Annotated in this window: 61 protein-coding genes, 4 tRNA genes, 1 other RNA gene and 1 pseudogene (2 of these 67 cut by a window edge); 49 read left to right on the forward strand and 18 right to left on the reverse strand. The window is 47.7% G+C overall.

Translation table 11 applies throughout. The features are described 5' to 3' along the window. The 7 genes from pdxS to J0X21_RS06090 all read left to right on the forward strand — a co-directional run. A protein-coding gene (pdxS, locus tag J0X21_RS06060; RefSeq protein ID WP_206811291.1) for a pyridoxal 5'-phosphate synthase lyase subunit PdxS crosses the window boundary here: on the forward strand, nt 1-643 show its 3' portion. The gene continues 242 nt to the left of window position 1, outside the view; 643 of the gene's 885 nt are visible here — the last part of the coding sequence; its start codon lies off the left edge, out of view; its stop codon occupies nt 641-643. Nucleotide 644: 1 nt separating this feature from the next. Next, complete coding sequence (pdxT, locus tag J0X21_RS06065) at nt 645-1,232, forward strand: pyridoxal 5'-phosphate synthase glutaminase subunit PdxT (RefSeq protein ID WP_206811292.1); 588 nt, start codon at nt 645-647, stop codon at nt 1,230-1,232. A 26-nt stretch (nt 1,233-1,258) separates the two neighbouring features. Beyond that, nucleotides 1,259-2,524 (forward strand): serine--tRNA ligase, encoded by a 1,266-nt coding sequence (serS, locus tag J0X21_RS06070; RefSeq protein WP_206811293.1) that lies wholly within the window; start codon nt 1,259-1,261, stop codon nt 2,522-2,524. A 257-nt stretch (nt 2,525-2,781) separates the two neighbouring features. After that, nucleotides 2,782-2,870, forward strand: a tRNA-Ser gene (locus J0X21_RS06075). A gap of 9 nt (nt 2,871-2,879) precedes the next feature. After that, nucleotides 2,880-2,958 (forward strand) — tRNA-Arg (locus J0X21_RS06080). Nucleotides 2,959-3,044: 86 nt separating this feature from the next. Beyond that, nucleotides 3,045-3,491 carry a tRNA adenosine(34) deaminase TadA gene (tadA, locus tag J0X21_RS06085; protein WP_206811294.1) on the forward strand — a complete coding sequence of 149 codons (447 nt, stop codon included), beginning with the start codon at nt 3,045-3,047 and terminating at the stop codon, nt 3,489-3,491. Between the two features lie 219 nt (nt 3,492-3,710). Next, a tRNA-Ser gene (locus J0X21_RS06090) sits at nt 3,711-3,799 on the forward strand. Between the two features lie 9 nt (nt 3,800-3,808). On the opposite strand, the gene J0X21_RS06095 is transcribed toward J0X21_RS06090, so the two are convergent. Further along, on the reverse strand, nt 3,809-4,066 hold the full coding sequence (locus tag J0X21_RS06095; RefSeq protein WP_206811295.1) for a helix-turn-helix domain-containing protein: 258 nt from the start codon (nt 4,064-4,066) through the stop codon (nt 3,809-3,811). 452 nt (nt 4,067-4,518) lie between these two features. Between J0X21_RS06095 and J0X21_RS06100 the strand changes: the two genes are divergently transcribed. Next, nucleotides 4,519-5,457 (forward strand): HNH endonuclease, encoded by a 939-nt coding sequence (locus tag J0X21_RS06100; protein WP_236006089.1) that lies wholly within the window; start codon nt 4,519-4,521, stop codon nt 5,455-5,457. A 115-nt stretch (nt 5,458-5,572) separates the two neighbouring features. Beyond that, nucleotides 5,573-6,472, forward strand: a complete 900-nt coding sequence (locus J0X21_RS06105; protein WP_206811296.1) for a hypothetical protein — start codon at nt 5,573-5,575, stop codon at nt 6,470-6,472. Between the two features lie 61 nt (nt 6,473-6,533). Here J0X21_RS06105 and J0X21_RS06110 read toward each other — a convergent pair whose 3' ends face one another. Beyond that, nucleotides 6,534-7,175 (reverse strand): helix-turn-helix domain-containing protein, encoded by a 642-nt coding sequence (locus J0X21_RS06110; RefSeq protein ID WP_206811297.1) that lies wholly within the window; start codon nt 7,173-7,175, stop codon nt 6,534-6,536. Further along, nucleotides 7,141-7,830, reverse strand: a complete 690-nt coding sequence (locus J0X21_RS06115; protein ID WP_206811298.1) for a DUF3990 domain-containing protein — start codon at nt 7,828-7,830, stop codon at nt 7,141-7,143. The genes J0X21_RS06110 and J0X21_RS06115 overlap by 35 nt, the downstream gene beginning before the upstream one ends. Before the next feature lie 458 nt (nt 7,831-8,288). Here J0X21_RS06115 and J0X21_RS06120 point away from each other — a divergent pair, with 458 nt between their 5' ends. The 3 genes from J0X21_RS06120 to J0X21_RS15615 all read left to right on the forward strand — a co-directional run bounded on the left by J0X21_RS06120 (nt 8,289) and on the right by J0X21_RS15615 (nt 10,725). Continuing rightward, entirely contained in the window at nt 8,289-8,555 is a 267-nt protein-coding gene (locus tag J0X21_RS06120; RefSeq protein ID WP_206811299.1) for a type II toxin-antitoxin system Phd/YefM family antitoxin, read from the forward strand. 528 nt (nt 8,556-9,083) lie between these two features. Then, complete coding sequence (locus tag J0X21_RS15610) at nt 9,084-9,611, forward strand: hypothetical protein (protein ID WP_236006090.1); 528 nt, start codon at nt 9,084-9,086, stop codon at nt 9,609-9,611. A 43-nt stretch (nt 9,612-9,654) separates the two neighbouring features. Further along, nucleotides 9,655-10,725, forward strand: a complete 1,071-nt coding sequence (locus J0X21_RS15615; RefSeq protein ID WP_328812382.1) for a DEAD/DEAH box helicase — start codon at nt 9,655-9,657, stop codon at nt 10,723-10,725. 346 nt (nt 10,726-11,071) lie between these two features. On the opposite strand, the gene J0X21_RS06130 is transcribed toward J0X21_RS15615, so the two are convergent. Beyond that, nucleotides 11,072-12,376: an ATP-binding protein gene (locus J0X21_RS06130; RefSeq protein WP_206811300.1), complete on the reverse strand. Its 1,305-nt coding sequence runs from the start codon at nt 12,374-12,376 to the stop codon at nt 11,072-11,074. A 26-nt stretch (nt 12,377-12,402) separates the two neighbouring features. Beyond that, complete coding sequence (locus tag J0X21_RS06135; protein ID WP_206811301.1) at nt 12,403-12,591, reverse strand: hypothetical protein; 189 nt, start codon at nt 12,589-12,591, stop codon at nt 12,403-12,405. A 200-nt stretch (nt 12,592-12,791) separates the two neighbouring features. Between J0X21_RS06135 and J0X21_RS06140 the strand changes: the two genes are divergently transcribed. The 10 genes from J0X21_RS06140 (at nt 12,792) to nuoB (ending at nt 25,875) form a co-directional block, all read left to right on the forward strand. Then, entirely contained in the window at nt 12,792-14,036 is a 1,245-nt protein-coding gene (locus J0X21_RS06140; protein ID WP_206811302.1) for a DUF1015 domain-containing protein, read from the forward strand. A 75-nt stretch (nt 14,037-14,111) separates the two neighbouring features. Continuing rightward, a complete protein-coding gene (locus J0X21_RS06145; protein ID WP_209011311.1) occupies nt 14,112-14,453 on the forward strand; it encodes a PAS domain-containing protein in 342 nt (113 codons plus the stop codon). Between the two features lie 4 nt (nt 14,454-14,457). Beyond that, a complete protein-coding gene (locus J0X21_RS06150; protein ID WP_206811303.1) occupies nt 14,458-16,035 on the forward strand; it encodes a ClC family H(+)/Cl(-) exchange transporter in 1,578 nt (525 codons plus the stop codon). A gap of 452 nt (nt 16,036-16,487) precedes the next feature. Then, the gene (locus J0X21_RS06155; RefSeq protein WP_206811304.1) at nt 16,488-17,900 is read left to right on the forward strand and encodes an APC family permease; all 1,413 of its coding nucleotides are present in this window, start codon (nt 16,488-16,490) and stop codon (nt 17,898-17,900) included. A gap of 295 nt (nt 17,901-18,195) precedes the next feature. Continuing rightward, entirely contained in the window at nt 18,196-20,316 is a 2,121-nt protein-coding gene (locus J0X21_RS06160) for a proton-conducting transporter transmembrane domain-containing protein (protein WP_206811305.1), read from the forward strand. Nucleotides 20,317-20,328: 12 nt separating this feature from the next. Next, nucleotides 20,329-21,273 carry a respiratory chain complex I subunit 1 family protein gene (locus J0X21_RS06165; RefSeq protein WP_206811306.1) on the forward strand — a complete coding sequence of 315 codons (945 nt, stop codon included), beginning with the start codon at nt 20,329-20,331 and terminating at the stop codon, nt 21,271-21,273. 55 nt (nt 21,274-21,328) lie between these two features. Then, entirely contained in the window at nt 21,329-21,988 is a 660-nt protein-coding gene (locus J0X21_RS06170; protein WP_206811307.1) for a hydrogenase, read from the forward strand. A gap of 5 nt (nt 21,989-21,993) precedes the next feature. After that, nucleotides 21,994-23,490: a hydrogenase 4 subunit F gene (locus J0X21_RS06175; RefSeq protein WP_209011312.1), complete on the forward strand. Its 1,497-nt coding sequence runs from the start codon at nt 21,994-21,996 to the stop codon at nt 23,488-23,490. Nucleotides 23,491-23,492: 2 nt separating this feature from the next. Beyond that, complete coding sequence (locus tag J0X21_RS06180) at nt 23,493-25,106, forward strand: hydrogenase large subunit (RefSeq protein ID WP_206811308.1); 1,614 nt, start codon at nt 23,493-23,495, stop codon at nt 25,104-25,106. Nucleotides 25,107-25,119: 13 nt separating this feature from the next. After that, nucleotides 25,120-25,875 (forward strand): NADH-quinone oxidoreductase subunit NuoB, encoded by a 756-nt coding sequence (nuoB, locus tag J0X21_RS06185; protein ID WP_206811309.1) that lies wholly within the window; start codon nt 25,120-25,122, stop codon nt 25,873-25,875. Nucleotides 25,876-26,045: 170 nt separating this feature from the next. Here the strand turns inward: nuoB and J0X21_RS06190 are convergent. Then, a pseudogene (locus J0X21_RS06190) lies at nt 26,046-26,339 on the reverse strand (toxin-antitoxin system HicB family antitoxin); the annotation flags it as partial. A 144-nt stretch (nt 26,340-26,483) separates the two neighbouring features. On the opposite strand from J0X21_RS06190, the gene J0X21_RS06195 reads away from it, so the two are divergent. Then, nucleotides 26,484-26,870, forward strand: coding sequence for a type II toxin-antitoxin system death-on-curing family toxin (locus tag J0X21_RS06195; RefSeq protein WP_209011313.1), 387 nt, complete (start codon nt 26,484-26,486; stop codon nt 26,868-26,870). A 206-nt stretch (nt 26,871-27,076) separates the two neighbouring features. On the opposite strand, the gene J0X21_RS06200 is transcribed toward J0X21_RS06195, so the two are convergent. Further along, nucleotides 27,077-27,403, reverse strand: a complete 327-nt coding sequence (locus J0X21_RS06200; protein WP_206811310.1) for a HepT-like ribonuclease domain-containing protein — start codon at nt 27,401-27,403, stop codon at nt 27,077-27,079. After that, nucleotides 27,400-27,690 (reverse strand): nucleotidyltransferase family protein, encoded by a 291-nt coding sequence (locus J0X21_RS06205; protein WP_206811311.1) that lies wholly within the window; start codon nt 27,688-27,690, stop codon nt 27,400-27,402. Before J0X21_RS06205 ends, J0X21_RS06200 begins: the two co-directional genes overlap by 4 nt. A gap of 560 nt (nt 27,691-28,250) precedes the next feature. Here J0X21_RS06205 and J0X21_RS06210 point away from each other — a divergent pair. Beyond that, nucleotides 28,251-28,955: a two pore domain potassium channel family protein gene (locus J0X21_RS06210; RefSeq protein ID WP_206811312.1), complete on the forward strand. Its 705-nt coding sequence runs from the start codon at nt 28,251-28,253 to the stop codon at nt 28,953-28,955. 76 nt (nt 28,956-29,031) lie between these two features. On the opposite strand, the gene J0X21_RS06215 is transcribed toward J0X21_RS06210, so the two are convergent. The 6 genes from J0X21_RS06215 to J0X21_RS06240 are packed head-to-tail and all read right to left on the reverse strand — an operon-like array spanning nt 29,032 to nt 32,208. Then, nucleotides 29,032-29,235, reverse strand: a complete 204-nt coding sequence (locus J0X21_RS06215) for a DUF1657 domain-containing protein (RefSeq protein ID WP_206811313.1) — start codon at nt 29,233-29,235, stop codon at nt 29,032-29,034. Between the two features lie 27 nt (nt 29,236-29,262). Continuing rightward, nucleotides 29,263-29,616, reverse strand: a complete 354-nt coding sequence (gene spoVAE / locus J0X21_RS06220; protein ID WP_206811314.1) for a stage V sporulation protein AE — start codon at nt 29,614-29,616, stop codon at nt 29,263-29,265. A 13-nt stretch (nt 29,617-29,629) separates the two neighbouring features. Further along, complete coding sequence (spoVAD, locus tag J0X21_RS06225) at nt 29,630-30,631, reverse strand: stage V sporulation protein AD (RefSeq protein WP_206811315.1); 1,002 nt, start codon at nt 30,629-30,631, stop codon at nt 29,630-29,632. Continuing rightward, nucleotides 30,632-31,111 carry a stage V sporulation protein AC gene (gene spoVAC, locus J0X21_RS06230; RefSeq protein ID WP_206811316.1) on the reverse strand — a complete coding sequence of 160 codons (480 nt, stop codon included), beginning with the start codon at nt 31,109-31,111 and terminating at the stop codon, nt 30,632-30,634. A 13-nt stretch (nt 31,112-31,124) separates the two neighbouring features. Further along, a complete protein-coding gene (locus tag J0X21_RS06235; RefSeq protein WP_206811317.1) occupies nt 31,125-31,985 on the reverse strand; it encodes a DUF421 domain-containing protein in 861 nt (286 codons plus the stop codon). Between the two features lie 16 nt (nt 31,986-32,001). Further along, the gene (locus J0X21_RS06240) at nt 32,002-32,208 is read right to left on the reverse strand and encodes a DUF1657 domain-containing protein (RefSeq protein WP_206811318.1); all 207 of its coding nucleotides are present in this window, start codon (nt 32,206-32,208) and stop codon (nt 32,002-32,004) included. Between the two features lie 192 nt (nt 32,209-32,400). Here J0X21_RS06240 and J0X21_RS06245 point away from each other — a divergent pair, with 192 nt between their 5' ends. Beyond that, complete coding sequence (locus J0X21_RS06245; protein ID WP_206811319.1) at nt 32,401-33,114, forward strand: DUF421 domain-containing protein; 714 nt, start codon at nt 32,401-32,403, stop codon at nt 33,112-33,114. 20 nt (nt 33,115-33,134) lie between these two features. Then, nucleotides 33,135-33,494 (forward strand): DUF4363 family protein, encoded by a 360-nt coding sequence (locus J0X21_RS06250; protein WP_206811320.1) that lies wholly within the window; start codon nt 33,135-33,137, stop codon nt 33,492-33,494. Between the two features lie 102 nt (nt 33,495-33,596). Here J0X21_RS06250 and J0X21_RS06255 read toward each other — a convergent pair whose 3' ends face one another. Continuing rightward, nucleotides 33,597-34,151, reverse strand: coding sequence for a manganese catalase family protein (locus J0X21_RS06255; protein WP_206811321.1), 555 nt, complete (start codon nt 34,149-34,151; stop codon nt 33,597-33,599). A gap of 837 nt (nt 34,152-34,988) precedes the next feature. Here J0X21_RS06255 and J0X21_RS06260 point away from each other — a divergent pair. The 6 genes from J0X21_RS06260 (at nt 34,989) to J0X21_RS06285 (ending at nt 40,928) form a co-directional block, all read left to right on the forward strand. Then, nucleotides 34,989-35,339, forward strand: coding sequence for a hypothetical protein (locus J0X21_RS06260; RefSeq protein ID WP_206811322.1), 351 nt, complete (start codon nt 34,989-34,991; stop codon nt 35,337-35,339). A 347-nt stretch (nt 35,340-35,686) separates the two neighbouring features. Then, nucleotides 35,687-36,823: an MGDG synthase family glycosyltransferase gene (locus tag J0X21_RS06265; RefSeq protein WP_206811323.1), complete on the forward strand. Its 1,137-nt coding sequence runs from the start codon at nt 35,687-35,689 to the stop codon at nt 36,821-36,823. A gap of 304 nt (nt 36,824-37,127) precedes the next feature. After that, a complete protein-coding gene (locus tag J0X21_RS15620; protein WP_236006092.1) occupies nt 37,128-37,271 on the forward strand; it encodes a hypothetical protein in 144 nt (47 codons plus the stop codon). 623 nt (nt 37,272-37,894) lie between these two features. After that, nucleotides 37,895-38,107, forward strand: coding sequence for a DUF1657 domain-containing protein (locus J0X21_RS06275; RefSeq protein WP_206811325.1), 213 nt, complete (start codon nt 37,895-37,897; stop codon nt 38,105-38,107). A 391-nt stretch (nt 38,108-38,498) separates the two neighbouring features. Beyond that, nucleotides 38,499-40,337, forward strand: coding sequence for a molecular chaperone HtpG (gene htpG / locus J0X21_RS06280; protein ID WP_206811326.1), 1,839 nt, complete (start codon nt 38,499-38,501; stop codon nt 40,335-40,337). A 273-nt stretch (nt 40,338-40,610) separates the two neighbouring features. Continuing rightward, nucleotides 40,611-40,928, forward strand: a complete 318-nt coding sequence (locus J0X21_RS06285; RefSeq protein WP_206811327.1) for a hypothetical protein — start codon at nt 40,611-40,613, stop codon at nt 40,926-40,928. Between the two features lie 163 nt (nt 40,929-41,091). Here J0X21_RS06285 and J0X21_RS06290 read toward each other — a convergent pair whose 3' ends face one another. Next, entirely contained in the window at nt 41,092-41,691 is a 600-nt protein-coding gene (locus J0X21_RS06290) for a phosphate propanoyltransferase (protein WP_206811328.1), read from the reverse strand. Between the two features lie 312 nt (nt 41,692-42,003). Between J0X21_RS06290 and J0X21_RS06295 the strand changes: the two genes are divergently transcribed. The 5 genes from J0X21_RS06295 (at nt 42,004) to ytvI (ending at nt 48,304) form a co-directional block, all read left to right on the forward strand. Beyond that, nucleotides 42,004-44,661 carry a rhodanese-like domain-containing protein gene (locus J0X21_RS06295; protein ID WP_206811329.1) on the forward strand — a complete coding sequence of 886 codons (2,658 nt, stop codon included), beginning with the start codon at nt 42,004-42,006 and terminating at the stop codon, nt 44,659-44,661. Between the two features lie 216 nt (nt 44,662-44,877). After that, complete coding sequence (locus J0X21_RS06300; RefSeq protein ID WP_206811330.1) at nt 44,878-45,216, forward strand: glutaredoxin domain-containing protein; 339 nt, start codon at nt 44,878-44,880, stop codon at nt 45,214-45,216. Between the two features lie 39 nt (nt 45,217-45,255). Beyond that, nucleotides 45,256-45,546, forward strand: a complete 291-nt coding sequence (locus J0X21_RS06305) for a phasin family protein (RefSeq protein ID WP_206811331.1) — start codon at nt 45,256-45,258, stop codon at nt 45,544-45,546. 3 nt (nt 45,547-45,549) lie between these two features. After that, nucleotides 45,550-47,226: an ABC1 kinase family protein gene (locus tag J0X21_RS06310; protein WP_206811332.1), complete on the forward strand. Its 1,677-nt coding sequence runs from the start codon at nt 45,550-45,552 to the stop codon at nt 47,224-47,226. Between the two features lie 4 nt (nt 47,227-47,230). Then, complete coding sequence (gene ytvI, locus J0X21_RS06315; protein WP_236006094.1) at nt 47,231-48,304, forward strand: sporulation integral membrane protein YtvI; 1,074 nt, start codon at nt 47,231-47,233, stop codon at nt 48,302-48,304. A 30-nt stretch (nt 48,305-48,334) separates the two neighbouring features. On the opposite strand, the gene J0X21_RS06320 is transcribed toward ytvI, so the two are convergent. Further along, nucleotides 48,335-48,715 (reverse strand): DUF4363 family protein, encoded by a 381-nt coding sequence (locus J0X21_RS06320; RefSeq protein ID WP_206811333.1) that lies wholly within the window; start codon nt 48,713-48,715, stop codon nt 48,335-48,337. A 41-nt stretch (nt 48,716-48,756) separates the two neighbouring features. Then, on the reverse strand, nt 48,757-49,437 hold the full coding sequence (locus J0X21_RS06325) for a DUF421 domain-containing protein (RefSeq protein WP_206811334.1): 681 nt from the start codon (nt 49,435-49,437) through the stop codon (nt 48,757-48,759). A gap of 183 nt (nt 49,438-49,620) precedes the next feature. On the opposite strand from J0X21_RS06325, the gene J0X21_RS06330 reads away from it, so the two are divergent. The 12 genes from J0X21_RS06330 to J0X21_RS06385 all read left to right on the forward strand — a co-directional run. Then, nucleotides 49,621-49,715, forward strand: a tRNA-Ser gene (locus J0X21_RS06330). Nucleotides 49,716-49,776: 61 nt separating this feature from the next. Then, an RNA gene (gene ffs / locus J0X21_RS06335) (signal recognition particle sRNA large type) lies at nt 49,777-50,042 on the forward strand. Nucleotides 50,043-50,104: 62 nt separating this feature from the next. Continuing rightward, nucleotides 50,105-51,718, forward strand: a complete 1,614-nt coding sequence (gene dnaX, locus J0X21_RS06340; RefSeq protein WP_206811335.1) for a DNA polymerase III subunit gamma/tau — start codon at nt 50,105-50,107, stop codon at nt 51,716-51,718. Between the two features lie 20 nt (nt 51,719-51,738). Further along, nucleotides 51,739-52,080, forward strand: coding sequence for a YbaB/EbfC family nucleoid-associated protein (locus J0X21_RS06345; protein WP_206811336.1), 342 nt, complete (start codon nt 51,739-51,741; stop codon nt 52,078-52,080). Nucleotides 52,081-52,086: 6 nt separating this feature from the next. After that, nucleotides 52,087-52,683: a recombination mediator RecR gene (recR, locus tag J0X21_RS06350; RefSeq protein ID WP_206811337.1), complete on the forward strand. Its 597-nt coding sequence runs from the start codon at nt 52,087-52,089 to the stop codon at nt 52,681-52,683. A 169-nt stretch (nt 52,684-52,852) separates the two neighbouring features. Then, nucleotides 52,853-53,107: a pro-sigmaK processing inhibitor BofA family protein gene (locus J0X21_RS06355; protein WP_206811338.1), complete on the forward strand. Its 255-nt coding sequence runs from the start codon at nt 52,853-52,855 to the stop codon at nt 53,105-53,107. 172 nt (nt 53,108-53,279) lie between these two features. Beyond that, on the forward strand, nt 53,280-53,939 hold the full coding sequence (locus J0X21_RS06360) for a hypothetical protein (RefSeq protein ID WP_328812397.1): 660 nt from the start codon (nt 53,280-53,282) through the stop codon (nt 53,937-53,939). A 26-nt stretch (nt 53,940-53,965) separates the two neighbouring features. Beyond that, nucleotides 53,966-55,057 (forward strand): ferredoxin oxidoreductase, encoded by a 1,092-nt coding sequence (locus J0X21_RS06365; RefSeq protein WP_206811339.1) that lies wholly within the window; start codon nt 53,966-53,968, stop codon nt 55,055-55,057. Nucleotides 55,058-55,093: 36 nt separating this feature from the next. Continuing rightward, nucleotides 55,094-55,825, forward strand: coding sequence for a thiamine pyrophosphate-dependent enzyme (locus tag J0X21_RS06370; protein ID WP_209011331.1), 732 nt, complete (start codon nt 55,094-55,096; stop codon nt 55,823-55,825). Between the two features lie 4 nt (nt 55,826-55,829). Further along, nucleotides 55,830-56,405 (forward strand): 2-oxoacid:acceptor oxidoreductase family protein, encoded by a 576-nt coding sequence (locus J0X21_RS06375; protein ID WP_206811341.1) that lies wholly within the window; start codon nt 55,830-55,832, stop codon nt 56,403-56,405. Nucleotides 56,406-56,467: 62 nt separating this feature from the next. Continuing rightward, nucleotides 56,468-56,731: a 4Fe-4S dicluster domain-containing protein gene (locus J0X21_RS06380; RefSeq protein ID WP_206811342.1), complete on the forward strand. Its 264-nt coding sequence runs from the start codon at nt 56,468-56,470 to the stop codon at nt 56,729-56,731. A gap of 90 nt (nt 56,732-56,821) precedes the next feature. After that, nucleotides 56,822-56,872, forward strand: the 5' end (the start) of a protein-coding gene (locus J0X21_RS06385) for a spore germination protein (RefSeq protein ID WP_206811343.1). It continues 1,515 nt past the right edge of the window; the window shows 51 of its 1,566 coding nt (coding positions 1-51); its start codon is at nt 56,822-56,824; its stop codon lies beyond the right edge, outside the window.

The following is a 56,872-nucleotide window of genomic DNA, read 5'->3' on the forward strand; positions in this document are numbered from 1 at the left end:
AGCCAGAATCGGCCACTTTGTGGAAGCTCAGATTTTAGAAGCTTTGGGTGTGGACTACATTGACGAGAGTGAAGTATTGACACCGGCCGATGATCTTTACCATATTGATAAAAACCAATTCAAAGTACCTTTTGTGTGCGGTTCCCGTAATTTAGGAGAGGCACTGCGCCGGATCGGGGAAGGTGCGGCCATGATCCGTACCAAAGGAGAACCCGGCACCGGGAATGTGGTTGAAGCCGTAAGGCATATGCGCACGGTCATGAGTGAAATCCGGCAATTAACTACAATGCCCAAGGAAGAATTAATGACGGCCGCAAAGAACATGGGAGCGCCTTATGATTTGGTACTATATGTAGCGGAGCACGGCAAGCTGCCGGTAGTAAACTTTGCGGCAGGCGGAATCTCGACCCCGGCGGATGCAGCCTTAATGATGCAGCTTGGAGTTGACGGAGTATTTGTAGGCTCCGGTATCTTCAAATCGTCTGACCCCAAAGCCCGCGCAAAAGCGATTGTGCTGGCCACCACCCATTATAATGATCCCAAGACCTTGGCTGAGGTTTCCAAAGACTTGGGAGAGCCAATGCCCGGTTTAGAAATATCAACAATTTCAGCTAATGAGAGGATGCAGGATCGAGGTTGGTAATATGAAACGGCGCATCGGTGTCTTAGCCTTACAGGGAGCCTTTCGAGAACATCGGATCGCTTTGGAAAGTTTAGGAGCTGAAGTCGTAGAAGTACGCAAAAGCAGTGAATTGGATCAGATCGACGGCTTGATCATCCCGGGCGGTGAAAGCACGACCATGGGCAAACTGATGCAGGTGGACGGCCTGGGAGATAAAATCAAGGATTTAGCAGGCAAAGATCTACCGATCTTCGGCACCTGTGCCGGAATGATCATGATGAGCAAGAAAATTAGTAACAGCCAGCAGTATAGTTTGGAACTCATGGATGTGACGGCGGAACGAAATGCGTTTGGCCGCCAGATTGCCAGTTTTGAAACGGATCTTAACGTACCGGCCTTGGGATCAGAGCCGGTACGGGCTGTCTTTATCAGAGCTCCTTATATTAAAGATATCGCACCTAATGTAGGAATCTTAGCGGAATATGAGGGTAAAGTAGTTTTTGCCCGCCAGGGCAATATGATTGCCAGTGCTTTTCATCCGGAACTCACACCTGACCGGCGCGTCCATCAGTACTTCTTGGATATTGTCGAGGAATATGCCGGTAAGTAAGGCTAGGAGCATGGGGGGACTTTCCAGTGTTGGATCTTAAATTCGTACGCTCAAATCCTGAAGTTGTGAAAGAAGCTTTGGTTAAACGCAATTCAACGCTTAAGCTGGATCATTTCTTGCGTCAGGAAGAAGAACGTCGTAAAGTCCTGTTTGAAGTGGAACAGCTGAAGGCCCGCCGCAATCAGGTATCGGAAGAAGTCGGCCGCCTAAAGAAAAAAGGAGAAGCAGCAGATTCCTTAATCCTTGAAATGCGGGACGTCGGCCAGCAAATTAAGGCTTTGGAGGACCAGCTCAGCCAGATTGAACAAGGGATGGAAGCTGTTCTGTATGAGATCCCGAATATCCCTCATGCTTCAGTACCGGTAGGAGCGGATGAAAGAGCCAATGTTCCGGTCCGGACTTGGGGCACTCCCCGCAAGTTCGACTTTGAGCCTGCACCTCACTATGATCTGGGAGAAAGCCTTGATATCTTAGATTTTGCCCGTGCCGGGAAAGTAACGGGTGCCCGTTTTACCTTCTATAAAGGCCTGGGCGCCAAGCTGGAACGAGCCTTAATTTCGTTTATGCTCGACCGGCACACAGCCAAAGGATATCTTGAAATTCTTCCTCCCTATATGGTAAACCGTGCTTCTATGGTCGGTACCGGACAGCTTCCGAAATTCGAGGAGGACGCCTTTAAGGTAATGGGAACAGATTATTTCCTCATTCCTACGGCTGAAGTTCCGGTGACCAATCTGTACCGGGACGAAATCCTGGACGGGCAGAAACTCCCGCTTTATCACTGCGCCTATAGCGCCTGCTTCCGGGCGGAAGCAGGTTCGGCGGGCCGGGATACCCGGGGTCTGATCCGCCAGCACCAGTTTAACAAAGTGGAATTGGTGAAATTCAGCCTGCCCGAAAACTCGTATGAGGAACTGGAGAAACTCACCCGGGATGCGGAGAGCATCCTCCAGGAGCTTGAGCTTCCCTACCGTGTGATGGCCCTGTCCACCGGTGATTTAGGTTTTAGCTCAGCCAAGACTTATGATCTCGAAGTGTGGCTTCCGAGCTTCAAAACTTACCGCGAGATTTCATCTTGCAGCAATTTTGAAGACTTCCAAGCCCGCCGCGCCAATATCCGCTTTAGACGTGAGCCTAAAGGGAAACCGGAATTTGTCCATACTCTAAACGGCAGCGGTTTAGCCATCGGCCGCACGGTGGCCGCAATTCTGGAGAATTACCAGGACAGAGACGGCCGCGTGCTTGTCCCTAAGGCGTTGCAGCCGTATATGGGCGTGGAGGTTATCGGGTGATTCTGAAGGGCCAGAATTCAGGAGTCAGGAGTTCAGGAGTCAGGAGTCAGAATTCGAGAATTCGGAATTCAGAATACCCGGAGAATATGCTTCCCAGTAATTTACCAACTCCTTGCAAGAGAAGTTGGATTAAGGTATTGTCAGTAATTTTGTTAATGTGCTAATAAAGCAATGGATTATCTGTAAAAATGTGTTAAAATATGTTTATTGTCAGCCGTAAAAATATATGTTATACTTTTTTACGGTTGTCTCATCATGGAGGGGTGTCCGAGTGGTTTAAGGAGCTGGTCTTGAAAACCAGTGACTCCGCAAGGGGCCGTGGGTTCGAATCCCACCCCCTCCGCCATTTTATCTTGGCCTCGTAGCTCAGGTGGATAGAGCGGGGGTTTCCTAAACCCTGTCTTGCGGGGGTTCGAGTCCTCCCGGGGCCACCATTTTGAGAATCAATTGATTAGTACGTTTGATTAGTACGTTGCCGAAAGTATTACCTTTGATCCTTTGATAGTCCACGAGGTATTAGATGGTTCACCAAGACTGGATGCGCCTGGCCTTTGAACAGGCTCAAATTGCTTTTGAGTTAGGCGAAGTCCCGATTGGGGCTGTTGTCGTTCAAGATGGCAAAGTAATAAGCTCTGCTCATAATGAAAAGGAGCAGCGGCAAGACCCTACTGCCCATGCGGAAATATTGGCGATCCAGAGAGCTGTGGAAGTTTTGGGCTCGTGGAGACTGTCCGATGCCACCCTCTATGTTACGCTTGAGCCATGTCCCATGTGTGCTGGAGCCATAATTCAAGCGCGCTTGCAGCGTTTGGTTTATGGGGCGGCAGACTTAAAAGGCGGCGCTGTGGGCTCAGTTATGAATGTTCTTGATATCAATCGCTGGAATCACCGGGCTGAAGTCATCGCCGGGGTCATGGAAGCAGAGTGCTCCCAGATTCTTAGGGACTTTTTCGTTAAACGCCGCTGAGTTTCAGCGTTATTTACTAAATAATTTTGGAGAGATGGCTGAGTTGGTCGAAGGCGCTCGACTCGAAATCAAATCGATCAAATGTCCGACCGTTCGACACAAATCCGCATGAAATCAGGCTTTGTGAGCGTCTGATGTGCGAAATTTTTTCGCAAATGCTAACACTTTGCACACAGTTTTCTAAAAAGCGTTTTTCCGCTTAAGCGGTTAAACATATACGGAGGGGTATCGAAGTGGTCATAACGGGGCTGACTCGAAATCAGTTTGCGAGCAATCGCACGCGGGTTCGAATCCCGCCCCCTCCGCCATTTGACATTTCACAGCGACATGGAACCAAACACCATGCCGCTGTTTTGTTCTCTGTTCATATATGATTCCATCAACTCCTGGTGCTTTTGTGAATGCCGTGCGATGCGCTGACCTTCAGGACTGACCAGATACTCCGCCAACGACTCCTTGGAGATAAGATTTTTGCCATAATAATTTACCGCTTGTATTTTTCCGTCCGCCGCCCAGTTGTTGATGGTGGTGTCGTTATAGCCTGTCAGATCTGCTGCCTGTTTGGTGGTCAGCATATCCGGCTCGTCCGCCCATTCCTCCATGCAGGCATGCGCTACCGTGTGACCTTCGGTACGCCGACCCAGCTTATTTGGGAGCCGGAAAATCTGCTGGCCGTGCTGAAGCTGAGCTATACCCTCTCGATTACAGATCCCGTAAACCCGCTCAAAATATGTAAGCACTGTAGAGAAGCGTATTACAATCCGAACTCCCGCAGTGAATTCTGTTCGGTCAAGTGCCGGAACCACTACAATGTGCGGGCGTTTCGGGAAAGAAATAAAGAAAATTGAAGATTTATATGAAAAAGCAGACCTTTATGTAGGTTAGTTTTTTGCGTGTTCATGTATATTTTTTATTATATTTGACTATTTGTACTGCATATTTCAAAATTAAAATAACTAACAGTTCTTAAGCCATTTGTCTTAAGCCATTTGTCTTGTACTGCGGAGTCGAAAGAAGTATAATGTAATTGGATTTTTATGGGATATTACCAGTGGCTTGTTGTAACTACAAAACAGAAGATTTTCTGTATATAAGATTGTTTCAAGAAGATGACGCTATGGAAAGCTTCGAACATTATGTATATAAAACTGAGGTTAATTGGTCTTTGCTAACCGAAGGCCTTACTTTGCCTGTCGAAAATCAAGTAATCTTCGCAAGAAACATGGGAAAGTTTCTGCAACGAGGAGAATCTAAACCAATAAACATCTACCTTAATGGAAGAAGATATACAGCACAAATACGAAATGTCAATTTTGATACAAGATTTAAAAGAATCAAAGATACTCTTCAGATTCGATATCCTCGCAACGGTAACTTGGCAAGAGCACTGCAATCCAGTTTCTTAAAAAGTTATAATTTTATCATGCTTCAGAGAGAAATGCGTCCCAAAGGAGACCGCGTCATGATAAAATTACCTGAATATTTTAAGGAGTATCTTGCTATCTATACAACTGAATATGAAGACTCCTACATTTTTGAAGCAATCACGGCTGATGATATTCTCTTGCTGAAACAGGTGGTTGAGAATCAATCAGAGCGCGTTTTAGAATCTAATTTCAATTTTGATATCGTAGATAAAGGTTCTACAATTCTTGAAGATGAACGGGTCGTTAGAATTCGAAAGCTGAATAGAAAAATAGGCGACAATCTCAAACTGCTTTACGATTATCGGTGTCAAATCTGTGGAAAGTTTATCGGAGAAGGATATGGAGCACATGTCATAGAGGCGCATCACATCGATTATTTTGTAAAAAGTTTAAATAACGATGCAAGTAATCAACTTATTGTGTGCCCGAATCATCACTGTATTATCCACGAGGTAAATCCGGTTTTCGATAGAAAAAAACTGATTTATCTATACCCAAACGGAATGCAAGAAGGTTTGGTAATTAATAAGCATCTGTAGATGTAATTAAGTTTGATCAACATTCTGAATACACTTTTTTATATGACGGGTGTTCTGATTGCAGCCAAAGAGCTGATCCGGACACTCGTCAGTTGTTTTCAAAGGAGGCAACCAAATGAATAAGGTTATTAGCGCCGACATTGCCATTACCGCTTGTGTCATCCTGTGTGCCGCTGTGTGGCCTCGGAGTTACGAAAGCAGGGATGTACCCGCTGAAACGGTTAAAACCGGCGTAAACACCAAAATTGCGGCGAAACCGGGGGAAGTTCCACAGCTTATTATTTCTGTCGAAAATAATGCCCCAGAGCCGGAGCCTGCAGTCGAAATTGAGCCGATAAAACAGGCTGCACCAGTAATAGTTGATAGCTCCGAGTTATCCCAGCCCGCTAAGTCAGCATCGAAGTCAATTTCACTGCCTGTGCAGCCATCAGCCGATCTCAAGCCCGGCTCAAAGACTGTCATTGACGATAAGCCGTATATATGGATTCCCGGCTTCGGCTGGATTGAAGATCATTGCGGCGGAAGTGTAGGAATTACAGTTAACGGAGAAGGTGACATCAATAAGCAGGTTGGCGGTATGGGTGGCGGTACGACAGTCGGCAACCCCGGCGATGAGCTGACTGGACATAAAGTGGGCATCATGGGCGGCGGTACAGTCGCAGAAGATATGTACGAGAACGGCAATAAAATCGACATAATAGGCGGCGATGACTCTCATTCTGAAAAATCAGCCTCTCCGACGGTTGAACTGCCGGAATCGGAAGGCGAGGCCATATACATAGAGTTCATGGAAAAACCCAAAAAAACAGTACCCCTCCGGATTATAAGCCAAATACAGTCCCGCCTGGTCAATAGCCTCAAAATTGCGAAAGCAGGGGCATCACAAAAATCTTCGCCAACTGACATATCCCTTCGCGTTGATACGAAAACTACATTCCCAGAGGGTATTGTTGCTTACTTCATCGGCAAAATTGATTATGGTTTCTTTTGGCGAGTAAGGCACACCCCAGCCTAAAATGCTGGTCAGCAGTAAAATAAATCATAATAAACCACCACACTTTCATAAATGCGCAAACTCATTCAAAAAGGTTCTCCATCTTGCAGCCTAATGCTTGTGCCAGGCTATGCAGTGAGGCTGCCTGTGCCTTGTTGATATCGTTCTGTCTCTGCTCATAGAGCTGGATCATGCGCAGGGCAACACCTGAAGCTTTGGAAAGTTCCTTCTGTGAAAGTCCTCGAGCTTTTCGTAATCGGCTTAAATTAGTTTCGCTTATATTTTTACTCTCTGTTAAGAGTTCATCGACTGTGGAAACAAACTTATTAATGTCGGCTTCATGAAGAGTGGGGTACATCCGCAGTAGTTCAGTAAAAGGTAATACTTTATGGATTTCCTCAAAGCTGTGTCCGGAATACCACTGATAATATGCCAGCGCCCAGCCTGCCCAATAAATCGGAGAACGGTCAAAACGTGGTGTAGGAGCGGTTTCTACTGACTGGCCAGTTGTAATAAAAACGACCTCACGAGCAAGCTCAACCCCACTTTTTCCGGCAATATATTTTGGGTTACCGCGACCAAATTCATCGACAAGCCCAGACTGCAGGAAGAGCATGAAAAATTCATCGGGCTCATATTTAAGGTCAAAAACCGCATAATCCATCATAGCCGCAAGGGTTTTTTGTGCTTTATTCAGGTAGGATTCTTTGTATGCGTGGGTCATCGTTTTTCATCTCCTCTCTGAGGATATCCAGTACAAACAGGTCTCCTTTCAGCGTCTTAAGGTCTTTTTTCTTGCTTTGATATGCCTGACGGGCAATGTTATCTCTGCTCATCCGTTTAATATGATATTCCTGATAACTTGCTACCTCGTATCCTTCAAAACTAATTTGTTTAAATGCTTTTGGAGAAATCAATACCACTTGCTCCCCAAGAGCCCCAAGGCGCATAGCCTCATCCAAATCACGCAAGGAGAGTGCGCCGCTGACAAAATCCTCCGCAAAAGAGAAATAGGAATCATCGGCCCGATATCCTATAATCAAATCCTTCCCTTTTATGTCGGGCATAAAGGTCTGTATGATATACTCACGTGCTTGTAGTGCAAGTGCCGCAGATAGATCGAATGTACGGTTTTGCAACAGCAGCGCCAGCCAATTCAGGATGTGATAGCTGCCATCGGAAAGGTTCAACAAATCAAGACCTTCGGTATTTAGAATGTACTTATTGGCGAAACCGTCCTTCTGTGTGGGACAGGCCCATTCTTTTGCCAGATCCAGGCTTTCGGTGCAATAAAATCCCTGCCCATAATCGTTATAAGGCTTACCTTCACCGAGCTCGGGATGCTTCACGATTTGAGGCGAGCCATGATATATGATCACAATGAATTCCTCCTCACAGATAGTATCGTCATAACGATAGTTTCTTATACAATCTCAGCATATCGTTAGAGCGATACTTTGTCAACTAAAATCAGTGCTTACTGTCAATTCGCTCACACCATGCTATCAACAAGGACGGCTCGATTCTGAATCACATTATTTTTTATATAACTTGGTGTAAAAAATCGCATTTTTATATTCGCTCATTCTAACACTGATTCTAATACATTCTAACCATTCTCGTCAGAGAATGTGTTAGAATCACTTATTCAGTCTTTAGTCCTGTGCAAAGATTCATAATGTTACCAATGGCAGGCCTATGCAAAACATAAAACAAGTGAATGATGTGATTGGAGTGTGGCTGTGATGGACTGAATATTGAAACACTTCTGAGCTATATTTTAGTAAAATTGTATATAATAATGCTATAATGATGTACATGAAGGGAGGCGACAATAATGCCCCAAATCAGACCAATCACTGATTTAAGAAACACCAATGAAATCTCTGACCTTTGCCACGCCAAGAAAGAACCGATATTCATAACGAAAAACGGCTATGGCGATTTAGTTGTTATGAGTATTGAAACCTTTGATTCCATGCTGGAAGACCGTGAACTCGATGCGGCTATCGCGGAGGCCGAAGCGGAGTACACTTCTGATGACCAGCTAGTCGCTGCAAGAGAAGCTCTATCGAGTTTAAAGAGGAAGCATTTTGGAAAATAAACCCGCCGCCGTAAAATTACTGCCTCGTGCATACCGCGATTTGGACGGTACTTATAGTCACAATCCGATACTCAAAAAGCCAATTTTAAGTGGCTGATGTTAACACCATGCTCACAAATATCCGAAAAACGTGCTTGTGTTAGCATTTTCCTCGAAGCCTTTACCTGCACGCCACACAGCCAATCAAACCCGCACCACTGCACCATTTTCCCCGCTCCGGCAGGTACCTAAAAGCACCCCAAAAACTCAGCGAAACCTCTGATGTTTCTGCGCCGGCCGGGCAATACGCTGGCCCTGTCGAGGACATGCAGATTTGCTGCTGAATGCGCCAACAGGGATAACAGCGTCCAACTCTCCTGCATCCCGCCGCCGGAGAAAAATAAACTATTCAGAGCTATAAAGGCCTGAACAGTTGCGGATGTCAGCCGGCTGCGTAAACGGATAAACCCTACGATGGAGTAGGGCTGTTTTGTAAATCGACGTGAGGTGAACGGTTTTGGACTATACAGAAACGGCTGAAATGTGAGAATGAAAAGCTCCGGCAGCGCAGCCGAAGACCTTTTCATAGAGCTGTTTTCGGATACCTTCGGTGTTGAGAAGGCGGGGTACCTCTATTCGCAGTACCCGTTTTATGACATCTATCAGAACACCCGCTTCGCCGACTTCGTGCTGGAAAACGGCGCACGGCGCGTGGCGTTTGAGATCGACGACGAGGCGTCGCACAACAAGGCTATCGTCTCACAGAACAAGTTCTACGACGACCTGCTCAAGCAGAACAGCATGGTACATCTGGGCTGGGATGTCTACCGCTGGGCCGTGCGTCAGATGCAGATTCAGCCGGATACAGTTAAGGACGAACTGCGCGTCTTTCTCGGCACACATCCTCAATTCCGCGAAATCGAGGACTACCTGCCCGCTCAGCGCGGCAAGGCGCTGGACGGCGCCAAACTGGAGCTTAGAGAACATCAGAAGGCGGCTCTGAAAATATTTCAAGCCCGGCTTTACCCTCGGCCTGACCGCGACGCCGGAACGTGCCGACGACAAGAATATCCTTGATATATTCAAAAACACAGCGCACAAGCTGGACATCAAGACCGCCGTGGAGATCGGCGAGCTGGTTCCCGTGCGCTGCATTCGTATCCACACCAATATTGATTTGACAAAAGTGCGCTTCAATAGCGTTCAATATAACATCCGCGATCTGGAGAGCAAGATCTATGTGCCGGAGCGCAACCGCCTCATCGTGGACACATGGCTCAAGTATGTGCGGGACAAGCGTACCGTCGTGTTCTGCGCGTCGGTCAAGCACGCCGAGCAGATTGCCGATATGTTCCGCGGGGAAAATGTCGTTGCCGCAGCCGTATCGGGCGTCATGAAAGCCTTCGAGCGGAAAGAATTTATTGCCAAGTTTGAGAGCAGCGAGGTCAAGGTTTTGTGCGCCTGTGACCTGCTCAACGAAGGCTGGGACTGTCCCCAGACCGAGGTGCTGTTCATGGCGCGACCGACCATGTCCAAGGTACTTTATACCCAACAGCTTGGGCGCGGAATGCGGCTTTATGAGGGTAAGAATAGCCTGATGGTGTTCGACTTCGTGGACAATGCCAGCCAGTACAATATGCCACAGTCCCTTCACCGTCTGTTTCGCCTCAAGGATTATCGCGCCGGCGCCATGGTGCTGGCTCCACAGGGGCAAAAGGCCGCCGAAGAGAACCTGTACGCACGCGGCGAAAAGCCCGATGCGCTCATCGACTGGCCGGTGGACGCCATGGATTATGAGCTGGTGGATATCTTCAACTGGAAGGAGGAAGCCGCCGGTATGATGTCGCAGATGGAGTTCGTCCGCCGCGTAGACGTGCAGGCCGAGACGATCGAGCGGTATGTCCGTGAGGGGATGATCGTACCGGACCTCATCGTACCGATAAGCGAGCATCGGACGTTCAAGTATTTCAAGGAGGAAACTCTAGAAAAGTACGCCGAACAGTTCGGATGGACGCTGATCAACGACGACAACCGAAAGGACTTGTTTATGGACATGGTGCGGCAGATGGATATGAGCTATTCCTATAAACCCGTGTTGATGAAGGCGATCCTGCTCTACGCCGACGATAAGGGCCGCGTGAAGCTCTCCGACATCGATCAGTGCTGCAAGCTGCATTTCCTTTTCGTTTAACTGTGTCATGGTATTATCTCCTTCTCCTTTTTCTTATTGGAGATTATTGTCATTACACGGTAAAAATACAGCCCCCTGAGAAAAATAGCACACCGCCTGACTGTCAGCCAAATACCACACCATCCAGCCCGCATGATGACTTGGCGGTAGAGGAAAATTCCCCCGCTGAAGGAAATAACGCTCCTTTTGTCATTGATAACATGGATAATACATTTCAGATAAAACTTGCGACGGGTTTTAATGAAGAGAGCTTGGCCTTACTGAAAAGCGGATAAGGATAAAAAATCCATGATTTGACGGAAATTATAGAAGCGATCGGGGCTTCGCGCAGTGACGCGAAGCCCCTTTAAAATGACATACTGTTTAACCAATTTATTGCGTACAAAGGTACGTTGGTCAGCCACTCCTCTTTTCTAAAATCCGACATCGATGTACGAAAGGCCACTTTCGGTTGATATTTTTGAAAATAACTTTTGAGGCTCTTAGCTTGCAAGTTTTCGGAGGCTTTGACCTCCAGTGGAATAATATTAGAATTGCTCTGGAAGATAAAATCAACTTCGGCGCTTCCTTTTTCCGCTGACCAGTAGAAAGGTATAAACTCCCTGCCGGATACAAGCTGCTGTAAAACATACTGCTCCGTTAAGGCCCCTTTAAACTCTTCGAAAACCCTATTTCCTTCAAGCAAAGACCTTAAGTCAAGCCGGCTTAAAGCGGCCAAAAGCCCGACATCCAGGATAAATAGCTTAAAGGCATGAAAGTCTTGATAGGCCATGAGCGGCATATCCGGCTTAGTCACCCGATGTACTTTGTAAACCAGGCCACAATCAAGCAGCCATTGCAGAGCAAGCTCATATTCTCGCGCTCTTGCACCCTGTCTAATCAGCCCGTAAACAAACTTGCGGTTTTCTTTGGCTAGCTGGGCGGGGATAGAATTCCACAGCATTCTGATTCGTGGAACAGTTTCATTGGGGGCGTGTTTTGAGAAATCCTGCTCATAAGTCATCAACAACCGGTTTTGGATCTCGCGTACTTTTGTATAATCCTGAGTGAGAATAAAAGTGGAGACGGCTTCCGGCATTCCGCCGATATAATAATATTGTTTTAGCGAATCAAGGTATTTGCCTTTGAAGGTTGTGATTAAACTAAAATCCCCCTCTCTTAACAGCTGTGCCAGATTGCCATTGCTGGTGGCTTCCAGAAACTCCAAAAAATCCAGGGGATATAGGTCCAGAAAATCAACCTTTCCTACCGGAAAAGATGTTCCGGGGTGAAGCGCAACCCCCAGCAAGCTGCCGGCGGCCAACACATGATATTCAGGTGCATTTTCGTAGAAATACTTGAGTGAGGTTAGAGCCCGCGGTACCTCCTGGACCTCGTCAAAAATTATTAAAGTGTTTTCCGCTTCTATCGTTACCCCGGCTTCAATTTGAAGGGCAGTAATAATTCGATGGATGTCAAGATTGCCACTAAACAGGCTTTCCATGCGCTCGTTATTGTCAAAATTAATGTAGGCGCATTTTTGATACTGAGTCCTGCCGAATTCTTTCATGAGCCACGTCTTCCCGACTTGCCGGGCACCGCGAATAATCAGCGGTTTTCTATAGGGAGAGTCTTTCCACTCGATTAAATCATTTATAGCTTGTCTCCGCATCGACGGCACCTCCAGTTACATATAGTCTAACCAAAATATAGCACATAAACCACAAAAGTCAAAGGACTTACTGATTGATTTAAGCGAACGGATGGAAAATGTGTACTGCCGGTTACTCCGGTTGAATCATGGTGATACTTCTCCCATTCCCGGGGAGTATAGACCACGATATCAAGGTCGCGTCCGTATTCGACTTTGAGGAGTATTTCGCGCACGAGCGCACGTTTATCTTTGGTATCGGCGAGCTTTGAAGATAAAAATCAGCATATAAGCCCCCTGATTAGGGGGATTTTTTTTGTGAATGTAGAATTAAATTACGTTAAGCCAAAAAACTTCTTATTACAAAGTTTTCGAGTAAACAATAAAAGCTGCACACAAGATATAAAAATAAGAAAAAACTGGAGGAGTAAAAACGATGGCAACAGTCAAACCTTTTCAAGCATTAAGGCCTACCCCGGAGTTGGCAGACAAGGTGGCTGCCCTTCCGTATGATGTGATGAACAGTGAGGAAGCGCGCGTGATGGCAAAGGGTAATCCTTATTCCTTCCTGCATGTGGATAAGGCGGAGATAGACCTTGATCCGTCCATTGACCCCTACGATCAAAGGGTCTACGAAAAGGCCAGGGATAATTTAAAGGGTATGATTGAACAAGGGACATTTATTCAAGAGGACAAGCCCAGCTTCTATATTTACAGGCAAGTAATGAACGGCCGGGCTCAAACCGGGCTGGTGGGGTGTACTTCCATCGATGATTATCTCAATGATATTATTAAAAAGCATGAGCACACCCGGGCCGATAAGGAACTGGACCGGATTAAACATGTTGATTACTGCAATGCCAATACGGGGCCGATATTTCTGACCTACCGGGCCAAACAGGAAATCAATGAACTGATTAGCCGCTGGGTAGAGGCCCGCAAACCGGTGTATGATTTTGTCTCGGGGGACGGGATCGGGCATACGGTGTGGGTTATTGATGATGTGGCTGTCATTGAAAAGCTGGCGAGCGCGTTTGCCGGGGTTGAGTACCTGTATATCGCTGATGGACACCATCGTTCTGCTTCGGCGGTAAAAGTCGGACTGAAGCGGCGGCAACAATTTCCTAATTTCACGGGCACGGAAGAATTCAACTACTTTTTGTCCGTCTTGTTTCCGGATGAGCAACTATTCATTATGGACTATAACCGGGTGGTGAAAGACTTAAACGGCAACACGGTACAAGACTTTATACAGAAGTTACAACAAAAATTCGAGGTGGAAGAGTACAAAGGCCAGGGTTCATACAAGCCTGCGGAGAAGCATTCGTTTGGCATGTATTTAGAGGGCAAATGGTACAAGCTCACAGCTAAAGAAGGAACTTTTGATCCCGGCGACCCGGTTGACCGTTTGGACGTTTCTATTATGCAAAATAATCTCATGAACCCGATTTTAGGCATTGAAGACCCCAGAACAGACAAGAGGATTGACTTCGTGGGCGGCATCAGGGGTTTGGCAGAACTTGAGCGCAGGGTGAAGGAAGGGATGAAAGTGGCTTTCTCCATGTATCCGACTACGATAGCCGATTTAATGGCGATTGCGGATGCGGGGAAAGTGATGCCGCCCAAATCTACCTGGTTTGAGCCGAAACTGAGAAGCGGTTTGTTTATTCATGAACTATAAAGGGGCGCATAGCCCCCCTTAATGCCGGGTTTGTAGAATTTCTGTAATACTCAAAATGTTTTAGGAGTGAATCGAATGATTTTTGGAGAATGGATAAAAGAGTTTCCAGGGGGAATCATTGTTACGGATGCAGCGGGCAAAATTATTGATATGAACGAAGTAGCCTGCAAGACGTGGGAGAAATTCGGAGGAAGCGGTTTAATTGGGAAAAACATCCTCGACGTTCATACTGAACCGTCTCGGAGCAAAGTTAAGGAAATGCTCGAAACTCAGGCAGCCAACAAATACACAATTGATAAAAACGGAGTAAAGAAACTCATTTATCAAACCCCTTGGTACAAAGCAGGTGCATATGCCGGGTTTGTGGAGTTAGCTTTGGAGATACCAAAAGATATGACGAATTATATCAGGGGCTAAACGTATGCAAGCCAGACACTCAGACTATTATCCTGTCATCCATTGGCGCGATTTTAAGTTAAAGTTATTTATTGAAGGTGTGTTTGTTGGACTGCTTTCAGGCATGGTTGGGGTTGCCTTTCGGTTTGTTCTTGAAAAAGCCGACTTGTGGCGCGCCGAGCTTTTCCCGTGGTTGCGGGAAAAAGGTCCGGCTGTCATTGTTATCTGGTTTGTCATATTGGCGGTCATCGCCGTGATTTTAGGCTTTTTGGGCAGAAAAGAACCCATGGCCGTCGGGAGCGGAATTCCCCAAGTGAAGGGGGAGCTTGTAGGACATCTGAAAATGAACTGGGCTCAGGTGTTGGCCGTGAAATTTGCCGGAGGGATTCTGGCGATTGGAGCGGGTTTATCTTTAGGGCGGGAGGGGCCGTCGGTCCAGTTAGGAGCAGTGACAGCCAAAGGCTTTAGCCGGTTTTTCAAGAGGCTTCAGATTGAGGAAAAATATCTCATGACCAGCGGAGCCGGTGCCGGGTTGGCAGCGGCCTTCAGTGCGCCCTTGGCTGGGGTGATCTTTTCCCTGGAAGAACTGCATAAAAATTTTTCTCCGGCCGTTTTAATGTCAGCCATGTCCGCTTCGCTCACGGCGGATTTTGTAGCGCAGAAGTTTTTCGGGCAGTCTCCGGTATTTGACTTTCCTAATCTCCCGGTTTTGCCCATCAATGCCTATGGGTATTTAATAGGGTTAGGGGTTGTTGCCGGGGTTTTGGGATCGTTTTTTAACGTTACTCTGCTAAGTGTTTTGAGAGGATATGATCGTTTCACGCGCATTCCGCAGGCGCTTAAGATAATGTTTCCGTTATTTCTGGCCGGGGTGCTGGGTTTTATACTGCCGCAAGTCCTGGGCGGCGGCAATGCTTTGGTGGATTCCTTGGCTGATACCAGGTATACGCTTGGGTTTTTAGTGATCCTTTGGATGGTCAAATTTTTGTTTACGATGCTAAGCTTCGGGTCGGGCGTGCCCGGCGGGATCTTTCTTCCCCTGTTAGTGCTTGGGGCCTTAACAGGCAACATTTATGCCCAGGTGATGCAACACTTTTTTCATTTTAACCCGGAGTTTATCAATAACTTTATCGTGTTTGCGATGGCGGCTTATTTTACGGCCATTGTTAAGGCTCCCATTACCGGAAGCATCCTGATTACAGAAATGACGGGAACTTTGGAGCACATGTTTGCCTTGGTTGCGGTTTCGATGACGGCTTATTTGATCAGTGATTTGCTTAAAACCGTTCCTGTGTATGACAGCCTGCTCGACCGGATTTTAGCCAAACAGGCTCAAAGCAGGTCTGAACAGAATGAGCACAAAGGCAAGGTAATTACGGAAGCGTCCATTACTTTAAATTCAAAACTGGCCGGGAGAATGGTCAGGGAAATCACCTGGCCCCCCAACTGCTTGCTTGTTAGCATAAAAAGAGGGGATAAAGAAATCATTCCCAAAGGGGAAAGCAAACTGATGCCGGGGGACTTTATTTATGTACTTACGGATGAGAATCAAACGGTGAATTTGCAGAGGTATTTGTTCGAGATGGCTGAGGAGCAACTCTAAAGCCAAGCAAGTCCGAAGCCTATACCCGGTGCCTGAGGTGCTATAGGATGGGCAGACAATTCAGAAAATAATGCAAGACTGGGGAATTGTATATTCAAACGATTTAATGCGTCATCGCATAATAGAGATGCGATGACGCATTTGCTGCTAAATGAGAACTAAAGCGGTTTTGGGGAGAGTATATGTTCTAAGAGTGTTTTTGTCTAATGAAAAAATGCATCGTTTGGGTGTAAAAAGCCTTAGAATAAACCAATAGGTATAAGTATTTAGAATAGAAAAACGCAGATAAATAGCGGTTTTTAGAGAAAGTTTAGTTATTTCATCTAATTGGCACTAATCTTGCTAATTTTAAGATGACACGAAATTTAAAGATAATCATGCGCTGGGGGTGAAGCTTAGTTTCTTAAATAATGCATCGTTGCAGTCATCGAAGATAGAGGGAGGAAGAGTGGATGCAGGAAACAGAAAAATTTAACCGAGTGCTTACCAGAAAAGATGTTTTAGCCCTGGCTTTTGGAGCCATGATCGGCTGGGGTTGGGTAGTGCTCGCCGGAGGCTGGGTGAAAACCGGAGGTTCCTTAGGAGCTATTTTAGCGTTTTTAATCGGGGCAGTAGCCATTATTTTCATTGGCTTAACTTATGCAGAGCTTGTCGCGGCGATGCCGTTAGTCGGCGGGGAGCATGTTTACAGCTATCGGGCTTTAGGCATAACGGCCTCATTCATAACAACGTGGACAATTATATTAGGGTATGTTTCGGTAGTCGCTTTCGAAGCGGTGGCCTTGCCAACGGTCTTAGATTACTTAGTGCCTGGCTACCAGCATGGTTATATGTGGACGATTGCCGGGTGGGATGTCTATGCGACCTGGGTATTAGTGGGAGTTGCCGGTTCGATTATCATCACCTATATTAATTATATAGGGATTAAGACCACGGCTGTGCTCCAAAACCTCCTGACCGCCCTGATTATTATTGTCGGGATCATGTTTATTACGGGAAGTTTGTTTAACGGTAGCACAGCCAAGATGGAGCCTCTGTTTGTTGACGGTGTAAAAGGAATATTCGGGGTCTTGATCGCCGTACCGTTTATGTTTGTTGGTTTCGACGTTATTCCGCAGGCGGCTGGGGAAATTAAGCTTCCCTATAAGGTGATTGGAAAAGTATTGCTGTTATCCGTCTTTATGGCCGCCGCCTGGTATGTGTTAATTGTGTTGGGTGCTGCCAGGGCGTTAACTGTTCAAGAAATGGAAGCATCCCAGCTCGTTACTGCCGATGCGATGGCTGCAGTATTTGGCGGTGCCTGGGCCGGAAAGCTTTTAATTATTGCCGGCATTGGTGGTATTATTACCAGCTGGATTGGTTTTTTTATCGGCGGGAGCAGAGCCATTTATGCCATGGCTGAAGCCCGTATGCTGCCGGCTTTTCTGGCCAAGCTGCATCCCAAGTATAAAACCCCAACCAATGCAATTCTGCTGATTGGGGTGCTTTCAACTCTGGCACCGTTCTTTGGCCGCAAAACACTGGTTTGGCTGGTCGACGCAGGCGGTCTTGGGATTATTATTGCCTGGGGCATGGTGGCGCTGTCCTTCTTGGTATTGAGAAAACGGGAACCCCAGATGGTGCGTCCCTTTAAAGTAAAGTACGGACAATTTGTAGGGTATGCCGCAGTGATTCTATCCCTGGCGCTGTCCCTTCTCTACCTGCCGTTTAGTCCATCCGCACTGGTGTGGCCGTATGAATGGGCGATCTTTTTAGGCTGGATGGCCGTGGGGATTATTTTCTATGGCTATGCACGCATGGTCTATGGAAACGCTGCAGATAAGCTGATGAAGCATGAGCTTGAGAAAATTAATGTCGCTAAGTAAGCTTGCTAACATATTAAGCTAAGGTACAAATATCGAACCTATTAGAGTAAGGGGTTTCGTGTTATGCGCGAAGCCCCTTTGAACGTTTTAGATAATTCCTACTAAAACCTAAAAATGTCGCAAAGAAGGGATATATAGGGAAATTAGGTGAATTCAGTACGTAATTGCCCGTGGGTATCTTTGAAAGGGCTGGATCTTGCGTAATTCGTAAATATGACTAAAACTTCATTTGACCCGCTCCCGTCCGAGGAATAAACTATCTTTGTGTTTACCTTGGGGTGGGGGAGAATTAGAGATGTTGTTCTATCAATCAGCGTTTTATTTGGTTATAGGCCTGCTTGTTCTGGGAGGCTTATTTTCTTTGGCTGCGCGCAGCAGGGCGCGCTTAAGTGTGGCTCTGGCTTATGCCCTTAGTACAGCAGGGTCATTAGCCGGGATCATTTTCGGAGTATCTGCCTTAATGGGCCGGGTGACGCTGGACGTAAACCTCCAATCCGCGTCAATCCCGGCCCTAGATTTTTCCCTGCATCTCGATGCGCTTTCGGCCTTTTTTATCGTGGTGATTTCCACGATCTCTTTGGCAGTGTCCGTTTTTTCCATAACCTATATGAAAGAGTACATTGGCAAATACGATGTAGGAGTAGTAGGGCTTCTCTATAACTTCTTTATCCTGGCGATGATCTTATTGGTTAGCGGCGGAACCTCGTTTGTGTTCTTGTTCTGCTGGGAATTGATGTCCCTTATTTCCTACTTCTTGGTCGTGTCTGATCATCGGGACGCCAAGGTGAGGCAGGCTGGGTTTATCTATATCGTCATGACCCATATCGGGACTCTGTTTATTATCGCGGCTTTTTTGCTTTTGTACCGGGAAACCGGTAGCTTTAGCTTTGCTAAGGCTGCCGCCCTAGGGCCAACGCTTGCTCCGGCCTTGAAAACGGGGATTTTCTTGCTGGTGACTTTAGGTTTCGGCACCAAAGCGGGGATTATACCCTTGCATATCTGGCTGCCGAAAGCACATCCGGCTGCGCCCAGCAATGTCTCGGCCCTGATGTCCGGGGTGATGCTTAAGACCGCCATTTACGGCTTTGTCCGGGTGGTCGTTCAGATCCTGGGGGGCGGCCCGGTCTGGTGGGGCGTCTTAGTTCTGGCGCTTGGAGCGGTTTCGGCGCTTCTCGGCGTCATGTATGCTTTGATGGAGCATGACATCAAACGGCTCCTGGCGTACCACAGTGTGGAGAATATCGGGATCATTCTGATGGGGATTGGGGCTGCGCTCATCTTCATGGGTTACGGCCTGCCGCAAGTTGGTATGATCGCGCTCGCGGCCGGGCTATTTCACGTGTTCAACCATGCAGTGTTCAAAGCGCTCTTGTTCCTAGGGGCCGGTGCGATTCATTATGCGACCGGAACGCGGGACGTTGAGAAAATGGGAGGGCTGCTGCGCCGGATGCCGTGGACCGGTTTCTTCTTCTTGATCGGTTCGGTCTCGATCTCGGCCTTGCCTCCCTTTAATGGCTTTGTAAGCGAGTGGCTGACCTTTCAGTCCCTCTTAATGCTGGGCTCAGCTCCCGGGAGCACAGCCCTTAAAATCGCCGGACCGGTGTTTGCGGCTTCTCTGGCCTTGACCGGAGCCCTGGCTGCCGCCTGTTTTGTGAAGGCGTTTGGCATCCAGTTTTTGGCCCAGCCGCGAAGCGCCGCCGCTGCAGGGGCTGAAGAAGTGCCTGCAAGCATGAGGGTTGGTATGGCCGTGTTAGCCGTCATTAGTTTTGTAGTCGGGGTATTCCCGGCAAGCATTATCCGGCTCTTAAGCCCGGTGATTGCCGCCTTGGTGGGAGCGGAGAGCGTGCTGCCGGCTCTGGGGAGCTACCGCTGGCTGAGTGTGAGCCTGAGGCTGGACGGCTTCTCAGGTGCAGGGGCAGGCGCGGGCGCCGTGGGCGCAGCTACTACCGGTGCTGCGGCAGCACCTAGTGCCATCGGTTCCGTGGGTGCGCTCTCTCCACTGCTTGTGCTCGGGCTATTAGTTATTGCCATTGCTTTGATCTATCTTATCGCAAAACGCGTTGGGCGCGGGGGGACGGTCCGGGTTGACGAGACCTGGAACTGCGGCATGGAGCTGACACCCCAGATGGAGTATACGGCGACTTCATTCTCCAAACCCATCCGCATTATCTTTCGCCGGATTTTGTTCCCGACGCGGGAGGTTGAGAAGGAATACCTTCTTAAACCTTACTTTACCAGCCGCATTGTGTACAAAGGGGCGATTAAGCCGGTGTTTGAGGATCGGGTCTACCGCCCGCTCACCGGAATTTTTCTCAAGTTCTCGGCCAAGATGCGCTTTTTGCAGTCCGGAAGCATCCATTTGTATGTCGGCTATATCTTCGTAACCCTTGTCGTCTTGCTGATCTTTACCCGATAGGAGGTGCCGGGAATGCTAAAGGCAGTGCTCACTCTCTACCAGGTCTTGCTGCTGATGGCGGCAGCGCCCCTGCTTGTGGGCGTGATTAAAAAGACCAAGGCCTTCTTTCAAGGACGGCGCGGCCCCGGGATATTCCAGCCGTGTTATGATTTGGCCAAGTATATGAACAAAGAATCCGTGGTTTCGGAGCATGCCTCCTGGATCTTTCGGGTCACGCCCTATGTTTACCTAGGTTCGATGCTCGTGATCTCTTTTTTGGTGCCGGTTGTTACAACCGGCGGCAGCGGTGCGTTCACAGGGGATGTGATTCTGATTATTTACCTGCTGGCTCTGGCCCGTTTTTTTCTGGCCATAGCCGGCTTGGACGCCGGAAGCTCATTCGGGGGGATGGCCAGCAGCCGGGAGGCTGCGCTGTCCTCAATCGCTGAACCGGCGCTGGTGCTGCCGCTCTTTACCATGGCGCTGGCGGCCGGGACGACCAACCTCGCGGCAATGGTGGGGAGGGTGGCGCAAGAGGGTTTTAGTGTACTCACCCCGGCTCACCTGATGTCCCTGGGGGCATTATTCGTGGCAGCGATTGCGGAAACCGGGCGGATTCCTGTCGATAATCCCGACACTCACCTGGAATTAACCATGATTCATGAAGGCATGCTGCTCGAATATTCGGGAAAACCCTTGGCTCTGCTGACGTTAGGAGCGGCGCTAAAGCAAATTCTTATTTTTACGTTGCTTGCCAATGTCTTTTTCCCGTGGGGAATCGCCTTGGAGTTAAATTTGGGCTCGCTTGTGCTTGGCACCTTGGTCTTTCTGCTCAAGGTATTCCTGGTGGGCATCATTATGGCCGTTATTGAGACCTCCATGGCTAAGATGAGGCTGTTTAAAGTGCCTGACCTGTTAACCGGCTCCTTTTTGCTGGGACTGCTTGGCTTAATCACGGCATTTCTGCTCAGAGGGTAAATCTTCCCCACAAGGTAAATTCTCAAGAGGCAAATCTTCTCAGGAGGTAAGACGCGTGGCTCTAGGCAATTATCTGGGCGCGGTTAATTTCCTAATCACTTTAATTTTAGGGACATGCTTTGCGGTTTTAGGCTCCCGCCGGATGGAAACTGTGATTAAACTAGCAGTGGCCCAGGCTTTATTACTGGCCGGACTGAGCATAGTACTGGGCTGGGCCACCGGAATCGGGGAGATGTATGTGGCTGCTCTGCTGACGCTGGCGGTTAAAGCAGGAGTGATTCCATATATCCTGACCAAAGTGGTGCGTGGGGTGGGGGTCAGCCGAGAAGTAAACTCCTATGTCAGCCTCAAAATGTCTTTTCTGATTGCGGGCGCGCTCGTCATTGTCTCTTACCTGGCAACCGGACAGATTGTGGGCAGAGGGTCGGGCTTGGTGCATGAAGCCTTGCCCGCTGCTGTGGCCATGATTCTGATGGGGTTGTTCGTGATTATGACCCGCAAGTTGGCAGTGATGCAGATTACCGGTTTTCTTCTGATGGAAAACGGGATTTCCCTGGCGGGGCTTGGCACCACGAACGGCATGCCTTTGGTGGTGGAGCTTGGAATCTTCCTCGATATTTTAATCGGGGTTTTGATCATGGGGGTTTTGGCGTTTCGCATTAACCGCACCTTTGACACGCTCGATACGGAAAATCTGAGGAATTTGCGAGGATGACTACCATGACGCTTGTTTTATCACGAACCTTGTTAGCGGGCATATCTTTGGCCTTATTATCCCTGCCGTTGTTGATTGCTCTTTTAAGCATCTTGGCCAAAGATAAAAAAACCCTTACCTTTATCAATGCCGTGGGCGGGGTGGTGCTTGCCGGAACCGGGCTCATACTGGCTGGCTGGGTTTTTGGCACCGGCCCGCTGGCAGGGCTGCGCGGATTTATTTATATCGATGCTTTAAGCGCTTTTATCATCAGTATTATTGCGGTGGTAGGACTGACCTCGGCCTTATACTCCATCGCTTACACCGGGCGCGAGCTTGCGCAAGGGGAAATTTCTCCCCGGCGCTTGCATTGGTATTATTTTTGGTTTTATATCTTTATTTTTACGATGCTGGCCGTGGTGATGGCCGGGAACCTCGGAATCATGTGGGTGGCAATTGAAGGGACAACCTTGGCTTCTGCCCTCTTGGTAGGGTTTTATGAGAAGAAAACATCGCTGGAAGCAGCCTGGAAATATATTATTATCTGTACGGTCGGGATCATTTTCGCCTTATTTGGCACCATTCTGCTGCATTATGCTGCGGTCTCGGTCACGGGAGAGGGAGGTTCGCTGGATTGGCCGAGCCTGGTGGCCCAGGCCGGGCGCTTAAATCCAAAACTCCTTAAACTGGCGTTTATCTTTGCCCTGGTCGGGTATGGAACCAAGGTGGGGCTGGCGCCGATGCATACCTGGCTCCCGGATGCCCACAGCCAGGCTCCGTCGCCGGTCAGCGCCATGCTCTCCGGAGTCTTGCTCAACTGCGCTCTCTACGGGATCTTGCGCTTTCATTTGATTGTATCCAAGTCGCTGGGGGCTTTTTCCTTCAACCTGTTGCTGGTTTTCGGACTGATTTCGATTGCGGTGGCTTTGCCGTTTATTATGGTCCAGCATGATCTGAAGCGCCTGTTCGCGTATTCAAGCATTGAACATATGGGGATCATCGCGGCCGCGATCGGCCTGGGCAGCCCCCTGGCTCTGTACGGGGCTTTTCTGCACATGCTCAATCACGCCCTGACCAAGTCCTTTCTCTTCTTCGCAGCCGGGAATGTGACCCAGCATTACCGCACGAAAAAGATCGGGAAAATCAAAGGGGCCATCTCGGCTATGCCCGTTTCCGGAACCGCGCTTTTCCTGGGGGCGTTTGCGATTGGCGGGGCTCCTCCTTTTGGGATTTTCACGAGTGAGTTTACTATCTTAAGCGCGGGCTTTGCGGAGGGCAGATACGGGGCGGCCGGTCTGATGCTGGTCTTAATTACCCTGATTTTTGCCGGGATTGTGTATACTGCGGCCAAGGTTGCCCTGGGAGCGCCTCCCGGGCGCATTAAGAAGGCTCTGGCAGATAGGTGGTCGCTCGCTGTGTTTGCCTTTACCTTCGCGCCAATGCTGGTGATGGGAGTTTATATTCCCCCATTTATGGATGGAATCTTGCGCCAGGTCGTTGCTGTGATGGCAGGGGGGAATTAAGTATGGGTAACAACGATACAGGAAATAAGTTTGGAAAGGAAGGTTTTATTGAAACTCTCTTGAAAGTTGTTAATAGCTCTGGCTTACCCGCTCAAGTTGAAATAGCCGGAAATGAAGTCCATTTGGCGATTCCGAAGGAGAAAGTCGCTGAGTTGGGTGCACACCTCTGCCGGGAGCAGGGGTTTGAGTTAATTCAGCTTCTGGGGAACGATGAGCGGGAGATTAACGGGCATTTTGCCCTGTATTATGTGTTTGCCCAGAATCATGAAGGACTGGTGGCGCTAGTGAAAATCGTGGTGCCGGAGGGAGAGCCGTCTTTTCCTTCCTTGACCCCGGTGGTGCCTGCGGCTCATTGGTATGAGCGGGAAATCCGGGACTTCTTCGGGCTGGAGCCGAAGGGGCATCCGGATATCCGCCGCCTGGCCCTGCATAAAGATTGGCCCAAAGGGCTTTTTCCCCTGCGCAAGGACTTCAAGCTTCGGACGGAAGTGCCGCGCACCGGCGGCAAGTTCACGTTCAGCCGGGTAGAAGGGGAAGGGGTGATGCAAATCCCTGTAGGCCCGATCCATGCCGGGATAATTGAACCCGGGCATTTCCGCTTTAGTGCTGTAGGGGAAAATGTACTCAATCTGGAGGCCCGCTTTTTCTATACCCACCGGGGCATGGAGAAAACGGCGGAGGGCAAAACCCCCCGCCAGGGAGTGCTGCTAGCCGAGCGCATCTGCGGAGCCTGCTCTTTCTCGCATTCCAGCGCCTATTGCCTGGCTGTGGAGAAATTGTCCGGAACGGTTATCCCCAGGCGGGCGGAGTTTATCCGGACGGTTGGCCTGGAGCTGGAGCGCCTCTATAACCATATCGGCGATGTCGGGAATATCTGCGCCGGGGTAGGCTTTGCTTTCGGCACCATGCACGGGGCCAGGCTCAAAGAGGAGATGCAGCACCTGAATGAGACGGTCTTTGGCAGCCGCTTTCTGCGCGGAATTAACACTCCCGGCGGGGTCAGGCGTGATCTCAAAGCGGAAGATGCCCGCCTGATCTTGGATACCTTAGAGCGGGTAGAAAGAGAATTCCGGGAGCTAACGGAGATTCTCCTGACCACGGAATCTTACCTGGACCGGGTTCAGGGCACAGGGATTCTACGCCCGGAGATTGCGCGCGCTCTGCACGCCGTGGGCCCGGCAGCCAGGGCCGCTGGGATTGGGCGGGATGCGCGGCGCGATCTGCCCCATTTAGTATATCAAAGCCTGGAGTTTAAGGTTCCCGTATATGCGGAGGGGGACGTATTGTCCCGGGTGAAAGTGCGTATAGACGAGACCTTTGAGTCCATCGGGCTGATCAGGCAGGCGTTGAAGCTGATGCCGCCCGGAGAGCTGCGGGTCCTCCTGGGAGAACTGCCCCCATACGGATATGCCGTTGGGATTACCGAATCGGCCCGGGGTGAGAACGTGCACTTTGTCATGGCCGGGCCGGACGGTACGGTTTTCAGGCATATGGTGCGTTCCGCTTCCTACTGCAATTGGGCGGTGGTTCCGTCGACCGTGCCGGGCAATATCGTGCCCGATTTTCCTCTGATTAATAAAAGCTTTGAACTTTGCTACTCGTGTTTGGACCGCTAAGGAGGCATATGAGATGCTCAGGTTATTTCAAAAGAGCATAAAGACAGGGATCGTTACCACATCCTACCCGGAGCAGCCGGATTTCCCGGCGGAAGGTTTCCGGGGCTTGCCGGCGCGGGCGCAGGAGAAGTGCCACCAGTGCGGCAACTGTGCCGAGGTTTGCCTGAGCGGGGCGATAACTGTGAGGCAGGGTGATTCAAATACTTCCGGTGTATTTTGGACGCTTGATCCCAAGCGCTGCCTTTTTTGCGGGTATTGTGCCGAGGACTGCCCGAGCGGAGCGATCACCATGGGCAGGGAATTTGAGTTGGCAGAGAGGGCGGAAATGCCAGAGCTTGCTGACGGTGTTAAGTCCGAATCAGATAATGTAAAGAAGATTTTCGGCCGCTCCGTGCACATTCGCCATCTGGATGCCGGCTCCTGCAACGGGTGTGATTGGGAAATGACAACCCTGACCGGCCCGGTTTACGATGTGCAGCGCCTGGGCTTTGATTTTGTGGCTTCTCCCCGCCATGCGGATATCTTAATGGTAACCGGCCCGGTGACCAGAAATCTGGAAATCGCCGCCCTTAAAACATACCGGGCGACACCGGCACCGAAGCTAGTGGTCGCCGTGGGCACGTGTGCTTGCAGCGGCGGAATCTGCGGCAAGAATTATACCAGCGCGGGCGGGGTCAATCAGATCCTGCCGGTGGATGTATATATTCCCGGCTGCCCGCCCCGTCCCCAGGCATTGATTCGGGGATTGCTCAAGGCCGTGGGGCGCTAAACTACAGTTAGCTTCAATTTCAGAAGGTGTCTTATTGATTTAACTTCTGCAACATTTTGTGAGGTACAGAATTTATCCGATTCAATAACGTTCCATCTAAATCGAGAATAAGTCCTTGTAATTTCATACTGAACGCTCCTTTATTGATTCAGCTAGCGGTGTTAGATAACTTAAAATCTATGCCCAATGCCTTTTGATAATTGATGAACAATTAGCTGGTTTAAACTAATATTTTCATCTTTGGCCATCTGTGAAAGAGTACGGTGTAACGATTTAGGCATTCTAACCCTCAATTGCCCCGAAAATTCATCAGTTGTAGGTTCAGGGATAGTTCTTCCTAGTTCTAAACTAGTTTCAATCCATTCCCTTTTCGCACTGTTAAGATTTTCAACCGCTTCTTCCACGGATTCACCGTCTGCCATACACCCAGGTAATAAAGGTATTTCGGCGAACCACCCGCTGCCTTACAAGCCGATTTCATATGACGTCTCGAGTATTGCCGACGCGTCCCAACGACTTGCATCTCTGCAAAGTGTTGGGAATACGCCAATTAGCTGAAGTGTTCCCGTTCTTTTCAAATTATCTCCTCGAGATTATATCGCTTCATATTGAATAATATCCTTGAGATTCACAGAGAAGCCATTCAATTGTTTGCCGGAAGTTTCGAATTCTACAGAGATACGGAGAGCAAAATTAAAAGCATTCTTGACCAGCAATACCCTCATTTCGGTTATGATAAATATCCAACTCTCTTTCAGATAGCTGCGATGCTTTGGTACTTTTTTACCAAAAACCACTGTTTCGTGGATGGCAATAAAAGAGTTGGTTTTTATGCGGCGGCAATCCTCTTAAAGATTAATGGTTATTCGGATCAAGTGAATGACGATGAAGCCTATGACAAAGCAATTCAGATAACGTGTTCACAACTAACCGGTAAGGATATAGATAATAATATTTATGAACTTTCAGAGTGGCTAAAAATGCGATTCACTTGAATTAAGCAGATCTTGTTCCTAAGGATCTGTTTTTCTTTTACCCCTAACCTCTAAAGCTAGCATGCAAGGAACATTTCAGCTAACGTTGTGTGTATTACCGACGCGACCCAACCGCATTCATCTATGCTAAGTGTCGGTAATACGCTGTTAGACGATGGCCACCCTTCTTAAGAAAATAGCACTGAATTATACCAATGCTTCAGTGCCTAAGTTAGAAGCTTTTCTAATTGGGGTTTTAATCTCGGTAATTCACGGACAACTACATTCCAGACAGTTCTTAAGTCCACACCCATATAATTGTGAATCAAGATATCTCTCAAACCTGCCATTTCTCTCCATGGAATATCCGGATTTTGATCCCTAAAATTTCCCGATAACCGTTTCGTGGCTTCACCAATTATTTCAAGATTCCTTATTACTCCATCTTGGACAAGACTGGATGTCATAAAATCTTCTTCTCCATTCGAAGTATACTTTTCAATTTTAAGAATACACTCCAGGATATTTTGTAAATAAACTTTATCTTCCTTCACAGTTCTTGCGCCTCCCCGATTATTGATTTCTCGAGAGTCCAATGAACTGAGGTCGGAGTGACTATATCAACATTTCTACCAAGAACACCTTCAAGAGATTGCTTTAGTGCTATCAAGTCAAACAGCGAACACTCTTTGTCACACTCAACCAAAAAGTCTATATCACTATTTGGAGACTCCTCACCCCTAACGACAGAGCCAAATATCTTAACATTCTTAACCCTGTGGCGTGACGCAAGCTCTAGTATTTCAGAACGTCTATCCCTAATTTGAGCTAAGATGCTCATGAGAATCACCTCCAGAATTATTATACCTTATTTTTACAATACCGGAAAGACAAGCTTGCAAGTGGCTGTCGTCTAACGTCTTTTTCCCGACACGTGTCGTAAATACTCAGTTGTAAAGCTGTATTTACGACTCCGGTGTCGGGAATATCTACTTTAGTAGCTATTCTACATCGCTAGGATTTCTCTCGCTTTATCCACGATCTCGTCTGGGTTGAAGGGCTTGGTCATGTAGAGATTGGCCCCGACTTCCTGGCCTTTTTGTTTGTCGAATTCGTTCATTTTCGGCATCATAACATCGAGAAAGACATCGCCTTGAAAAAAAGCTTCAACTACTCCCGAGTCAAATTGGGCACCGGCATTAATTTAACATATTTATTCTTGATGCCATTTCATGATTCCTGCCCAAAAATGGGAGTTATTTTAACTGATTGAAGATTGAGTATTTTTGCATTGGTAAAATACTTTTGTTGCTCAATAAAGGGGCCGAAAATTATGGAGGTTTTAGAAAAAACACAGGATTAAACTGTATGGAATAATATGGTATGAAGGGGGGTGCGGGAATGGGTCAGCGGGATGAATTGAAGGGTCAATACCCACCTCATATTTGGTATCCGCCACAACAGTACCCTATAAATTCACCTTTTGTCGGGGAAGGGAAGGGAGCCTTCAACTCCTCTAAGCCTTTCCTAAAACCTGAGCATGAGTCTGCGCGACCTACGGAACGTGATATTGTGAGTGCTGATATTTGGCCTTTATTGCCCTCCGCTGTTGGGGCCGGAGTAGCGATTTTATTGCTGCTTATGGCAAACCATAAGCAATGGAAGGATGAGAGCGATAAAGGGAGTAAAGGATATTCTGAGCCTCAGGATACTCCGGTCGGGTCGGCAGTCGTCGTCATTTATTCAATTATTGCAACGGCAGGAGTGTCATACTATGTGTTCAGGGTGTTGACAGCTAACGACGGGCATATGATTACAGCATTTATTCCGGTTGTCTCGGCCATTACTCTATTAATGATTTATTTTGCAGTTGCTTATGACCTCGAATATCACATGGTTCCGGGAAGCTTTACGGGAGAGCATATTGGAGATGACATCGTCACCGAATTATTTACCTTTGTTTATTTTAGTGTTACGACCTTTGCTACAGCAAGCATGGGAGACTTCTCGCCAATCAGTAATGCCTCAAGAATGCTTGTAACTCTTGAAGTCTTGTTCTTTGTATATATCTTTACAATGGGAATTGTCTTTTTTGCCGATTCCTAAGAGTGAGGAATTAACAATTTAATGATTACTACCCAAAAATAGGGAGAGGAGGGTTAGCTGCCCCCCTCTGATTTTACTAGTGCTTATATTGAGGTTCTTGCTCCTCTGTATACTTCTGCCTTCCCTGCAATGTTGCAAGGGCATCGTCAAAAGTCTGGGCCAGCTGCTGGAATGTTTGCTTTGCTGTTTGGTCTTGAGTTTCCAACGCAAAGGTTTTCATAGTAGCTGCCGCACTTTGCACGGTGGCTATCGCTTTGGACATCTGTGTTCCTACGGTCATTTTCTCACCTCCCTTCGCCAAGCCGGCTTAGCCTTTCGGTCGAAATACCAGGGCCGATAGGAAGCCAAAAATGATCGCTGCCGAAATACCCGCACTGGTAATCTGGAATATTCCTGTTAATACCCCGATCAGCCCTGTCTTTTCTGCCTCCTGCAAAGCCCCTTTCACTAATTGGTTGCCAAAGCTGCTTATAGGTACGGAAGCCCCGGCCCCGGCAAACTTGACAAGTTTATCGTAAAGCCCAAGCCCCCCAAGGATTGATCCGGCAACCACCAGCGTACTCATGGTATGGGCCGGTGTGAGCTTTAATCCGTCCATAAGAAGCTGCCCGATCACACAGATCAAGCCGCCGATAATAAAAGCCCAAATGAATTTTTCCAAAGAAAAAGCCTCCTTACATTTCTATTGCTACGGCATGGGCAATACAGGGTATGGTTTCTTTTTGCTGGTATGACATGGGTGAAAGCAAGGCTCCTGTGGCTACAACCAAAATCTTTTTTAATTCTCCTTTACGCATACGCTTGAAAAAGTGTCCGTAGGTTGTGGTTGCGGCGCAGGCGCAGCCGCTGCCACCGGCCAAGACCGGCTGGGTATCCTTATAGATCAGCATGCCGCAGTCCGTCAGCTTCTCTTCAGGGATATCAATCCCGTGCTTAGCAAGCAAATCCGCGGCAATCCTGTATCCTATCTTGCCCAAATCTCCGGTGGCAATCAAATCATAATCTGCGGCGGAGACATTCAAATCCCTAAAATGTGCCTCTAAGGTATCAACGGCTGCCGGCGCCATGGCGGCCCCCATGTTAAATGGGTCGGAAAGCCCCATATCCACGACCCGTCCGATGGTGGCACTGGTTACTCTGGGTCCTTGGCCTTGTTGGGCCACGACTACGGCTCCCGCTCCTGTGACAGTCCATTGAGCGGTCGGAGGTTTTTGGGCTCCGTACTCCGTAGGATAGCGGTACTGTTTTTCTGAGGCCGCGTTATGGCTTGAGGTTGCGGCAAGGGCAAGCTTGGCAAAGCGGCTGTCAACCATTAAGGATGCCAGGGTCAATCCCTCCATCGAACTGGAACAGGCCCCATAAAGCCCAAAATAAGGGATGCCCAGCGTTCTGGCTGTGAAACTGCTGGAAATGATTTGGTTGATCAAATCACCGCTCAGAAAAACCTGGATATCTTCTTTCTTAACGCCCGCCTTTTTTATAGCTGTTTCACAGGCCTGCTCCAACAGTTTCTTTTCGGCCTTTTCGTAGCTGTCCTGTCCCAGCCATAAATCATCATGGAGAAGGTCAAAGTCTGCCGCCAAATTCCCCTGGGCCTCAAAGGGGCCGCCGATGGAGGCTGACCCGATAATAACCGGCTTATTTTCAAAAAGCCATGACTGTTGGCCTTGCAGCATTTAGACACCACCTAACATCTTAATTATCACGACCACCGTTGCCACCGCAAAGGCTGAGAAAACACCGTACACGATCACTGGCCCCGCCAACTTAAACATATTGCCCCCGACGCCCAAGACATAGCCCTCGCTTTTATGCTCCAAAGCCGCCGAAGCAATGGTATTGGCAAATCCCGTCACAGGAACGGCGGTCCCGGCCCCGGCCCATTGCGCGATATGATCGTAAAATCCAAGGCTTGTAAAAAGAATGGAAATAAAGATCAAGACGGCTACCGTCGGATTTCCTGCTGTCTTTTCGTCAAAATTAAAGTAAGTCATAAAAAACCACATAAGTCCCTGCCCCATGGTACTGATAATTCCACCTACTAAAAATGCCCTGAAACAGTTCCTTAAGATGGGGCGTTTCGGCTCCCTGGCGTGAGCAAAATCCTGGTATTGCTGCTGGATGGGAGTCAACTTTTTTCTCTTTTTGCTTGACATCTAAATTCACCTTCTATCGCAATAAGTAGGGATTTAGTTTATCCATTAACAGTTTAAGCTTTTGGGCATTTTTCTTATACATCGCTTTGGCATTCTTATCATTCGTTTCTAAAGCAAAGGTTTCAAGGCTTGCCTGAGCTTTTTCAAGATTGGCATAGATCATTTCCTTAACTTTCGGCTGGGGCAGCTCTATGGCATCATCGAAAAGATCCAGATAGAGGTCGCCTGACGAATCCACCTGTCCCAAAAAAACATTGTCCAAGGATACCCCCATGTTTTCTAATTGAATGCGCAGCCACTCTTTATTTAATCCTAAAGAAGCCAAAGGCTCATTTAAAACATTTCCGTCTAAGATCACTGTTTGCGGTTCGGCCTGGGGTGCGGTCTTTACTCCTAAATCATGGGCTGTAACAGGCTTTTTGCCGGATTTTAAGAAAGCATTGATTTCTCCGGTGGTTTCCATGACGGCAAACTCCACATCCGCCAGGTTAAAAGCATTTTTACTGCGAAGCTCTCTTAAGAGTTCCTCCCCCGTAAGCCTTGTTTGCATAAGGCCCTCTTCCATAATTTTTCCGTGCTTGATGAGTACTCTTTCCTTGCCGTTTATGAGGTCGTGAAAACGCTTGCTCTTTAAAGACAAGTAATCGAGGGCGATTGGAAACAGCACCCACACGCCCAAAGCGATCAAGCCGAACGCCACTTCTTTGATTACATTGAGAGAAATCAAGGCGGCGATAAGGGCAATGACCTGATAGCTTATGAACCGATAAGGAGGGATACGCGTCAGGTTTCTTTTCCCCAAAATTTGTGCAACTGCCACGACCACAATAAATAAGGCGATTGAACGATACAATATTTGCACCCACATCGGCATCTTGATTTTCCCCCAATTAATTCCCTTTATATTGCGGTTCTTGATATTCTAAGACCTGCAACCTTTTTTCCAGGTCGTTGATCACGGCTGAAGTCGTTTCCAGAGCTTCTTGAAAAACTGACACGGTTTCTTCATCCTGAGTTTGTGTAGAATATATTCGCAAGGTGCCTTGAACACCTTTCAAACTTGCCAGCGTTTGTTTTACCTGGGAAGCTACAGTCATATACAAAATACCCCCTTTATTCTTGTACTAGTTTGACTAGTATTCTAGATTTAATTCATTGGAGGTAAATCTAAAATATGGTCAACATTATTTGATAAATTGTTTACATAAACTTGGCCTTTGTTGAAAAACTAATATCGGATGTTTTAAGTGAAATATTCAATCATATCTTCAGTTTTTGGAGGTTAGAACGTGTCAATTACTTATGTTGTAATTATCCGGTCGGTTCTTTCTTTTTTCGCCTTGATCTTCTTTATCCGGTTAATCGGCAAGCAGCAGGTTGCCCAACTCACCTTTTTTGATTATGTAGTGGGTATTACAATCGGGTCTATCGCTGCCACCCTTTCGGTGCAAGTCAACGAAAATACGCTGGCCACTCTTGTAGGCATGATTACCTGGACGGTATTGGCTATTTTATTGGCAGTTATAAGCATGCATAACGTATGGATACGGAAAGTAGTGTCCGGAGAAGCCACCGTTGTCATCCAAAACGGGAGAATCCTTGAACAAAACCTGAAACGGATTCGGATTCCGATCGATGAACTGATTTCTGAGCTTAGAACCCAGGGTGTGTTTAATATAGCGGATGTTGAGTTCGCCTTGTTTGAGCCTGGCGGCAAAATCAGTGTTCAAAAGAATTCCCAGAAGCAGCCGGTAACCCCTAACGACTTACATATGCCTACCCAGTATGACGGGCTGCCCACAAACCTGGTGATGGACGGTGTGGTTCTGGTTGATGCCCTGCGTTCCCTAAAACTAACCAAAGCCTGGCTTCAGCATCAATTACAAAAGCAAAACGTGCAGAATATAGAAGAAGTTTCCCTGGCCCAGTTAGATACAAAGGGAAATCTCTATGTGGATTTAATAGGTGATAAACCGTACTACGTCATTCCTACCAAAGAATAAAAGCATGGGAGGGATCCCTTTTGATTAAGAGGATTTTCCTGGCACTTTTACTGGCTGCCATATTATTCAGTACATGTGCCTGTGACCCGGTAAAAAAACCCCTTGATAATCGAAGCGGTTTTTCAAAGTACTTGAAACAAACAGAGGACTATATACGAAGCGAAGACTGGGGAAACGCCAAGAGCAGCCTCGAAAATTCAGAAAAGGCGTGGAAACAAATAAAGCCTATACTCCAAGTGGATATAGACCATGATTATGTAAATGATATCGAAGGCGATTTTGTAAAGTTGGAAGGATATATTGATACTCAGGAAAAACCGGACTCTCTGGTAGCGATTCTTAGCATCCAGGACTCATGGGAAAATATCGACTCTCTTTAGCAAAAAAGATAAAACCTTTTACTCTTAATAGAACGGAAGGTGCCTTGCTGAAAAGCAGCGGGCACCTTTTTTATTTAAATTTAGCTCAGATTAACCCTATAATCACTCAAAAGTTTGCAAACTTCTTCTGTACTCATAGATCAACTCCTTAAATTCTTGAGAAGTCGCTCCTCGCCCCAACATCATCTGTGCTTTTTCAAAAAGATGTTTGTGTACATCTTCTCTACTACCCAAAAAACTAATCATCTGTTTAAGGCTAGGATCATTTGTCATTGTAAAATGCAGGTTGTACAAAGCTCGTGCCCGAATTTCTGCCTCCGCATCTGCTTGTAACATGGCTATTGGGTCCAGGCTTTGGTCGACATAGCTCATGTTCCAAGAAATTCCTTGTGAATTCACATAACTTAGCGGAGGTCCTCCAAGTTTATTGATGGCTACTGCAATCATTTCCATGTGACTCGTTTCTTCGGCGGCAATTAACCCTAAAAGCTCCCGAACATAATGATTTGGCATATTAGAGCGATGGTTTAGGTACTGAGTAGCAGCCGAATATTCACTGTCTTTTCCGCCATAGTGTTCCATCATTATTTGACCGAACTTAGGGTCTGGGTATTCTACACGAACTGGAAATAGTAACCGAGGATGATAACTAAACACCTTTTATTCCTCCTTCTGACGAAATTAACTCTTAACATCATAATATGGGCTTTCAAGTTATCGGTCCCCTGGCTGCTAAAATAAAAAAGCCGGAATTGATTTATGTCCTGACGTCAAGTTTCCTGTACCTGGGGATCTTGCCAAGTCAAGATATTTACATGAGGACAAAGATTGCACTTTGTCAGATGTTCCATGGGAATAATCACTCGTTGTTCCAGTTGATGGCCGTTCAACAGTTTAACGTATCCTGGCTCCATGTTTTCACCGTTTCCCAGAAAAGTTTTATAAGGATGACTTTCACCACTAGACAGTTCCATTATCGGAGTGTTGCAGTAAATAATATCTCGTAATATAAACCTTTCTTAAATTGTGTTAGGAATTCTGTTTTAAAGTCTTTAATTTCAAATAGTTTGATGTAAGAGTCATAATCTCGAATAAAGCTGCCATTATCACATACTTTCATCACGGAGTTAGAAAGAAAAGATTTTTTCCGCAGGCAGGGTTCCAAGACAACAACTTTCCCATAAGGCTTGAGGATTGGGGTGGTTCGCTTATCATTCCTAAGTGGATAATTTAACCTGCCTAGTATTCTAAAAATCACCAAGTTTCGTTTGCTTATAAAAAGTAATTTTTTTACAAATCCTATTTACGAATTTTTCCCAAGGAAGGGTTTATAAGGACTGTTAGATATATTTAAGAGGAAAATGTCTAAGGAAAATGGCTCTGGTCAAGGTGTTGAAATGATAAAACATCTGCAGTTGGTCGCAAACATCATAATCAGAATATACTATTAATAGTTTATCGTGCTAACTGTGGAACATATATGGGGTGGTATTAGTGTATTTCACGGACGATCACCACGCTGAAATTTTTCTTCGATTGGTAGCAAATAACTGCAAAGAGCGACATACTGACTATTGGGCCGCCTATTACTTACTGACGTGCAAGCACGATATTAGAGTAAAGACCCTGGAACACATTGGCCGATTCATCGACTGGTTAGGTATACTTAATGAGGATTTTTCAGAGGAATATCAACAATTTGTGCAATCCGCATTTATTATATTCAGCAATCCTGCCGATGAACTACCGGAATTAGTTGGCAGTATAGATAACGAATACCGTGAAGTCATGACACAGGCAGTCAATATCCGCAAAAACGGTATGCGTCCAGTACCTGTTAAGTGACGGTTATCGATGCGGACTTTGGTAATGGTCGTTTAAATACAGGATATCGGATAGAGCGAAAGGTGCCTTGCTGAAAGCAGCAGGCACCTTTAATACATAATAATTTATACTTTGCGGTTTGTGCTCTGGAAAAATTCCCGCGTGAGCGTTCCAATAAGTCAACAAATGCTTCTAAACGGGTTTGAACACCGGCATATTTGGTGCCCGAATTTCTGCCTTCGCATCTGCTTGTAACAGCATATTAGAGCGATGGTTTAGGTTAAAATAGGCTGCTATGAAGAACACTAATAAAGTTTCAAATACTTTTTACACTATAAAGTAGTACGTGAAGAAAGAGGAGATTAAGCTTGAAGAAGATTTTATTCTTACCTTTCTTAAATATACCCACAGGCCATCACTCGGTGGCCAATGCCTTAATTAGTTCTCTTAAAAAACGGATTCAAGGAGAATTTGTATGTATTGACTTCCTGAGCTATTTTAGCCCCCGACTGGAAAGAGCCGTTACTAAGCTCTATTTGAACTGGATTAGTCACTCTCCAACAACCTACAATTGGGCTTATGATTACTTCGCTTACCCGTCAAGCAGTACAAAATATATGCGAGTATATGAAAGCTTGTTCCTAACAAAGATGCAACGGCTGCTGTCAGAAGAGCAGCCTGACCTAATCGTTTGCACGCAAGCTTATCCTTCTCTTTTGATTTCGTGCCTAAAAGTTCAGGGGAAAATTAACACCCCTGTCATTAACGTTTATACCGATTTTTTTATCAATAGCATTTGGGGACGCAGGGGAATCGATTACCATTTTGTTGCGGATGTTCCGTTAAAAAACGAGTTAGTAGAAAAATATGGAGTACCCAAGCACCAGGTATTTATAACCGGTATTCCAGTCGATGAGTGGTTAGTTCCCATGGCAAGACAGCAAAAATTATCCCCGCCTTACCATCTCCTGGTAGCCGGTGGAAATAACGGGTTAGGAGATGTGAACGAGCTTTTACAAGCCTTAAAAAACTCTCCTGATTTTTATTGTACGGTTCTCTGCGGTAAGAATAAAAGGCTTTTTAGAGAAATCAAGTCTTGGCAAATTAAAAACATTTATCCACTGTCTTATATTGCATCGAAGAGAGAAATGGCTACCTTATATGACCAAGCCGAGGCGATTGTAACTAAACCTGGTGGTGTAACAATAAGCGAAGCCCTCAGGAAGAGGATTCCGATTTTTGTTTATTCCGCTCTACCTGGACAAGAACAATTTAATCAGCAATACCTTAGTACTCGAGGTTTAGTTTTTCCCATTACTCAGGAATACCCTGTGCAAGAACAATTACTGAGTATTTTAAGTGACAACATTAAGCAGGCGAACTGGCGGAAACGGGTAGATAGTTACTTTGATAGGCTAGAAAGGAGTGCCTGGGAAAAAATCATGGAAATTTCAGACAAAAATCAATTAGGATATGAAAAACCCCTCCCGAATAGTGTTATTTGATTTTCCATCCCACTGTATTCAGGAAGGGGAAAGTTCATTCTGTATTAAGAATTAGCGGAGCCGTATATAAAAAACCTTGCAAATAAAAATGGGCGAGCACCCGAAATAAGTCTATGTTAGCTTATGTGCCGGGTGCTCTGTAGTGGTTTGTCAACTCCGGCAAAGGCCACTACTAATATAATATGTGCGCATAGAATAAGTTTTATGACTGCAATTTAATGGAAAATATCGCATTATTTTGTGCCGAAAGGTAACTTACATGAAAAGAGTTAATACCGGGGATATTATCGTTTGAATTAGGAGGTTGTTAACAGATGAAGCGGTAGGAGGTAAGTTATTAGATGGGAGTCCCTATGAGGAACCTATTGTTTTTAGTGAGTGTTTTTATGCTGCTGTGGTTCATAAGTTACAGTTTTCTAAATTACTCCAATTTGGGGATGCCGGTTAAGCAACAACCGGAACAGTCTCTAATAGAGCCGGGTCCGGTTTCAGAAATACAACCAGGAGACATTCTTTTAATCCGTGGGAATACTTTGGTAGATAAAATCATCAAGTTAGTCACACGAAGCCCTTATAGCCATGTCGTAGGTGTAGTTAATCATAATCAAGTAGTAGAAATTCTTCCTTTTTCGACAACAAGAGTTAAAAAAATACAGGACTATACCGGATGTGCTGACGTGTTTACTTGTGAACGATTATCCAACAATGACCGAACCAAGATTGTTAGCTATGTGAATGGGAAGATCGGGACATCATACGATTATTCCTTGATAATCTGGGAAGCCTCACGCTACTTTTTTAACTGGGTATGGCCCTACGAGACCAGGGACAGTAGCATTTGCTCAACCCTTTGGTCAGAAGCCTACCGCAAGGCCGGAATTGAATTATGTCCTGACGTTAAGTTCCCTGTACCGGGGGATCTTGCAAAGTCAAGATATTTACATAAAGTCAGAGGCTATTAGATCGACCTTAGAAGTTTTAGAACTAATCTTTGGGCAAATGCTAAAGCGACTCATAAAATAAGTCTATTTACACATACTATTTTTGAATTTTTGCAAAGGAGGGGTTTCTTTGACTGTTCAACAAGACTTACAAAAAGCTATTGCTGCCGCCCAATCCGCTCTCGGCACCTATGCAACGTTCGCCCAATCGACCCAAGATCAAACCGCTAAACAAATGTTTCAGGAGTTATCTCAAGATGCACAGCGTCATATCGAGGTACTTAACGGCCGCCTACAATATCTCAATCAGAATAATTCAATGAATCAACAAACAACAACCTAATTGTAGATATCCGTAGCATTCGATTCCTTGATGTGAGCTACATGGAAATAATTTTTCTGAACGGAAGAAGCGTACATGATTTGAAGGATGTGCGCTTTTTCTGTTAAATTTTCTACTCATTCCTGACCAAGAAATTAAAGATATTTAATTGGCAAGGCAAATTTCAGCCAGGATTATGAATATCAAGAGCCAGGAGAGAAGCAGGGCAACGGGCAGGGGTAGAGATACAAGAATGAACCCCATCCTTTTTGTAAGGATTAAAAGGGGACTTGCTTTTATGGGGTAAATGGGTATAATACCTTAACAGATATACCCTTACAGAGTATGAATTAAACGTACTCTAAGGGAACAGAGAATAGATTAGATTGTTTATAGGGGGTAAGAAGGCAGTATGAGCAATTCTGCGGTTGAGACACGGGAATTTCAGACCGAAATCCGGCAGCTGCTGGACATTGTCATTAACTCTCTGTACACGGAACGGGAAATATTCTTACGGGAGCTGATCTCCAATGCAGCCGATGCCATGGAGAAAGTGCGTTTCCTCCAGCTGAGCGGACAAGAGGTGAAAGACCGGGATTTGCCCTTGGAAATATCGCTTGAGACAGATGAAACAGCCCATACTCTGGCGATCATTGACTCAGGAATCGGGATGACCAAGGAAGAGCTGGTGGAAAACCTGGGTACGATTGCCCACTCCGGCTCGAAAGAGTTTATTAAGCATCTAACCCAAGATAACAAAGACCTGAATCTAATCGGGCAATTCGGAGTCGGATTCTATGCTGCGTTTATGGCTGCGGACAAGGTTGTGCTTTCTACCCGTTCCTACCGGCCGGATGCCCCGAGCTATATCTGGACCTCGGAGGGGACGGGGAGTTACCAGATCGAAGAAGGGCCGGAGATGGCGCGCGGGACTAAAATCGTCCTGCACCTGAAGGAAAACGCCCATGAATTCAGCAGCCCGGACACCATCAAGCGTGTGATCCGCCAGTATTCCAGTTTTGTACCCTACCCTATCAGTGTCAACGGGGAAAAGGTGAACACCGTCCAAGCTCTGTGGACGAAGAATAAAAGTGAGATTTCCGAAGAGGAGTATACTGAGTTCTATAAGTTTATTGCCAATGCCTATGATGAGCCGCTTTTCCGCCTCCATTTTTCTTCGGATGCTCCGCTTTCTTTAAATACTCTTTTATTTGTGCCCCAGGAGAACTTTGAAAAGTTTGGCTTTGGCCGCCTGGAACCCGGGGTCAGCGTGTATTGCAAAAAAGTGCTGATTCAGGAGAAATCGAAGGATATCCTGCCTGAATGGCTGCGCTTTGTTAAAGGGGTAATCGACAGCGAAGAGCTTCCTTTGAATATTTCGCGTGAAACCATGCAGGACAGCGCCCTGATTGCGAAAATCAACCGGGTGGTGACCGGCCGTTTCCTCAAATTCTTAAATGAACAAGCGGCATCTGACCCGGAAAAATATAAGACCTTCTGGGAAAAATTCGGGATGTTCATTAAAGAGGGCACTGCTACAGACTTTACCCACAAGCAAGAGCTGGTAAAGCTTTTAAGATTTGAATCCTCGGCTATGGACAAGGGCACCCTGATTTCTCTCGCGGATTATGTGGGGCGGATGAAAGAAGGACAGGCGGCAATTTATTACGTCAATGGCCCCACCCGGGAGGCGATTGAAGCCGGCCCTTATCTTGAAGTCTTCCGCAAGCAGGAATATGAAGTGATCTATACCTACGAGCCGGTCGATGATTATATTCTGAACATGTTGCGAGAATTCGAAGGGAAGAAATTAATGTCTGCTGACCAGGCGGATCTCGATCTGGGGCAGGAAGAAAAATCCGAAGAAACCGGCTTGCCCGCCGCCGAAGTGGAGAGTCTGAACGCCTGGGTTAAAGAGGTTCTCGGTGAGCAGGTGACGGAGGTCAGGGCATCCAAACGCCTGGTGGACAGCCCGGCTATTGCCTTGAGTGCTTATGGAACCTACAGTATGCAGCGTGTGATGCAGATGACCAACCGCGATCTCAATGCCCCGGCACCCAGCATCCTGGAGCTGAATACCGACCATCCCATGATTAAGAAGCTGAATGAATTGCGCAAGCAGGATGATCCGTTTGCGAAAACGGCGGCTGAACAGATCTTTGAGAATGCGCGCATTGCCGCCGGGTTAATCGTGGACCCGCGGGAAATGGTGGACCGGTTAAATCGCATTATTGAAAGAGCATTAAGTTAAAGGTGAAAGCTGCAACTTTAATTTGAATCAAAGTTGCAGCTTTTCAACATAAGTTACTAATTTTCTATCAATAAAAGGCACAAATCATAATGAAAAAGTTCGAAATGGCATACTTTTCAGCTTACCTTATATTTTTATGTGAAAATTCATAGTTAAGCAGCTATATTTAATATTACTTCTTTCATAAAATCGATTTTATTGCTCTCCAATCGAATGTATAATGAAATAAACCTAGATAAATCATTATAAACAGCGCATTTGGAGGGAATTGTGATGGATATTTTTGAAGCCTTAATGCTTTTGTGCTTCGGAGCGGCCTGGCCTTTTTCGATCTACCGCTCTTATAAATCCGGCTCGGTCAATGGGAAGAGCCCCTTTTTCCTGATCGTAGTCATTATCGGATATACAGCCGGGATTTTGCATAAAGTTCTTTATAGTTATGACTTTGTGCTGTACTTGTACTTCCTTAATATTGCGATGGTGGCAACAGACTTGCTGCTCTACGTGCGCAACAGCAAAATGTTTCAGCATTTAAAATCCCCGGCGCTTCAAGGACTACAGTATCCGGCCGGCTCCAGAGTGCAGCACTAACTTTGACATTGAATCTAAACGAATCATAGAATGAAAGCAGCCAGCACAGAGCTAACTCTTGCTGGCTTTCACTATATTTTAATGAAAAAAATAAAGGACAGCACCTTCTACTGGTGTGTCCTTTAGCTCAATTATAATTGAGTGAGCGCCTCAAAATAATGGTTTACTTGGCAACCTGAAGAAATTTCCCGATGACCGCCCTGACCAAATCCCCGTTATGCAGGTTGAAAGCATTGCCTTCATCGGTATCGATATGCATGAACAAGGCCGACTGCGGGCTAATCCGTACCAAGACGTTGTTAAAAACACCGCCGCGGAGGCCTGGGATTTCCACAGATACATGCGCTCCATCCTTAAGACCGAGTTTTAATCCTTCCTTCGGGTTCATATGAATGTGGCGCGCTGCGATAATCACTCCCGACTCAAGCTCGACTTGACCGAAGGGGCCAACTACCGTTAAGCCGGGGGTTTTGTCTAAATCGCCGGAATCACGCACAGGGGGCTTAACTCCTAATTTAAAGGTATCGGTTGCGGCCAGCTCAATCTGGGAAGATGCCCGGGCGGGGCCCAGTACCCGCACTCCCGTAAGCGATCCCTTAGGGCCAACAAGGGTCACCGTTTCCGTACACGCAAATTGACCGGGCTGGCTTAAGTCCTTCAGTGGAGTTAGCTCATAGCCGGGACCAAACAATGCTTCAATATGCTCTTGGGATAAATGGATGTGACGGTTGGATATTTCCACAGGAACTTGAAAAATAGCCATCCCAATCAACCTCCTACCAGGCAGAAAACCACCAAAATTGCTTTTTGCACCCTCATTATACACCTTAAAAATGCAAAATGGCCGTGTCAGAATTATTCTCCTAGTGGAACTTCTTGTTTTAGTTATATGGGTAAAGAAAAAAATAATGGGAGAACAACCTGACTGTGGCAGGATTATTGGGCTTGACCCTGAATATTATCTACTAACTACATAAATGCAATACATAAACTATTTTAATCATGCGAGGTGATGCATTAATTTGTGAATGTAATATCTTTATCAATATTATAGCTATAAGAAAGGAGTCATCGTATGCTTGCTAAACGGAAAGGGTTAACCATTTTCCTCGTCACCGTCCTCTTGTTTACGCTTATTTTTCCGGCAGCAGTGTTGGCTGACACCAAGCGTATCGGCGGGTATGACCGTTTTCTGACGGCGGTGCAAGCCGCTAAATCCGGTTGGGCCAGCGGCGCCGATAATGTTGTGCTCGTAAACGGATATGCTGCCAATGATGCGGCAGCCGCCGGGCCTCTCGCTTACAGGCTGAATGCCCCGATTCTGCTCACTGAGGCGGCCGCGATGCCGGAGAGCACATCGAAAGCACTCAAAGACTTTAAGGCCAAAAATGTCTACCTTATCGGAGGAAACGGGGTCATTTCAGCTCAAATCGAAGCCGACTTAAGCAAAAGCTACACCGTGAAGCGCTACGGCGGTGACAATGTTTATGCAACGGCAGCCAGCATCGCGGAGGCCATGGGTACGGCAGACAAAGCCGTGGTGGTCGCGAGTTACGCCGATGCTTTGCCGGCGGCAAGCTGGGCGGCAGCCAACCATGCTCCGATTCTTTATGCCGAAAAGGATTCATTGCCTCAAGCTACGCAGGCGGCTTTGACTCAAGCGGGAGTGAAAAGCACGGTCGTGCTTGGCGGAGAAGCGGTCATCGGCGCCGGTGTTTATGCGAAACTCCCGCGCCCGCAGCGTATCTATGGGGTTGACCGCTATGAGACCGCTGCCAAAGCGGCCGCCCAGTTGATGCCGAATGCCGAGTCAATCTATGTGGCCACCGGCCTCGACTTCGTGGATGCCATGGTCGGTGCCAATCTGGCGGCCAAGAATAATGCGCCTCTCTTGTACCTGGATCAGCAAGTTCCGGCATCCGTAACCGACTATCTTAATTCTGTCGCGGCTAAAGTAACAAATATTTCAATTATCGGCGGCACCGGAATTGTCACCTATGACCAAAAAACGGCGCTTATGAGCCTGATTTCCGGACAGGACACGAACAAGGCATTTACAGATGCCGTAGCTGCCTACTTTAAGAACATGGGTTCAGACAGCTATAAGATCGCAGAAGCGACACTAAGGGATGAACTGGCGAAGAACCCTGAGAAATATCTAGTAGTTGACATCCGCCGCAAGGACGCCTATGACAAAGGGCATATCCCAGGCGCTGTCAACGTCGCCTTCGGAGTGGACATCGCCAACAACCTGGAGAAAATCCGCAATGCAGCGAAGGATAAGACAGTGGTTGTGGCCTGTTACACTGGGCAAACCGCCGGGCAAACGGATTCCTTGCTGAATCTGGCCGGAATCAAAACGGTTTCCTTAAACTTCGGCATGGGCAAAGACGGGTTTGACAGAGGGTGGACCTACCTGGCAGCCAAAGACCCGAGTTACAGACTCTCCCCCGAAGCGGTGGCAATGCCGGACGCACCGGCGGTGGCCAGCCCCAATCCCGCCATTGATGATGCGGTGAAAGAGTACTTTGAAAATATGCCGGCCGATGTCTATAAAATTGGGGTACCGCAGTTCAAAGCGGCCCTGGCTGCCAATCCGGAGAAGTATTTCATTCTAGACGTACGGCAGCCGGATGTATACACCGCTGGGCACATTAAAGGAGCAATCAACGTTCCTTTTGGAGCGAAAATCGCGGATAACCTGGCGATGATCAGGGAAAAAGCCAAAGGCAAGATTACGGTTGTTTATTGCTACACCGGTCAAACCGCCGGGCAAGTAGATTCCCTGTTAAATATCCTCGGAGTCAATGCCAAGAGTCTGGATTCCGGCTTTGGCATGTCAGGCTTTAATTACGGCTGGAGTGCCGATCCTACCAATGAAGTAGTCGGAGGGTACACGGACGCCGTTGCCGCTTATTTTAACAATATGCCTAAGGACAGCTACAAGATCCCGGAAAAGGATCTGAGGGACGCGCTGGCAGCGAATCCCGAGAAATATGTAGTGCTGGACATCCGCCAGAAGGATGCTTATGACAAGGGCCATATCCCCGGTGCGCTGAATGTCCCTTTCGGAGCGGAAATTGCCAATAACTTGGATAAGATCAGAGCAGTCGCTCAGGGGAAAACCCTGGTGGTCGCCTGCTATACCGGCCAAACTGCCGGGCAAACCGATGCTCTGCTCAATTTAGCCGGAATTACTACCCGTTCTCTTAATTTCGGCATGGGCAAAGACGGCTTTGAAAATGGCTGGTTGGCTCTCAATGCTAAAGACCCGAGCTATCAATTATCTAAGGAAGCGGTGGCCATGCCGAATGCTCCGGCAGTTGCCAGCCCTAATCCTGGGATTGATGATGCCGTCAGAACCTACTTCCTGGCCATGCCCAAAGACGTGTACAAGATCAGCAATCCAGATCTGAAAGCTGCCTTGGCCGCTAATCCCGAGAAGTATTTCGTTGTGGATGTACGCCAGGCGGATGCTTATGCAGGCGGGCATATTAAAGGGGCAATCAATGTTCCGTTTGGGGCCGAAATTGCCAAAAACCTGAGCATGTTGAAGGAACAAGCCAAAGGCAAGACCATGGTAGTCTACTGCTACACCGGCCAAACCGCCGGACAAGTGGATGCCCTTATGAACATCTTGGGGCTTACCTGCAAGAGCCTGGACTTCGGCTTTGGCACAGCCACCTTCAAGCACGGCTGGAGTTCTGATCCGACTTATGAGATTGTGAAGTAAGAGCATACTAAAAATTTATTTTATAGGCACCAACAATATGCCCCTGGCCAAATGGTCTGGGGCTTTCATTACGGCAAATCAAGGGATTCATTTCGTGAGTGGAAGAATCTGACCTTAAGGGATATAATAATAGCAAAGCTCTGAAGCCGAATTCGCACAAAAACGTAAGGGAGAATTTTGCAATAGAGAGTGAGTAGGAGGTTAAAGTTTACGACTATGAAAGACGTAACCATTTTTACAACCCAGACCTGACCATACTGTACCATGGGGAAAGAGTTTCTTTCCAAAAATAATATTTATTTCGTAGAGCGGGATATTAATAAAGATGCGGCAGCCCGGATGGAGCTGCAACGGCGCGGGATCAGCGGGGTGCCTACGTTTTTAATCGGAGAGGATGTGGTGGTGGGATTTGACCGGGCCAAACTGCTGCAATTGATCGACCACCGCCTGGTTCGCTGTGAGCAGTGCTCCCAAAAAATGCGGGTACCTGTGAACAAGGGCAAGATCAAAGTGAAGTGCCCCAAGTGCACTCACGAATTTACAGTAACTACTTAATTAGCAATCAAAATTTATAACATAACGGGAGGGAATTTCATGAAAGACTTACTGAAAAAAGGGTTGGCGCTCGGTCTTGGAGTGGCAGTGTTTAGCAAGGAGCAGATTGAGAAGGTTGTAGATGACCTGGTGAAGAAAGGGGAGGTCTCGGCCGCTGAATCGAAGGAACTGGTCAATGAACTGATCGCGAAAGGGGAAGAAGGGCAGAAAGAATTGCAGCGGGTGGTCCGGGAACATTTAAATAAGCTCCTGTCTGAACTAAACATCCCCACCAAAGAGGATATTAAACGGCTGGAAGAACGCCTGGCCCGGCTTGAAAGCAAAGACTAATACATGCTTGGAAGACGCATTCGCCATCTGGGGCGCTACCGGGATGTGGCAGCGGTCTTGGTCAGGCATGGTTTTGGCCTGGTGGTGGAGGAGCTGGGGCTTTCCCAGCTGCTTTCCCTACCTTTGCGCCTGTTCCGGGAGCGGGATGATTCCGATCCTAAATCCGTCGGGGAGCGGATACGTAAGGTTATCGAAGAATTGGGGCCTACGTTTATTAAGATAGGGCAAATCGCCAGTACGCGCCCAGATGTGATTCCGGCACCGATCATCAGCGAGCTGGAGCAGCTGCAGGATAGAGTACCCCCTTTTTCTTACCCGGAAGTGCAAACGATTATTCAGGAAGAATTAGGGGCAGAGATCGAGCAAATCTTTCTTGAGTTTGAAGAGTCCCCGCTGGCGGCTGCTTCCATCGGGCAGGTGCACCGGGCCGTTCTCCTTAACGGGCAGGAAGTGGCGGTAAAGGTTCAGCGGCCGCAGATTAGCGGCGTGATTCAGACCGATTTGGAAATCCTTCTTGATTTGGCGAACTTAGCGGAGCACCGGTTAAAGTGGGCCGAACAATATAAAGTTACAGAGATGGCCGCAGAGTTCGCCCGCTCCCTGCGGGCTGAGCTTGACTACACCATTGAAGGCCGAAATGCGGAGAAAATCGCAAGGCAATTCCGAGATGACCCGAGGATACATATCCCGCAGATTTATTGGGAGCATACCACGAAAAAGGTTTTAACCATGGAGTATATTCAGGGGCTGAAGCTTAGCCGCCTGGATGAGCATGAGGATGCGGCATATGACCGCGGCATGATCGCGGAAACCCTGGCGCAAACCGTGTTAAAGCAGATTCTGCTCGAGGGTTTTTTCCATGCTGACCCCCACCCGGGGAATATCATGGTGCTGCCGGACAAGGCTATCGCCTTGATAGACTTTGGTATGGTGGGTAGATTATCACCGGATATGAAGGAGCACTTTGCTTCCCTGGTCATTGCCTTGATGAGGCAAAGAACCGAGGACATGATAAAGGCTATTTTCCAGATGGGCCTGGTTCCGGATGAGGTCAATCTTGCTCTCTTGCGCAAAGATGTGGACGAATTGCGGGACAAGTATTTGGGGCTTCCTTTAAGCCGGATCCATTTAGGGGAGGCGGTAAACGAGCTGTTCGGAGTGGCATTCCGGCACCGGATCCTGATTCCGGCGGATTTAACCCTTTTAGCCAAGGCTTTGCTGACTTTGGAAGGAATCGTCGCCAAGCTTGATCCGGAATTAAGTATATTAGATATCGCCCGTCCTTTTGGGATGAAACTTTTGCGGGAACGCTACCGGCCACGGAACGTGCTTTCCAAGGCTTGGACCGATATGAACGAATATGGGGAAATCCTGTTAGAGCTGCCCAAGCAGGTAAAGGACTTGCTGCGCATCATCCAGCAAAGCCGAACGCGCTTGGAAATCAGTGTGCGGGAACTGGACACCTTTCTAAGAAAATTAGACCGGATGAGCAATCAGATTTCCTTCAGTATTGTTTTACTCTCATTCAGCATTGTCATGACCGGCCTGATTATTGCTTCCTCCCTAGGGAATAACCCCGTGATCTTCTGGAAAATTCCAGCGATGGAAGCTGGGTTTGTCGTAGCAGCCCTTATGTTTTTATGGTTGTTGTTCTCAATCTTTCGTTCCGGGAGGTTTTGAGGAGATGGCGATGGATACGTTTGTCCGAAAAGTATGGCTCACGATTGGAATCATAGCCGCAGTCATTCTGGTGCCCTTGGGCATGTACTACATATTTCCGCATTTCTTGCCCTTCATCGGGGCTTATCTTTTAGCCTTGACGATCGAACCGGTGGTGCAATGGCTCAGACGCCGGTTTAGGTTCAAGCACCGTATGACTGCGGTTAATATCACCTATTTTTCTTTTTTGGGTTCGCTGTTAATCCTGGGCTATTTTACTGTGACCAAGTTGACCGATGAGATGATGGAATTTATTGGGTATTTGCAGCGCAATTTTCCGGAAATCCAGGCCTGGTTAACGGGATTCTATCGAAGTATGCAACAATCCTTTTTACTGATACCTCCGGAAATAGCGGATCAGACCACCCAGGCTTTAACCAAGCTGGGAAATGAGCTGGCTAATGCCAACTTCTTAAGTTTAATCGGCAGTCGCGCTTATAACATTACGACCTCTATACCCAACCTATTTATTATCCTCATCTTAATGGCAGTGTCTTTGTACTTAATCAGTCTTAATCTGGAACAGATTAAAAGTAGTTTTTTCAGCCTCTTCAAAGACCGCTCCCGCTACAAGTTAGAACTTGTGTTGAATGACCTGCGCCGGGCAACGATTGGATTTTTGGAGAGCCAGGCCATTTTAAGCTCAATCACCTACGTGATTAGTGCCGTAGGACTGGTGGTTCTGGGTGTCCGCTATGCCTTGGCCATTGCTCTGGTCGTAGTGATCGTTGATATTTTACCCATCTTGGGTACCGGAACTGTGTTTCTACCCTGGGCGATCTTTGCTTTAACCCGGGGAAATACTTTTTTGGGGGTCGGGCTGATTATCCTTTTTGTGATAATCAATGTGACCCGGCGTATTATTGAACCAAAGATTTTAGGGGAAAGAATCGGGCTTAGCCCTTTGTCTACGCTAATCAGTATCTGGATTGGGTTTAAAGTTTTAGGGATTGCAGGGGTATTCCTTGGGCCGTTATTAATCATTCTCTACCGCAGCTTAGTGAGAGCGGGGGTTATTCGTTTTAGGATAAGGATATAACAGTGTAGGGCTATTTGCTCTTATGCATTCCTATAGAATGTTCCTAAGCGTTAAGGCTTCCGTATCTGAGATATGATCGAATAGTTTCTTAAGCACCGCAAGCTCTGCCAGGGATAAAGTAGAGCCCTTGGTTTCAATATACTTAGAGAGACGTTCTAAAGAAAGGTCGATGTTATCGATTTCTTGGTGGTGTAAGAGAATGGACCACCAATATTTTGTTTTTTCCCATTTGGCTTGCGTGATTCCAAGTTCTTGTTGAGCCTTATTCCAGTTTGAAGTAGTTAACGAGGCTTCGATCTTTTCAATTTCCGTCACCATTTCATGGGAAGAATCCTTGATGTATTTATAGGAAGTGATGGCGAACCCGCCGAGTAAAAAGGAAATAATCAGGATAATAGCCACTGTGCGCATCTACTCACCCCATAATAATCTCTCATTGTCTTTTTTCTGAATTAGGAGGCCTCATCTTTTTTCTGGATAAATAATTTACCGGCTGAATCGAGGCTTGCCAGGAAAACATCCTGAATATGGTTGATATTCAGCTTTTTAATCTCGGTTTCCAGCCAAGCCCTATCCACTCTGGCCTTCATCATATTTTCGGCATTGAGATTTCCGTCCATTACCAGGGTAATGGGCAATCCTTCATAAGCTGGTTCGAGTTTTAGATCTTCCGGAATCGTTGCCCTTTTCTTGGACTTAAGGATGACGCTGAGTTCTCCGTTGGTTTCCAGAATCGCATACTCGACATCTGCAATATTGGGACTGTTTTTGATGCGTAATTGTTCCAAGAGATCGCTTAAACTATAACGCATTCTTCGCATCTCAGCCTCGAGAATTTTGCCTTTGTCTATAATTACTGTTGGCCTGCCGCTTAAGATTTTTCTTGCTTTTTCGCTTTTAAGGTTAATATAGGAGAGGATCAATTCGGCAATCAGGAGAACAATAATCGGAACAGCTCCGCTAATTAAAGGAATTCCGGCGTTTTCACTGGGAACAGAAGCTAATTCTGAAATCATGATAATAACAACCAGTTCGAAGGGTTGAAGCTGGCCGATCTGCCGTTTGCCGAGAACGCGCAGAACGACAACCACGAGGCTATAAAGGATAAGTGTCCGAACGATATCAATCAGCATTGAAAGAACTTCTCCTTTCATAATTTGAGGAACAAAATTATCTTTCCCTTCAAGAAAAATGTTATTACATTTCCAAATTTTAAGATATAAAACTAAGTGTCAGTTATATTGACTAATATTGTCCGGTAGCTTATAATAGCATTCGTCACTAAAATTAATATACAAGCTTAATGTGACGGACATGGAGAGATGGCTGAGTTGGTCGAAGGCGCTCGACTGGAAATCGAGTAGGCGGGCTTAAACCTGTCTCGAGGGTTCGAATCCCTCTCTCTCCGCCATACTAAGTTAGCGAGCCTGAGTATTCGACTTTGGCTTTTTATTTTGCTATAATTGATTTGGTCGTGCTAGACGGGGAGGTAGCGGATCCCTGTAACCCGTAATCCGCTAAAGCGGGGTGGAATTCCTGCGCGAGGGCTTCGCTTGTGGCGCAGCCTCCGGTTATAGGCGATGAGATCTGGGTCTTGCGCAACAGGACTCTTCGAACCGTGTCAGGTCTTGACGGAAGCAGCACTAAGGAGTCAGTTCGGTGTGCCGCGAGGCTGCCTGGATCGAGCCAGTTAACCGGGGAAACGGTCGGAAGCGAATGTTCGGACAAAGGTGCACGGCCTTTAATAAACTAAGGTGGTCTAGTACCATCTTTATTTTATACCCACGGGGGAAGAAGATCATGGCTTATTTGGCCCTTTACCGGGAATGGCGCCCGCGCCGTTTTCAGGAGATGGTTGGACAAGAGCATGTGACCATCACTTTAAGAAACGCTTTGAAACAGGATAAAATCGCCCATGCTTATTTGTTCAGCGGCCCGCGCGGCACCGGCAAGACTACAGCGGCGAAGATTCTGGCCAAAGCCTTAAATTGTGAGGCAAGGGACGGAGTGGAGCCGTGCGGCGCCTGTTCATCCTGTCTCAGTATCGACCAGAGCTCAGCCATGGAAGTCTTTGAAATTGACGCCGCATCCAACCGTGGAATTGATGAGATTAGGGATTTGCGGGAAAAGGTTAAGCTAAGCGCAGGCGAGGGCAAGTATAAAGTCTACATAATTGACGAAGTACACATGTTAACCACGGAAGCCTTTAACGCCTTATTAAAGACATTGGAAGAGCCTCCGGCCCGCGTCATTTTTATCCTCGCCACGACCGAGGCGCACAAAGTGCCGCTCACGATTCTGTCACGGGTCCAGCGCTTTGAATTCCGGCGGATTGCAGAGGAGAATATTGTTCGGCGTTTGGCAGAGGTGTGCCAAAGGTTGGGGCGTGAGGCGGAACCTGGTGCCCTGCAAGTTATTGCGCAAAAATCAGAGGGCGGCCTGCGGGATGCTTTAAGCATTCTGGATCAGTGCCTTTTGCAGGATGGGATATTGTCCATCGAACAAATCTATGCGGTGCTGGGGCTTGCCGGAGAAGAATTTAGTTCCCGGTTGGCGGCCTCCTTAATCCTGGGGGATTATGGGAGGGTTTTATCCCATTTAGCTGAGGGGATAGAACAGGGACGCGACCCGCGGGTCATTCTGCGGGAACTCTTGGATTACCTGCGCCAGATGCTGCTCTATTTAAGCGCAGGCCAGATGCCGCTGCTGCCGGGAAAGGTGCAGGAAGTGTTCATTCAACAGAGCAAGGAAATCGGGCTTGGCCGTTTGCTAAGCTGGATATCCGTCCTGCTGCAGGGGGAAGGGCAGTTGAAGTTTTCCTCAAACCCGCGGCTGGCAGCGGAGATGCTCTTAGTGAAGACGATTTACGACGGACAAGAGCAGGGGGAGAAGGTCCGGGCAGAAGGCACGGAAACCCGGACCGGAAGAGTACCTGCGCGTGTGAAGGACGATAAATTCGATAAACCGGATAAACCGGATAAACCTATTCAGCCCTTGTCAGGGACGCATGGAAAGACTGAAGCTTCAGGCCGGACAGTACAGGGAAAGCCGGTGACGTTAGCTGAGATTGAGGGGCGCTGGCCGGAGGTTTTGGAGCAGGTACGCCAGCAGAAGAAATCCACCCACGCCTTTCTATTGGAAGGAAGACCGGGAAGCATAGAAGGAGAGGTTTTAACCTTGGTTTTCCGGGAAGGGTTTTCATTCCACCGGGACAAGGTCAATCAGCCGGAAAACCGGCAGACGATTGAAAAAGTCCTGCTGGATTTATTTGGAGTTCCGCTAAAGCTTCAAAGTGTCCTGGAAAGTGAATTGGCGCGAGCAGAGAAGAATCCTCAAGAGTCAGCTGAGGAAATTCTGATAAAAAAGGCTGAAGCTTTATTTGGCAAGGAATTGGTGGAAGTTAGAAAAGATTAAACGAAGGAGCGTGTATAAAAATGAGTTTTAAAAACATGGGCGGCGGCGGTATGGGCAACATGAATCAAATGCTCAAACAAGCCCAGAAACTTCAAGAAGAGATGGCCAAAACTCAGGAGCTTTTAAAGACCAAAACCGTGGAAGCGACCGCAGGCGGCGGGGCCGTTCAAGTCGTAGTCAGCGGCAAACTTGAACTGGAAGAGATTAAGATTAAGCCGGAGGCTGTTGATCCGGAAGATGTAGAAATGCTCGAGGATTTGGTAAAAGCAGCGGTCAATGAGGGCTTGCGCAAGGCTCAGGAAATGATGTCCTCCGAGATGGGGAAATTAACCGGCGGCCTTAAAATCCCCGGCCTTTTCTAAACTCCGATGGACTTGCTGAATTATCCCCAACCCTTAGCCGATCTAATCAGCAGCTTGGCGCGGCTGCCCGGAATCGGGCCCAAAACGGCAGGCCGTCTCGCTTTTTATCTCCTGCAGGAGCCGGAGACAGCCGAAGCCCTGGCCCAATCTGTCCTCAAGGCGAAAGAAAAAATTAAGAGCTGTTCCATCTGCTCTAACTTTACGGATCAAGACCCGTGCGCCTTTTGCCGCAGTGAGCGGCGCGACCGCAAGCTCCTTTGCATTGTGGAACACCCGCGTGATGTGGCGGCTTTGGAGAAGACCGGGGAGTTTAAGGGGCTGTACCATGTCCTGCAGGGAGTGCTGTCCCCGTTAGAAGGGATCGGACCGGAGCAGTTAACCGTACAGCAGCTGCTCCAGCGCTTAGAGGGTGTCGAGGAAGTCATCATGGCTATGAATCCTACGGTGGAGGGGGAGGCCACGGCCATGTATCTGGCCCGCCTATTAAAACCTCTGGGGGTCAAAGTAACCCGAATTGCCCACGGCCTTCCGGTCGGCGGGGATTTGGAATATGCCGATGAAGTGACCATTGCCCGGGCGCTTGAGGGGAGAAGGAACCTCTAAGGCAGCTTGCCTGTTCTAGTTTATCGGGCGCAAGCCAAGTTTTCTTTATGATAAAAGAGTAATAGTAAGGTAAACTCTTCCGTTCTAAACTTGTCCTTCTGCTGCATATCATAAAGTGGAAACTTTAGTGTGTGCATGTTTTCAGATGGATTCGAACGGGGGAATGGCAATGACGCTGGTCTTTCTTGGGTTATTGCTCGTACTGATGGCCTTGGTGATAAGGTCTACCTTAGGTCAGCCGAATTTATTCCTAAGAGCCATGATTCATGTCTTGGGGGGGATCGTGGGTCTCTGGCTCGTGGATTTGCTCCTAAGCATTTTGGGCTTGGAAATTCCGATTAATGTGTTCACGATCTTAATCGTAGGATTATTGGGGTTTCCGGGGGTAGTTACCCTCTCGATTCTACAGTTTTTGGGGATCTGATAATCTTTCTAAAAATCCGGATTGGTATCCATAATTTAGCATAAATATATAGGTTTAGGGTATACTGTGACGAGTCAGGGGGAACTATTTAACAATAGTTCCCTTTGGATATTTACAAGTTTTTTACGGGAAAAACCTCCGGCAAGGGGAGTGATAACGCCTGCGTAGAATTGTGGAGGCCTATGTCGGGGAGTATGCAAGCGGCAAGAGTGAATGCGCGGTCAACCGGGCCTTAGAAATTCTGCATGCCCCTGAGGCACTCCAGCCGGTAAACTTGGTTGATTTGGACACAGTAGAGCCTGTCTATACGCTGCGGCCTATCCGGGAGGAGCTGAGAAGTTATGGGTTGGAGGTTGTAGCTTGGTCAACTTCTGAGACCATGGGGCTGGGGGAGGCTGGGTCGGTGATCCGGCCGGAAATGCGCTGGGTGCTGAAGCGTCCCGGGAGCATCGTCATGGATATCGGGTATGGGGTAAAAGGGGCGCGTGCCCTGAATCTGGTAGAGGGGGCCTGGGAAGAACCGGATTTGCGTATTTTAGCCGTCCTTAACCTAGGGCGCCCGGTTACCGGAAGTTTTGAGGATATGCTTGCCTACGTGCGGGAACTGGGGCCGGTGCACGGACTAATAAATAATTCCCACCTGGGTGAGGATACGAATGCCCGGTACATTCGGGAGGGAGCACGCATTGTCACCAAGGTCGGAGAAGCACTGCGCTTGCCGGTGATTGCAACCACTGCCGATGAGCGTTTCCGGGAGGAGTTGGGAGAAACGGATTCCTACGGGCATCCGGTGCGCTATCTTAAGCGCTTTATGCCGCGGGCATTCTGGTGACTACATACAGGAGGTGTACATTTAAGATGGCTAAACCAATTGAGGGGGAAAAGCGGGCTTTCATGACCGGCAATGAGGTCGTTGCCTGGGCGGCCCTGGCGGCGCAGGCTGATATTATGTACGGTTATCCGATTACGCCTCAGAATGAGATTATGCATTATTGGACCCGCTTAGGGCCGAAATTCGAGAAGAAGTTCCTGCAGACGGAGGATGAGATTTCCGCAGGCTTTACCACAGTGGGCGGGGTCCTCTCAGGGGCGCGGGCTTTTACCGCTACCGGAGGGCCGGGGAATATTCTGATGCAGGAATCGATTTCGATGGCTGAGATGATGCGGATTCCCACGGTGATGGTGATTCAGCAGCGGGGCGGCCCGTCTACGGCGACCGTTATTTATTCCCAGCAGGAAGTGATGCTGACGACTCACGGGGGGAACGGCGAAGGACACCGCATTGTCTACTCCACCGCCACCCATCAAGACCTCTTTGACTATACCATTAAAGCTTTTAATACGGCCTGGAAATACCGTTTCCCTACCTTTGTCCTGGGGGATGGGTATCAGGCTAAGATGCGCGAGTCCTTAACGATTTATGACCCGGAGATGCGCGGGGTGAAGATGGTTCCGACCGTACCGTTACTGGGCCAGGAAGGGATGCCCGGGGTGGACCGGGAACCGTCCCTTCTGCGCAATACCTTTAATACGGAAGAGGAACTTTATGCGATTATTAAAGACTACCAGCAGGAATACGACCGCATTGCCCCCGAGCTGGTGGAACATGAACAGTTCGCATGTGAAGATGCTGAAATTGTGATTATTTCCCACGGGGTGGTCAGCCGTTCGTCTAAAATGGCGGTGCATGAACTAAGGGCTGAGGGAATTAAGGTGGGGTATTTCCGGCCAATTACGTTAAGGCCGTTCCCCGCCGATGACTTAAGCGGGGCCATTGCAAAGGCAAAACTTCTGTTGGTGGTTGAATCGGCGGAAGGGCAGCTGGTTAAGCTGGTGCGCCAGAATCTCTATGGCCACAGCATCCTGCCGATTGAAGGGCTGCTTAAGCCCGGGGTTGGTGTAACCAGTGAAGAGATCGTGGACAAAGTCAAAGCTTTGGCCGCACACTAGGAAAGGGGGTAAATAGACGTGTCAATCGAGTTATCCATGCCGAAATCCTGGCGGCAAGAAACCAAACCCCATAAATTCTGTCCGGGCTGCGGCCACGGGCTGGTCTTAAAGGCCTTGGGCCGGTCGATTGATGAGCTTGGCATTCAGGATAAAGTGGTCTTCGGGTGTGATATCGGCTGTTCTCTCTTAGCCTGGGATTTCTTCAATGTAGATACGGTTCAGACGCATCACGGCCGCACCACTCCGGTCATTACCGGCATCAAGCGGGCCCGTCCCGACCGGATCGGAGTTGCCTATATGGGGGACGGAGGGGGCTATGCCATCGGTTCCCAGCATTTGGTCAACGCAGCTATGCGCAATGAGCGGATCACTGCAATCCTGGTCAATAATGCCAACTACGGTATGACCGGCGGCCAGATGGCACCCACATCCCTCCCTGGGATGAAGACAGAAACCTCCCCTTATGGGCGTGATCCCGAACATACCGGGATGCCGATGCAGGGGCCGGAGATGGTGGCAGCCATTGCCCGCGAGGGGGCGTATGTGGCCCGTGGGACGATAGCGAATGTACGCCAAGCTACAACATTTATTAAACGTGCTTTGGAGAATCAAATGGCGGGGAACGGTTTTTCCTTTGTCGAGATTCTTTCAACCTGTCCGACCAACTGGAGCACCAATGCCAAGGATACCTGGCACTTTGTGGAGCAGGAAATGCCGAAATACTTCAAAGTCGGGGAGATCAAAGTCCCGGGCACGAAGGAGGAATAGAGCCATGGCCAAAGTGGTGAAGATTGCTTTAGCCGGGGAAGGCGGACAAGGGGTCCAGTCCGTGGCCCAGATCATGACCAATGCCGCCAATGATGAAGGCAAAGAGGCCCTTTACATCCCGAACTTCGGCGTGGAACAGCGCGGCGGGGTATCCATTGCTTTCTGCCAGATTTCGGACGAGAGAATCGGCGCACCTAAATTCGAAATCGGGGATATTGTCATCGCTTTAAGTGACCGGGCGGTGGTGCGCACCCAGCAGTATGTGGGGCCGAAGACCATTTTTATTTATGATGCTTCGATCGAGCAGGCAGAGGAATATTTACCCACCAACGGGGCCAAAGTTCTGGCCATTCCCGCCTTAAAGATATCTAAAGAAGAACTGCATCCCCGGGTCTTCAATGTTATGATTCTGGGCGCAGCCTTGCAGGCCACCGGAGTGCTCACTCTGGATCAGGCCAAGAAGGCTTTAGAGAAAAAGCTCGGGTACAAATTCGAGCAAAATCCCAAGCTGCGCGAGTTGAACCATAAAGCCCTGGAGCGAGGAGCCCAGCTCATGCAGGAACAATTAGCCGGAAAGTAAGATGTAACTTATTGGTGAGTAAATAAGATTAATTGAGTACTCCAAAGATAGGAGGGACAGTGATGTCTTTAAAGGATAATCTCATCACGATTGAGGGACCCAAAGCGGTGTGGACGGTTTTTCCGCATCTGTGCAAGGGCTGCGGCCTCTGCATCGAGAAGTGCCCGGTGCGGACCTTGGAATGGTCAGATAAGCTGGGTGTCTATGGCACCCCCGCCCCGCACGTGAAAGAGGAAATTCCCTGCATCGCCTGCAATATGTGTGAACTCGTCTGCCCGGACGCCGCCATCACCGTGGGCAAGATTAAGCAGGCAGTGCATAAGTAGTAAGCAGGGGCGAGACATCGCCCCTTTTTTATTTCTGTGCATAACCTGCCCGCCGGAGGAAAACAATAAGCTGGATAGGGAGGGAATAGTATGCGCAGTTGGACAAGAATGCTAAAAGAGCTTACCTCGCGCCCTCATACC

The organism is Paradesulfitobacterium ferrireducens (assembly GCF_017310645.1).
Taxonomy (GTDB): domain Bacteria; phylum Bacillota; class Desulfitobacteriia; order Desulfitobacteriales; family Desulfitobacteriaceae; genus Paradesulfitobacterium; species Paradesulfitobacterium ferrireducens.

Excerpts from the sequence above, each read along its gene's own strand:
- htpG (WP_206811326.1), top strand. The coding sequence starts at position 38,499 with ATGAGCAATTCTGCGGTTGAGACACGGGAATTTCAGACCGAAATCCGG.
- J0X21_RS06120 (WP_206811299.1), top strand. The coding sequence starts at position 8,289 with ATGCCCCAAATCAGACCAATCACTGATTTAAGAAACACCAATGAAATC.
- J0X21_RS15610 (WP_236006090.1), top strand. The coding sequence starts at position 9,084 with ATGAAAAGCTCCGGCAGCGCAGCCGAAGACCTTTTCATAGAGCTGTTT.
- dnaX (WP_206811335.1), top strand. The coding sequence starts at position 50,105 with ATGGCTTATTTGGCCCTTTACCGGGAATGGCGCCCGCGCCGTTTTCAG.
- J0X21_RS06285 (WP_206811327.1), top strand. The coding sequence starts at position 40,611 with ATGGATATTTTTGAAGCCTTAATGCTTTTGTGCTTCGGAGCGGCCTGG.
- recR (WP_206811337.1), top strand. The coding sequence starts at position 52,087 with ATGGACTTGCTGAATTATCCCCAACCCTTAGCCGATCTAATCAGCAGC.
- J0X21_RS06215 (WP_206811313.1), bottom strand. The coding sequence starts at position 29,235 with ATGACCGTAGGAACACAGATGTCCAAAGCGATAGCCACCGTGCAAAGT.
- J0X21_RS06150 (WP_206811303.1), top strand. The coding sequence starts at position 14,458 with ATGCAAGCCAGACACTCAGACTATTATCCTGTCATCCATTGGCGCGAT.
- J0X21_RS06240 (WP_206811318.1), bottom strand. The coding sequence starts at position 32,208 with ATGACTGTAGCTTCCCAGGTAAAACAAACGCTGGCAAGTTTGAAAGGT.
- J0X21_RS06155 (WP_206811304.1), top strand. The coding sequence starts at position 16,488 with ATGCAGGAAACAGAAAAATTTAACCGAGTGCTTACCAGAAAAGATGTT.
- J0X21_RS06180 (WP_206811308.1), top strand. The coding sequence starts at position 23,493 with ATGGGTAACAACGATACAGGAAATAAGTTTGGAAAGGAAGGTTTTATT.
- J0X21_RS06375 (WP_206811341.1), top strand. The coding sequence starts at position 55,830 with ATGGCCAAAGTGGTGAAGATTGCTTTAGCCGGGGAAGGCGGACAAGGG.
- J0X21_RS06175 (WP_209011312.1), top strand. The coding sequence starts at position 21,994 with ATGACGCTTGTTTTATCACGAACCTTGTTAGCGGGCATATCTTTGGCC.
- J0X21_RS06210 (WP_206811312.1), top strand. The coding sequence starts at position 28,251 with ATGGGTCAGCGGGATGAATTGAAGGGTCAATACCCACCTCATATTTGG.
- J0X21_RS06165 (WP_206811306.1), top strand. The coding sequence starts at position 20,329 with ATGCTAAAGGCAGTGCTCACTCTCTACCAGGTCTTGCTGCTGATGGCG.
- J0X21_RS06355 (WP_206811338.1), top strand. The coding sequence starts at position 52,853 with ATGACGCTGGTCTTTCTTGGGTTATTGCTCGTACTGATGGCCTTGGTG.
- J0X21_RS06295 (WP_206811329.1), top strand. The coding sequence starts at position 42,004 with ATGCTTGCTAAACGGAAAGGGTTAACCATTTTCCTCGTCACCGTCCTC.
- J0X21_RS06370 (WP_209011331.1), top strand. The coding sequence starts at position 55,094 with ATGCCGAAATCCTGGCGGCAAGAAACCAAACCCCATAAATTCTGTCCG.
- spoVAD (WP_206811315.1), bottom strand. The coding sequence starts at position 30,631 with ATGCTGCAAGGCCAACAGTCATGGCTTTTTGAAAATAAGCCGGTTATT.
- J0X21_RS06160 (WP_206811305.1), top strand. The coding sequence starts at position 18,196 with ATGTTGTTCTATCAATCAGCGTTTTATTTGGTTATAGGCCTGCTTGTT.
- J0X21_RS06325 (WP_206811334.1), bottom strand. The coding sequence starts at position 49,437 with ATGCTGATTGATATCGTTCGGACACTTATCCTTTATAGCCTCGTGGTT.
- J0X21_RS06145 (WP_209011311.1), top strand. The coding sequence starts at position 14,112 with ATGATTTTTGGAGAATGGATAAAAGAGTTTCCAGGGGGAATCATTGTT.
- J0X21_RS06205 (WP_206811311.1), bottom strand. The coding sequence starts at position 27,690 with ATGAGCATCTTAGCTCAAATTAGGGATAGACGTTCTGAAATACTAGAG.
- J0X21_RS06305 (WP_206811331.1), top strand. The coding sequence starts at position 45,256 with ATGAAAGACTTACTGAAAAAAGGGTTGGCGCTCGGTCTTGGAGTGGCA.
- ytvI (WP_236006094.1), top strand. The coding sequence starts at position 47,231 with ATGGCGATGGATACGTTTGTCCGAAAAGTATGGCTCACGATTGGAATC.
- J0X21_RS06235 (WP_206811317.1), bottom strand. The coding sequence starts at position 31,985 with ATGCCGATGTGGGTGCAAATATTGTATCGTTCAATCGCCTTATTTATT.
- J0X21_RS06310 (WP_206811332.1), top strand. The coding sequence starts at position 45,550 with ATGCTTGGAAGACGCATTCGCCATCTGGGGCGCTACCGGGATGTGGCA.
- nuoB (WP_206811309.1), top strand. The coding sequence starts at position 25,120 with ATGCTCAGGTTATTTCAAAAGAGCATAAAGACAGGGATCGTTACCACA.
- J0X21_RS06130 (WP_206811300.1), bottom strand. The coding sequence starts at position 12,376 with ATGCGGAGACAAGCTATAAATGATTTAATCGAGTGGAAAGACTCTCCC.
- J0X21_RS06095 (WP_206811295.1), bottom strand. The coding sequence starts at position 4,066 with ATGCTGACCACCAAACAGGCAGCAGATCTGACAGGCTATAACGACACC.
- spoVAC (WP_206811316.1), bottom strand. The coding sequence starts at position 31,111 with ATGTCAAGCAAAAAGAGAAAAAAGTTGACTCCCATCCAGCAGCAATAC.
- J0X21_RS06365 (WP_206811339.1), top strand. The coding sequence starts at position 53,966 with ATGGCTAAACCAATTGAGGGGGAAAAGCGGGCTTTCATGACCGGCAAT.
- J0X21_RS06105 (WP_206811296.1), top strand. The coding sequence starts at position 5,573 with ATGAATAAGGTTATTAGCGCCGACATTGCCATTACCGCTTGTGTCATC.
- pdxT (WP_206811292.1), top strand. The coding sequence starts at position 645 with ATGAAACGGCGCATCGGTGTCTTAGCCTTACAGGGAGCCTTTCGAGAA.
- tadA (WP_206811294.1), top strand. The coding sequence starts at position 3,045 with ATGGTTCACCAAGACTGGATGCGCCTGGCCTTTGAACAGGCTCAAATT.
- J0X21_RS06345 (WP_206811336.1), top strand. The coding sequence starts at position 51,739 with ATGAGTTTTAAAAACATGGGCGGCGGCGGTATGGGCAACATGAATCAA.
- J0X21_RS06320 (WP_206811333.1), bottom strand. The coding sequence starts at position 48,715 with ATGCGCACAGTGGCTATTATCCTGATTATTTCCTTTTTACTCGGCGGG.
- J0X21_RS06290 (WP_206811328.1), bottom strand. The coding sequence starts at position 41,691 with ATGGCTATTTTTCAAGTTCCTGTGGAAATATCCAACCGTCACATCCAT.
- J0X21_RS06110 (WP_206811297.1), bottom strand. The coding sequence starts at position 7,175 with ATGACCCACGCATACAAAGAATCCTACCTGAATAAAGCACAAAAAACC.
- J0X21_RS06140 (WP_206811302.1), top strand. The coding sequence starts at position 12,792 with ATGGCAACAGTCAAACCTTTTCAAGCATTAAGGCCTACCCCGGAGTTG.
- J0X21_RS06380 (WP_206811342.1), top strand. The coding sequence starts at position 56,468 with ATGTCTTTAAAGGATAATCTCATCACGATTGAGGGACCCAAAGCGGTG.